At 65.1% G+C, this 55292-nt stretch carries 56 protein-coding genes, 3 tRNA genes and 1 riboswitch (1 of these 60 running past the window's edge); of the genes, 22 read left to right on the forward strand and 37 right to left on the reverse strand.

Features of this window, described 5'->3' with window-relative positions; all coding sequences use genetic code 11:
- Positions 1-49: 49 nt before the first annotated feature.
- The 8 genes from KHO41_RS28020 to KHO41_RS41975 form a co-directional block, all read right to left on the reverse strand.
- A complete protein-coding gene (locus tag KHO41_RS28020) occupies positions 50-253 on the reverse strand; it encodes a CsbD family protein (protein ID WP_211956510.1) in 204 nt (67 codons plus the stop codon).
- Between the two features lie 88 nt (positions 254-341).
- The gene (locus KHO41_RS28025; RefSeq protein ID WP_211956511.1) at positions 342-920 is read right to left on the reverse strand and encodes a hypothetical protein; all 579 of its coding nucleotides are present in this window, start codon (positions 918-920) and stop codon (positions 342-344) included.
- A gap of 244 nt (positions 921-1164) precedes the next feature.
- The gene (locus KHO41_RS28030; RefSeq protein WP_211956512.1) at positions 1165-4284 is read right to left on the reverse strand and encodes an efflux RND transporter permease subunit; all 3120 of its coding nucleotides are present in this window, start codon (positions 4282-4284) and stop codon (positions 1165-1167) included.
- A gap of 13 nt (positions 4285-4297) precedes the next feature.
- Positions 4298-5506, reverse strand: a complete 1209-nt coding sequence (locus tag KHO41_RS28035; RefSeq protein WP_211956513.1) for an efflux RND transporter periplasmic adaptor subunit — start codon at positions 5504-5506, stop codon at positions 4298-4300.
- Positions 5490-6758 carry a TolC family protein gene (locus tag KHO41_RS28040; RefSeq protein WP_211956578.1) on the reverse strand — a complete coding sequence of 423 codons (1269 nt, stop codon included), beginning with the start codon at positions 6756-6758 and terminating at the stop codon, positions 5490-5492. The genes KHO41_RS28035 and KHO41_RS28040 overlap by 17 nt, the downstream gene beginning before the upstream one ends.
- Positions 6759-7166: 408 nt before the next feature.
- Positions 7167-8324 carry an acyl-CoA dehydrogenase family protein gene (locus tag KHO41_RS28045; RefSeq protein WP_211956514.1) on the reverse strand — a complete coding sequence of 386 codons (1158 nt, stop codon included), beginning with the start codon at positions 8322-8324 and terminating at the stop codon, positions 7167-7169.
- A 121-nt stretch (positions 8325-8445) separates the two neighbouring features.
- Entirely contained in the window at positions 8446-8865 is a 420-nt protein-coding gene (locus KHO41_RS28050; RefSeq protein ID WP_211956515.1) for a DUF2442 domain-containing protein, read from the reverse strand.
- Positions 8852-9100: a DUF4160 domain-containing protein gene (locus tag KHO41_RS41975; RefSeq protein ID WP_211956516.1), complete on the reverse strand. Its 249-nt coding sequence runs from the start codon at positions 9098-9100 to the stop codon at positions 8852-8854. Before KHO41_RS41975 ends, KHO41_RS28050 begins: the two co-directional genes overlap by 14 nt.
- 195 nt (positions 9101-9295) lie before the next feature.
- Between KHO41_RS41975 and KHO41_RS28060 the strand changes: the two genes are divergently transcribed.
- On the forward strand, positions 9296-9535 hold the full coding sequence (locus KHO41_RS28060) for a hypothetical protein (protein ID WP_211956517.1): 240 nt from the start codon (positions 9296-9298) through the stop codon (positions 9533-9535).
- Positions 9536-9551: 16 nt separating this feature from the next.
- Here KHO41_RS28060 and KHO41_RS28065 read toward each other — a convergent pair whose 3' ends face one another.
- From KHO41_RS28065 to KHO41_RS28090, 6 genes are all read right to left on the reverse strand, one after another.
- On the reverse strand, positions 9552-10418 hold the full coding sequence (locus KHO41_RS28065; protein ID WP_211956518.1) for a LysR family transcriptional regulator: 867 nt from the start codon (positions 10416-10418) through the stop codon (positions 9552-9554).
- A gap of 92 nt (positions 10419-10510) precedes the next feature.
- Positions 10511-10873 carry a hypothetical protein gene (locus tag KHO41_RS28070; protein WP_211956519.1) on the reverse strand — a complete coding sequence of 121 codons (363 nt, stop codon included), beginning with the start codon at positions 10871-10873 and terminating at the stop codon, positions 10511-10513.
- Between the two features lie 231 nt (positions 10874-11104).
- Positions 11105-12439: a DUF1214 domain-containing protein gene (locus KHO41_RS28075; RefSeq protein WP_211956520.1), complete on the reverse strand. Its 1335-nt coding sequence runs from the start codon at positions 12437-12439 to the stop codon at positions 11105-11107.
- Between the two features lie 270 nt (positions 12440-12709).
- Positions 12710-13537 carry a class I SAM-dependent methyltransferase gene (locus KHO41_RS28080; RefSeq protein ID WP_211956521.1) on the reverse strand — a complete coding sequence of 276 codons (828 nt, stop codon included), beginning with the start codon at positions 13535-13537 and terminating at the stop codon, positions 12710-12712.
- 177 nt (positions 13538-13714) lie between these two features.
- Complete coding sequence (locus tag KHO41_RS28085; RefSeq protein WP_211956522.1) at positions 13715-15055, reverse strand: PQQ-dependent sugar dehydrogenase; 1341 nt, start codon at positions 15053-15055, stop codon at positions 13715-13717.
- 125 nt (positions 15056-15180) lie between these two features.
- Entirely contained in the window at positions 15181-15885 is a 705-nt protein-coding gene (locus KHO41_RS28090) for a glutathione S-transferase N-terminal domain-containing protein (protein ID WP_211956523.1), read from the reverse strand.
- Positions 15886-16169: 284 nt separating this feature from the next.
- Here KHO41_RS28090 and KHO41_RS28095 point away from each other — a divergent pair, with 284 nt between their 5' ends.
- Positions 16170-16310: a hypothetical protein gene (locus KHO41_RS28095; protein WP_211956524.1), complete on the forward strand. Its 141-nt coding sequence runs from the start codon at positions 16170-16172 to the stop codon at positions 16308-16310.
- 103 nt (positions 16311-16413) lie between these two features.
- Here KHO41_RS28095 and KHO41_RS28100 read toward each other — a convergent pair.
- The 6 genes from KHO41_RS28100 to KHO41_RS28125 form a co-directional block, all read right to left on the reverse strand.
- Positions 16414-16488: transfer RNA gene (locus KHO41_RS28100), tRNA-Thr, on the reverse strand.
- A 19-nt stretch (positions 16489-16507) separates the two neighbouring features.
- A tRNA-Gly gene (locus KHO41_RS28105) sits at positions 16508-16583 on the reverse strand.
- A gap of 6 nt (positions 16584-16589) precedes the next feature.
- Positions 16590-16665: transfer RNA gene (locus KHO41_RS28110), tRNA-Asn, on the reverse strand.
- A 91-nt stretch (positions 16666-16756) separates the two neighbouring features.
- A complete protein-coding gene (locus KHO41_RS28115) occupies positions 16757-18547 on the reverse strand; it encodes an acyl-CoA dehydrogenase family protein (protein WP_211956525.1) in 1791 nt (596 codons plus the stop codon).
- 94 nt (positions 18548-18641) lie between these two features.
- The gene (locus KHO41_RS28120) at positions 18642-19865 is read right to left on the reverse strand and encodes a CaiB/BaiF CoA transferase family protein (RefSeq protein ID WP_211956526.1); all 1224 of its coding nucleotides are present in this window, start codon (positions 19863-19865) and stop codon (positions 18642-18644) included.
- A 22-nt stretch (positions 19866-19887) separates the two neighbouring features.
- Positions 19888-20853 carry a Bug family tripartite tricarboxylate transporter substrate binding protein gene (locus KHO41_RS28125; RefSeq protein ID WP_211956527.1) on the reverse strand — a complete coding sequence of 322 codons (966 nt, stop codon included), beginning with the start codon at positions 20851-20853 and terminating at the stop codon, positions 19888-19890.
- 160 nt (positions 20854-21013) lie between these two features.
- Here KHO41_RS28125 and KHO41_RS28130 point away from each other — a divergent pair, with 160 nt between their 5' ends.
- Together KHO41_RS28130 and pip are read left to right on the forward strand one after the other, a co-directional pair.
- A complete protein-coding gene (locus tag KHO41_RS28130; RefSeq protein WP_211956528.1) occupies positions 21014-21943 on the forward strand; it encodes a LysR family transcriptional regulator in 930 nt (309 codons plus the stop codon).
- 52 nt (positions 21944-21995) lie between these two features.
- Positions 21996-22955, forward strand: coding sequence for a prolyl aminopeptidase (gene pip, locus KHO41_RS28135; protein WP_211956529.1), 960 nt, complete (start codon positions 21996-21998; stop codon positions 22953-22955).
- A 38-nt stretch (positions 22956-22993) separates the two neighbouring features.
- Here pip and KHO41_RS28140 read toward each other — a convergent pair whose 3' ends face one another.
- From KHO41_RS28140 to KHO41_RS28170, 7 genes are all read right to left on the reverse strand, one after another.
- The gene (locus tag KHO41_RS28140) at positions 22994-23647 is read right to left on the reverse strand and encodes a glutathione S-transferase family protein (protein WP_211956530.1); all 654 of its coding nucleotides are present in this window, start codon (positions 23645-23647) and stop codon (positions 22994-22996) included.
- Between the two features lie 50 nt (positions 23648-23697).
- Positions 23698-24189, reverse strand: a complete 492-nt coding sequence (locus KHO41_RS28145; RefSeq protein WP_211956531.1) for a flavodoxin family protein — start codon at positions 24187-24189, stop codon at positions 23698-23700.
- 58 nt (positions 24190-24247) lie between these two features.
- On the reverse strand, positions 24248-24976 hold the full coding sequence (locus tag KHO41_RS28150; protein ID WP_211956532.1) for an oxygen-binding di-iron domain-containing protein: 729 nt from the start codon (positions 24974-24976) through the stop codon (positions 24248-24250).
- 183 nt (positions 24977-25159) lie between these two features.
- Positions 25160-25597: a YciI family protein gene (locus KHO41_RS28155; RefSeq protein ID WP_211956579.1), complete on the reverse strand. Its 438-nt coding sequence runs from the start codon at positions 25595-25597 to the stop codon at positions 25160-25162.
- Between the two features lie 146 nt (positions 25598-25743).
- Positions 25744-26106 carry a type II toxin-antitoxin system PemK/MazF family toxin gene (locus tag KHO41_RS28160; protein WP_211956533.1) on the reverse strand — a complete coding sequence of 121 codons (363 nt, stop codon included), beginning with the start codon at positions 26104-26106 and terminating at the stop codon, positions 25744-25746.
- Positions 26106-26360: an AbrB/MazE/SpoVT family DNA-binding domain-containing protein gene (locus KHO41_RS28165; protein WP_211956534.1), complete on the reverse strand. Its 255-nt coding sequence runs from the start codon at positions 26358-26360 to the stop codon at positions 26106-26108. The genes KHO41_RS28160 and KHO41_RS28165 overlap by 1 nt, the downstream gene beginning before the upstream one ends.
- 87 nt (positions 26361-26447) lie before the next feature.
- The gene (locus KHO41_RS28170; protein WP_211956535.1) at positions 26448-27371 is read right to left on the reverse strand and encodes a LysR family transcriptional regulator; all 924 of its coding nucleotides are present in this window, start codon (positions 27369-27371) and stop codon (positions 26448-26450) included.
- Between the two features lie 117 nt (positions 27372-27488).
- On the opposite strand from KHO41_RS28170, the gene KHO41_RS28175 reads away from it, so the two are divergent.
- From KHO41_RS28175 to KHO41_RS28185, 3 genes are all read left to right on the forward strand, one after another.
- Complete coding sequence (locus KHO41_RS28175; protein ID WP_211956536.1) at positions 27489-28232, forward strand: SDR family oxidoreductase; 744 nt, start codon at positions 27489-27491, stop codon at positions 28230-28232.
- Positions 28233-28582: 350 nt separating this feature from the next.
- On the forward strand, positions 28583-29071 hold the full coding sequence (locus tag KHO41_RS28180) for a hypothetical protein (RefSeq protein WP_211956537.1): 489 nt from the start codon (positions 28583-28585) through the stop codon (positions 29069-29071).
- A 103-nt stretch (positions 29072-29174) separates the two neighbouring features.
- The gene (locus KHO41_RS28185; RefSeq protein WP_211956538.1) at positions 29175-30152 is read left to right on the forward strand and encodes an ABC transporter substrate-binding protein; all 978 of its coding nucleotides are present in this window, start codon (positions 29175-29177) and stop codon (positions 30150-30152) included.
- A gap of 28 nt (positions 30153-30180) precedes the next feature.
- Here KHO41_RS28185 and KHO41_RS28190 read toward each other — a convergent pair whose 3' ends face one another.
- Positions 30181-30540: a mechanosensitive ion channel protein MscS gene (locus KHO41_RS28190; RefSeq protein ID WP_211956539.1), complete on the reverse strand. Its 360-nt coding sequence runs from the start codon at positions 30538-30540 to the stop codon at positions 30181-30183.
- 479 nt (positions 30541-31019) lie between these two features.
- Between KHO41_RS28190 and KHO41_RS28195 the strand changes: the two genes are divergently transcribed.
- Positions 31020-33461 carry a DUF3772 domain-containing protein gene (locus KHO41_RS28195; protein WP_211956540.1) on the forward strand — a complete coding sequence of 814 codons (2442 nt, stop codon included), beginning with the start codon at positions 31020-31022 and terminating at the stop codon, positions 33459-33461.
- A gap of 162 nt (positions 33462-33623) precedes the next feature.
- A riboswitch (guanidine-I (ykkC/yxkD leader) is annotated at positions 33624-33739 on the forward strand.
- A gap of 53 nt (positions 33740-33792) precedes the next feature.
- Positions 33793-34731 carry a TorF family putative porin gene (locus KHO41_RS28200; protein ID WP_211956541.1) on the forward strand — a complete coding sequence of 313 codons (939 nt, stop codon included), beginning with the start codon at positions 33793-33795 and terminating at the stop codon, positions 34729-34731.
- A gap of 18 nt (positions 34732-34749) precedes the next feature.
- Here KHO41_RS28200 and KHO41_RS28205 read toward each other — a convergent pair whose 3' ends face one another.
- Positions 34750-35145, reverse strand: a complete 396-nt coding sequence (locus KHO41_RS28205; protein ID WP_211956542.1) for a c-type cytochrome — start codon at positions 35143-35145, stop codon at positions 34750-34752.
- 202 nt (positions 35146-35347) lie between these two features.
- Here KHO41_RS28205 and KHO41_RS28210 point away from each other — a divergent pair, with 202 nt between their 5' ends.
- Genes KHO41_RS28210 through KHO41_RS28220 form a run of 3 tightly spaced genes read left to right on the forward strand, consistent with a single transcriptional unit; the run spans position 35348 to position 37675 of the window.
- A complete protein-coding gene (locus KHO41_RS28210) occupies positions 35348-36331 on the forward strand; it encodes a Bug family tripartite tricarboxylate transporter substrate binding protein (protein WP_211956543.1) in 984 nt (327 codons plus the stop codon).
- Positions 36324-37193: a PhzF family phenazine biosynthesis protein gene (locus KHO41_RS28215; protein ID WP_211956544.1), complete on the forward strand. Its 870-nt coding sequence runs from the start codon at positions 36324-36326 to the stop codon at positions 37191-37193. The genes KHO41_RS28210 and KHO41_RS28215 overlap by 8 nt, the downstream gene beginning before the upstream one ends.
- Positions 37190-37675, forward strand: coding sequence for a RidA family protein (locus KHO41_RS28220; RefSeq protein ID WP_244874066.1), 486 nt, complete (start codon positions 37190-37192; stop codon positions 37673-37675). The genes KHO41_RS28215 and KHO41_RS28220 overlap by 4 nt, the downstream gene beginning before the upstream one ends.
- A gap of 18 nt (positions 37676-37693) precedes the next feature.
- Here KHO41_RS28220 and KHO41_RS28225 read toward each other — a convergent pair whose 3' ends face one another.
- Positions 37694-38554, reverse strand: a complete 861-nt coding sequence (locus KHO41_RS28225; RefSeq protein ID WP_342344478.1) for a helix-turn-helix transcriptional regulator — start codon at positions 38552-38554, stop codon at positions 37694-37696.
- Between the two features lie 196 nt (positions 38555-38750).
- Between KHO41_RS28225 and KHO41_RS28230 the strand changes: the two genes are divergently transcribed.
- Positions 38751-39176, forward strand: a complete 426-nt coding sequence (locus KHO41_RS28230; protein ID WP_211956545.1) for a TOBE domain-containing protein — start codon at positions 38751-38753, stop codon at positions 39174-39176.
- A 101-nt stretch (positions 39177-39277) separates the two neighbouring features.
- On the opposite strand, the gene KHO41_RS28235 is transcribed toward KHO41_RS28230, so the two are convergent.
- Positions 39278-39964: a hypothetical protein gene (locus KHO41_RS28235; protein WP_211956546.1), complete on the reverse strand. Its 687-nt coding sequence runs from the start codon at positions 39962-39964 to the stop codon at positions 39278-39280.
- A 189-nt stretch (positions 39965-40153) separates the two neighbouring features.
- Between KHO41_RS28235 and KHO41_RS28240 the strand changes: the two genes are divergently transcribed.
- On the forward strand, positions 40154-40345 hold the full coding sequence (locus KHO41_RS28240) for a YjfB family protein (RefSeq protein ID WP_211956547.1): 192 nt from the start codon (positions 40154-40156) through the stop codon (positions 40343-40345).
- Positions 40346-40636: 291 nt separating this feature from the next.
- On the opposite strand, the gene KHO41_RS28245 is transcribed toward KHO41_RS28240, so the two are convergent.
- Together KHO41_RS28245 and acnB are read right to left on the reverse strand one after the other, a co-directional pair.
- Complete coding sequence (locus KHO41_RS28245; protein ID WP_211956548.1) at positions 40637-41461, reverse strand: alpha/beta hydrolase; 825 nt, start codon at positions 41459-41461, stop codon at positions 40637-40639.
- 626 nt (positions 41462-42087) lie between these two features.
- Positions 42088-44679 (reverse strand): bifunctional aconitate hydratase 2/2-methylisocitrate dehydratase, encoded by a 2592-nt coding sequence (gene acnB, locus KHO41_RS28250; RefSeq protein WP_211956549.1) that lies wholly within the window; start codon positions 44677-44679, stop codon positions 42088-42090.
- Positions 44680-45129: 450 nt separating this feature from the next.
- Here acnB and fliL point away from each other — a divergent pair, with 450 nt between their 5' ends.
- From fliL to fliR, 7 genes are all read left to right on the forward strand, one after another.
- Positions 45130-45624, forward strand: a complete 495-nt coding sequence (gene fliL / locus KHO41_RS28255) for a flagellar basal body-associated protein FliL (protein WP_211956582.1) — start codon at positions 45130-45132, stop codon at positions 45622-45624.
- Between the two features lie 156 nt (positions 45625-45780).
- The gene (gene fliM / locus KHO41_RS28260) at positions 45781-46794 is read left to right on the forward strand and encodes a flagellar motor switch protein FliM (RefSeq protein WP_011301989.1); all 1014 of its coding nucleotides are present in this window, start codon (positions 45781-45783) and stop codon (positions 46792-46794) included.
- On the forward strand, positions 46787-47215 hold the full coding sequence (gene fliN, locus KHO41_RS28265; RefSeq protein ID WP_211956550.1) for a flagellar motor switch protein FliN: 429 nt from the start codon (positions 46787-46789) through the stop codon (positions 47213-47215). The genes fliM and fliN overlap by 8 nt, the downstream gene beginning before the upstream one ends.
- Positions 47212-47661, forward strand: a complete 450-nt coding sequence (fliO, locus tag KHO41_RS28270; RefSeq protein WP_211956551.1) for a flagellar biosynthetic protein FliO — start codon at positions 47212-47214, stop codon at positions 47659-47661. The genes fliN and fliO overlap by 4 nt, the downstream gene beginning before the upstream one ends.
- The gene (fliP, locus tag KHO41_RS28275) at positions 47658-48455 is read left to right on the forward strand and encodes a flagellar type III secretion system pore protein FliP (RefSeq protein ID WP_211956552.1); all 798 of its coding nucleotides are present in this window, start codon (positions 47658-47660) and stop codon (positions 48453-48455) included. The genes fliO and fliP overlap by 4 nt, the downstream gene beginning before the upstream one ends.
- Before the next feature lie 22 nt (positions 48456-48477).
- On the forward strand, positions 48478-48747 hold the full coding sequence (gene fliQ, locus KHO41_RS28280; RefSeq protein ID WP_211956553.1) for a flagellar biosynthesis protein FliQ: 270 nt from the start codon (positions 48478-48480) through the stop codon (positions 48745-48747).
- 30 nt (positions 48748-48777) lie between these two features.
- The gene (gene fliR / locus KHO41_RS28285; protein WP_211956554.1) at positions 48778-49563 is read left to right on the forward strand and encodes a flagellar biosynthetic protein FliR; all 786 of its coding nucleotides are present in this window, start codon (positions 48778-48780) and stop codon (positions 49561-49563) included.
- 77 nt (positions 49564-49640) lie between these two features.
- Here the strand turns inward: fliR and ald are convergent, their stop codons facing one another.
- The 4 genes from ald to KHO41_RS28305 all read right to left on the reverse strand — a co-directional run bounded on the left by ald (position 49641) and on the right by KHO41_RS28305 (position 54308).
- Positions 49641-50759 carry an alanine dehydrogenase gene (ald, locus tag KHO41_RS28290; RefSeq protein WP_211956555.1) on the reverse strand — a complete coding sequence of 373 codons (1119 nt, stop codon included), beginning with the start codon at positions 50757-50759 and terminating at the stop codon, positions 49641-49643.
- 52 nt (positions 50760-50811) lie between these two features.
- Positions 50812-52254: a phosphonoacetaldehyde dehydrogenase gene (gene phnY, locus KHO41_RS28295; RefSeq protein ID WP_211956556.1), complete on the reverse strand. Its 1443-nt coding sequence runs from the start codon at positions 52252-52254 to the stop codon at positions 50812-50814.
- Positions 52255-52353: 99 nt separating this feature from the next.
- The gene (gene phnA, locus KHO41_RS28300) at positions 52354-53589 is read right to left on the reverse strand and encodes a phosphonoacetate hydrolase (RefSeq protein WP_211956557.1); all 1236 of its coding nucleotides are present in this window, start codon (positions 53587-53589) and stop codon (positions 52354-52356) included.
- Between the two features lie 29 nt (positions 53590-53618).
- Positions 53619-54308, reverse strand: a complete 690-nt coding sequence (locus tag KHO41_RS28305) for a phosphonate utilization associated transcriptional regulator (RefSeq protein WP_211956558.1) — start codon at positions 54306-54308, stop codon at positions 53619-53621.
- A gap of 171 nt (positions 54309-54479) precedes the next feature.
- On the opposite strand from KHO41_RS28305, the gene KHO41_RS28310 reads away from it, so the two are divergent.
- Positions 54480-55292: the 5' portion of a putative 2-aminoethylphosphonate ABC transporter substrate-binding protein gene (locus tag KHO41_RS28310; protein ID WP_211956559.1), read on the forward strand. It continues 213 nt past the right edge of the window; 813 of the gene's 1026 nt are visible here — the first part of the coding sequence; the start codon lies at positions 54480-54482; its stop codon lies beyond the right edge, outside the window.

Raw genomic sequence — 55292 nt, forward strand, 5'->3', positions numbered from 1 at the left:
GGCCGGGTACATCCGTACCCGGCCGCCGCCCTGTGCGGGATGCAGGCGCTTACCAGCGCGAGTCGTTTTCCCAGGCCTTCATCTCGTCTTCGGCGCGTTCCTTCGTGTAGCCGTAGCGCTCGCGGATGCGGCCGGCGAGCTGGTCGCGCTTGCCGTTGATCTGGGCGATGTCGTCATCGGTGAGCTTGCCCCACTGCTCCTTGATCTTGCCCTTGGCCTGGTCCCACTTGCCTTCGATCTGTTCCCAGTTCATGTGGTGCTCCTTGAGGTCGTCGATGGGTCGGATATTCCGCGATGGTGGCGGATTGCTGGCATCTGTATGTCCGTGCCGGACAGCCAGATTAGCGCGCGTACTTGGCCTTCACGTCAGCCTGGCACTTGTCCTTGCTGTCGCCGGTCATGGCATCGCAACGTTCCTTGTCGGCCTTGTAAGCGGCGTCGGTCGTGTCCTTGCGGGCATCGCGGCGCGCCTCGGCGACATCGGTCCGCGTACCGGTCGCGGCTGCCTTCTCTACCTTGGCTTCACCGAGCGCCTTCTCATGCGCAGTCTTGGCGTCCTTCTTGCACACGTCCTTGTCGTTGCCGGACTTGTCGTCGCACATTTCCTTGGCCACGTCATAGTCGCGGTCGGCCTTGGTCTTCAGGGCTTTGGCGTGCGCCTTCTCCGTACCGTCGCGGGCCGCCTCGGCATCGGCCTTGGCGACATCGCGGTCGCGCTTGGCTTCGGCCTTGCACACGTCCTTGGCATTGCCACTCATGCCATCGCATTTGCCCGTGGCTGCCTTGTAATTGTCGTTGGCCTGCTTGACCGCAGTGTCGTAGTCGGCCTTCGAACCCGTGTGGGTCTGGGCCAGGGCGAAGCCTGCGGGAGCGGCAACCATCATCGAACATACTGCTGCTGACAGCCATTTCTTCATCATGTCGGGCTCCTTCCAAGTGAATGATTGGCGGGATTTGCCGGCATCGCCGACAGCGGGGTACTGCCCGCCGCATGTGTTCAGGTTAGGTTTTGTGCCGTGCGACATGCAGAAGTGGGGTTCCGAAAGGTGCGTCAGAGGATTCCGACAGGACACGCTTCCGGACGCGCGCCCTGGTGCCACGGTCCCCAAAGCAAAAGGCCCGTCCTTGGGGGGACGGGCCTTGTTACATCGGGGAAATCTGGCTTCAGGACGACAGCGAATCCGACAACCGGTTGTTCGGTTCGTCGACTTCCTCGTCCGGCCAGTTCCTTCCGACCATCCATTCATACAGCGTGGGCAGCACGATCAGCGTCAGCATCGTGGCGGTAATCAGGCCGCCGATGATGACGATCGCCAGCGGCCGCTGGGTTTCCGCGCCGATGGCGCGCGAAATCGCCATCGGGAACAGGCCCAGCATGGCCAGCAGCGCCGTCATCAGCACCGTGCGCAACCGGTCCATGGAACCGGTCAGCACGGCCTGGCGCACCGGCATGCCTTCATCGCGCAGCTGGTTGAAGTAGGTCACCATCACCACCCCGTTCAGCACAGCCTGCCCGAACAGCGCGATAAACCCGATGGCCGCCGACACCGACAGCGGAATGCCCGTGAGGAACAGCGCGAACACGCCGCCAATCAGCGCGAACGGAATGTTCGAGATGATCAGCGTGGCGCTCTTGAACGACTTGAACGCATTGAACAGCAGCAGGAAGATCACCAGCACCGACAGCGGCACCACGATCGACAGCCGCGCCATGGCGCGCTCCTGGTTCTCGAACTCGCCCGACCAGCTGATCTTGACGTCTTCGGCATTCACGTTCTTCTTGACCAGGGCCTGCATGTCCTTCACCACGCTGCCCATGTCGCGGTCATGGATGAAGATGCCGATCGACGTCGTGCGCTGGCCGTTTTCGCGGCTGATGTTCATGGCACCGGAGGCGGCACGGAACGTCACCAGCTGCGACAACGGCACCTGCGCGCCATCCGCGGTCTGCATGAAGATGTTCGGCAGGTTCGGCAGCTCGCGCTCCGACGGCTTCAGGCGCACGGCGACGCTGAAGTGCTTTTCACCTTCCCACAACTCCGTGGCAGCCTTGCCGGCCAGCGCCGTTTCCATCAGGTCCTGCACATCGGCCACGTTGATGCCGTAGCGCGCTGCCTGGGCACGATCGAACTCGAGCACGTACTGCGGCAGTTCGCCGTCACGGTCGATGAATGCGCGCATCACGCCCTTGACAGACTGCACATTGGCCAGGATCTGGTCCGCGACCTGCTTGTTGTGCTGCAGGCTGTCGCTCTGCACCTTGATGACGATCTGGCCCTTGATCTGCGAGATCGATTCCAGGATGTTGTCTCGCACCGGCTGCGAGAAATTGGGCTCGATGCCCGGCAGCTGGCGCAGGTTGTGGTTGATCTCCTCGATGATCTTGCGCTTGTCGTAGCCCGCGCGCCATTGCTTGTCGTTCTTCAGGTCGACAAGAATTTCCACGGTGTTGATCAGCTTCGGATCGGTACCGTCATCGGGACGGCCCACCTTGGAAATCGTGGTGTTGACTTCCGGCGTCTTGCGGATCACGCCGCGCAGCTTGCGCGCCTGGTCGCGCGCCTCATCGATCGAAACCGAGGCCGGCAGGTCGAAGCTGACCCACATCGAACCTTCATCGAGTTCGGGCAGGAATTCGCTGCCCAGGAACTTGCCCACGCCCACGGTCGCCACCAGCAGGCCCAGGGCCACGCCGACCACCATCTTCTTGTGGTCCAGCGCCCAGGCCAGCATCGGCTCGTACACCCGCTTGCAGTGGCGCACCACGAAGTTGTCGTCGTGCGCGATGTTCTTCTTCAGCAGCAGGTGGCACAGCAACGGCACCAGGGTCAGCGAGATGATCAGCGAGCCAACCAGCGCACCGGTCACGGTGTAAGCCATCGGCGCGAAGATCTTTCCTTCATGCCGTTGCAGCGTGAAGATCGGGATGTGCGCGGCGATGATGATCACCATCGAAAACACGGTCGGACGGCCGACTTCGGTCGTGGCCTGCAGGATCGCGTAGAGCCGCGCCTTGCTGTCCTGGATCTGCTGTTCCTTCAGTTCGCCGAGGCGCTTGAAGATGTTCTCGACCACGATCACCGCGCCGTCGACGATGATACCGAAGTCCATCGCGCCCAAAGACAGCAGGTTGGCGGGGATGCCGACCCACGTCAGCCCGATGAACGTCGACAGCAGCGCCAGCGGGATCACCAGCGCGACGATGGCCGCCGCGCGCACGTTGGCGAGGAACAGGTACAGCACCGCCATCACCAGCAGCGCGCCTTCGACCAGGTTGCCGAACACCGTGTGCAGCGTCTTGTCGATCAGCGTGGAGCGATCGTAGTACGGCACGATCTTCACGCCCTTTGGCAGGATCTGGTCGTCGAGCAGCTCGATCTTCTTCTTGAGCGCTTCGAGCACCAGCGACGGGTTCTCGCCCTTGCGCATCACCACGATGCCCGAGACGATGTCGTCTTCGTCGTCCTGCCCCATCAAGCCCTGCGGCGGCGCCGCGCCGATCTTCACGTCGGCGATATCCTTGACCAGGATCGGCGTGCCGTTATTCTCGGCCACCACCACGTTGGCAATGTCGGCCGAGGTACGGAAGCTGCCCAGCGAGCGCAGCAGGAACTGCTGGCGGCCGTGCGCCACGGCGCCGCCGCCGGCGTTGGAGTTGGCGCGCTGCAGCGCGGTGAACAGCTGCGACAGCGAGATCTTGGCGTCGCGCATGCGCGCCAGGTTCGGGTTCACCTCATACTGCTTGGTGGTGCCGCCAATGGTTACCAGGTCGGCCACGCCTGGCACCTGGCGCAGGTTCTTCTCGACCACCCAGTCCTGCAACGTGCGCAGCTCCTGCGGGGTGTAGCCCTTGCCGGTCAGGCGGAACCGGTAGATTTCGCCGATTGCCGTGGACAGCGGTGCCAGGTCGGGATGCACGCCGTCCGGCAGGTCCACGCCGCGCAGGCGCTCCAGGATCTGCTGGCGCGCGGTCACGTCGGTGGCCTTGTCGTTGAAGGTCACCATCATGAACGACAGGCCGAACTGCGTGTGCGAGAACACGCGCACCGAGTTCGGCGTGCCGGCCATCGCGGTTTCGATCGGGATGGTCACCTGGCGCTCCACTTCTTCCGCGGCGCGGCCGGGGTAGAGCGTGATGATGTTGACCTGGATGTCGGACACATCCGGGAAGGCCTCGATCGGCAGGTTCTTGAACGCGGCCAGGCCGCCGCCCACAAAGATCAGCAGGCCCAGCCAGACGAACAGCTTCTGGTGCAGGGCAAAATTGACGATACGCGAAATCATCTGGCGGCCGTCCTTATTGCTTGGCCGCAGCGCGCGCGTTGTTGACGGCGGTGGCGTCGCGCAGGATGTCCTGCAGGTAGAGATTGCCTTCGGTCACTACGGTTTCGCCATCCTTGATGCCGTCGACCACCTCGCTGACACCCGGCAACGACACGCCGAGCTTCACCGGGCGGCGCACGAAGGTGTTGGGCGCGGTGCGCACGAAGACATAGTTGCGGTTGTCGGCCAGGAACACGGCCTTGGACGGCACCGCGATACCCTGGAACGACGCCGCCTGCAGCCTGGCCGTCACGAACATCTCGGCCTTGAGCCGGCGGTCGGCGTTGGGCACGGCAAGGCGCACCTTGATGCTGCGCGAAGTCGGGTCGACATAGTCGGCGATCTTCACCACGGTGCCGGGGAAGGTCTCGCCCGGATAGGCGGCAGAGACGAGCTGCACGGTCACGCCGGGCTTGAACAGGCCAAGGTCGGCCTCGCCGGCGTCGACCTGCGCCCACAGCGTGGTCGGATCGGTCACCAGGAACAGCGGCGCCGTAGGCGGCTGATCAGGGCGCAGTTCCATGCCGGGGTTGATGTTGCGCTCCACCACCAGTCCGTCGATCGGGCTGCGCAGCGAGAAGCGGTTGGCACCGTCGCCAGCCGCGCCGCCGTACTGCCGCAGCGCCGCCTGCGTGCGCGCCAGGTCGGCCGCCGTGCGTGCGGCGTCGCCCTGGGCCTGCTCCAGGTCCTTCTGGGCAACCACACCGGCGTCGTACAACTCGCGCTGGCGCGCCAGCGCCTTGGCTGCAACCGAGCTATCGGCGGCGGCCTTGCGCGCGTCGGCCTGGGCCACGCCGAAGTCCGACGAGGTCAGGTTTGCCAGCGGCTGGCCCGCCTTTACCGTAGCGCCCGGCTGGACCAGGATCTCCGTCACGCGGCCGGCAAACGGCGTGGAGACGCGCACGGTCTTGTCTTCGTTCCACCCCAGGCGGCCCGGCAGGTTCAGCATGCGCTGGCCACCGGTGCGGGCGGCTTCGCCAGCGATGCCGGGCAACGTCTTGACGCTCGCCGGGAACTGGACGGTTTCGCCGGTGACCTTGGGTTCATCATCGGCCTTGGGCGCTTCTTCCTTGCCGCAAGCGGCAAGCGCCAGCGCGCACAGGGACAAGGCGGCCACGCGCGCAGGCAAGCCGGCAGGGGACACTCGAAACACTTCGGACAGCAGATTAGGGACGCGGCGCATCGGTACGGACCTGGGAATTCGGGATGGAGCTGACGGGAGTGGTGGTGGACTGCAACGCCGTGCGGTAAGCCGACAGCGCCTTGGCGTAGTCGCCCTGGGCATTGGCGGCGTCGAGCCGGGTCTGGCGCAGCGCGCGGCGCGCGTCGAGCAGGTCGAGCACGCCGCTGGCGCCCTTGGTATAGGCAAATTCGGCGCTTCCCGCTACCGATTCGGCGGCGGGCACGACCGATTCGCGCATCTGCCGCAGCGACAGGCGCGCGGCTTCGAGCTGGTTGCGCAGGCGTTCGACCTCGTTCTGCGCCTCGAGCAGCACGCGGTTGCGATCGTCGAGTGCGGCGTAATAGTCGACCTCGGCGCGGCGCGCCTCGCCGCCGTTACTGTGGCGCACGAACAGCGGAATCGAGACAAAGACGCCGTAGCTGTTGCCACTGCCGTTCGTGTTGGCTTCGGAAATCGGGTAGTGCTCGTATTGCGCGCCCACGGTCACATCGGGCACGCGGCCGGCACGGGCAAGGTCGCGCGCCGAAGCAGCGGCAGCCAGACGGGCCTCGGCTGCGGTCACGTCGGGGCGGCGCTGCGCGATTTCCGGATCGACCGGCGGGGTCGGCTCGTCGAGCGACGGCCAGTCCGCCACGAGGCGGTTGTCGGCCAGCGTGCCCGGCACGCCCATGGCCTGGGCCAGTTGCGCCTTGTCGCGCATATGGTCTGCCATGGCCTGGCGCATGTCGTTCTGCGCGCGCAGGTTGTCGAGCTGGAGCTTGGTCACGTCGGCACGCGACACATCGCCGGCTTTCAGGCGAGTCTCGTTGGCCTGTTGCGTGCGGGTGTAGAGCGCCACCGTCTCGCTCAGCACCTGGACGCGCTCCTGGCTGACCACGGCGTCGTAGAACGCCTGCTCGACGGCGCCGGTCTGCTGGGCCACTACGGCCTGCACGGCCTCGCCGGCCGCGACACTTGCCTTCTGTGCGACGTCTTTGCGCAGGTTGCCCTTGTTTGCAGTCTCGATCAGCTGGTCGACACGGAATGTGGAATCGACCGTCTTGCTGCGCAGGTTCCCGGACCCGACGCCGGCGTGCGGATTGATGTTCTGCACACCCACGCTCAGCACCGGATTCGGGCGCTGCGAAGCGATCTGGATATCCGCCTGGCTCGCTTCCTCGCCGCGGCGCGCGGCAATGATGTCGCGGTTGCAGCGCAGGGCATCCTGACGCGCCTGCGCCAGGGTCAGGGTGGCCTTCGGGGGCGGCGGCATGCAGGGCCCATCGGGCGGCAGCGGCTGGCTGGCCCCATAGGCCAGCGGGGCCGTCAGGCCGGCCACGACCGCCACGATGGCGGCAGCAGTAGCGCTTGAAACAGGAAAATGCACGGTTCGATCTGGCTCGGGTTCGACAACAGTCAAAGGTAAACGACCGTGCCCGCCGATTGGTGCACCGAACTGACGATATTTCGTCGTCTGGCGCGTTCCGGTCGCGTGTTATTCCGCTATCTCCGGGACCTTCGCACGATCTCCCGCCCGCATTCAAACCGAATCGGATTACAAAGCGCTTTCATCCTTGCAAAAAACTACGCTAATTGCTGCGAAAACGCAAAATCAAGGGAAAACCCCAGTAGCTCGGCCAACAGGATGCACCATATGGGTGCATCCGTAACGGTGAGCTCGCTATGCCCTTGCCCGGTCGTCGAGTCCGAGGCTTCGGCCGATGATCTCTTTCATGATCTCGCTGCTGCCCGCATAGATACGGGAGATTCGCGCATCGGTGTACATGCGGCAGATGCGGTACTCCTCCATATAGCCCGCGCCGCCGTGAAACTGAACGCCTTCGTCGACCACACGCCCCTGCAGTTCCGACGTGAGCAGTTTGGCCGAAGCCGCGGTCTCGACCGTCAGCGTGCCGGCGTTGTGCTGGAGCACGCACTGGTCGACGAAGGTCTGTAGCGCGTCGAGCTGTGCACGCAACTCCGCCAGCCTGAAGCGCGAGTCCTGGAACGTGCCGATCGCCCGGCCGAACGCCTTGCGCTCCTTCACGTAATCCAACGTGATATCGAACGCCACCTGAGCCGACGCCATGTAGCCGCAGGCGCCGATCAGCCGCTCCTCGGCCAGGTGGCGCGTCAGGTAGCGGAAGCCCTGCCCGGGCTCGCCGAGCACATTGGCCTTCGGCACCTTGACGTTATCGAAGAAGAGCTCGGAAGTATCTTGCGAATGCAGGCCCATCTTGCGCAGCTTGCGTCCGCGCTCAAACCCGGGCATGTCACGCTCGACGATGAACAGGCCGAGCCCATGGCTGCGTTCCGGATCGGTGCGCGCCACCACGACCACATAGTCGGCGAGTTGCCCGTTCGAGATATAGGTCTTGGCACCATTGAGCAGCCAATGGTCGCCCTTGTCTTCCGCGCGGGTGCGTATGCCGGCCAGATCCGAGCCGGTCTGCGGCTCCGTCATCGCAATGGCGAAGATCTTCTCGCCGCGCGCCGCGGCCGGCAGCAAACGCTGGCGCTGCTCCTCGTTGCCGATGCGGCCGACATAGGGGGCCACAAGCCGCGAATGCAGCGTGCCGAAGAAGCCCGTATCGCCATGGCGCGCGTTTTCTTCGATCAGGATCTGCTCGTAGCGGAAGTCTTCCACGCCGGCGCCGCCGTACTTCTCATCCGCCCACATCAGCAGATAGCCCTGCTCCCCCGCCTTGCGGAACACGTCCCGATCCACGCAACCCTGCTCGCGCCACCGCTCACCGTGCGGACCAACCTCGCGCTGGTAGAAACGGCGCGCGGACTCGCGGAAGCTCTCGTGTTCCGCGTCGAAGATGAGGCGTTGCATAGGTTGTCTCCTTTCTCGTTTTTGGCTGACGGAATCGGACCAGTGTCGGCCTTGAGGCCGTTGTCAGGTTCGTCGGAAAGGATGATTTTGGGTGCGGCGTGCGGCCGCCCCCGGCACGCGGCTAGGCTTCCGCGGCAATCTTGCGAGGGCGTCCGCCGAGCCGCCCGTTGCGCCGGGCCGCAGCAGCCTTTTCTGCGCTGGCACTCGCGCCGCCGCGCTTGCCCAATTCGGCCGCCATCCAGCGCCGCGAGCCCAGAAAGCCTTCGAGCAGCGCCGGCAGGTAGAGGTCAGCGTCGATCCGGGGAAAATGAATGCCCAGCCCGGAAGGACTGATCTGTGCGTCGACAAGATCGGCTGGACGCACGTGTTCGAGGCCTTGCACGGCTGTTGGCGGAAATGCCAGTTCCAGTCCTGTCGACAACGCAATCACTACGCGACCGACGCGACGGTCATAGCGCACGGAGACCACTGCCGGCGTAGCAGCTTTCCGTGCCTCGCCCCGCGCGTTGGCTACGGCAATCTCGGCATCAGTAAGCACCATGGATCGTCCTCCATTCCCTGCACAAGGCAGTCAGGCCGGCACTCAACCCCTCGATGATCCGCACGAGGTCTCTTGCGCCGAAGTGGTAGTTCTCACGCAATTCGGGCGGTCCGGACGGGCAATGCAGGTGAAACACCGCCTCACACCCGTTCCCGATCACATGTACGTGCGCCGGCCGGTGATCATTCGGATAGACGACTACGCGCAGTCCGGATAGCAAGAGAACAGTCGGCATTCGATTGTAGCAAACCTAAACGGCTTGGGTTATTGATTCATAGCGCGATCCTATTCCGCCGCTCCCGATGCCGCCATAAGACATCACCGCTTTCAATGCAAACTTATTGATATGAAACCAACATAACTTTCACTAATCAATCCATCCGCCCGCACCGATACTTAATGCATACAAAACATCGACATGGAGCGGGAAATGGAAGTCACCCTGTGGATTGCCGGAGCGCTCGGCCTGATAGCGCTTGGTGCAACGGTGACGTACCTGATCGGCATGGCCGTGCCGGAGCCGGTATTCGAGCGCGCCCAGCAGCATGGGCGTTATGCCGGTCTGGGTGCAGCGACGCAAAGGCGCCGCGGCGGCGGCAAGCGCATCCGGCGGTTGCGCATCTTGCCGGCCGCGCATCCGGTCCCGCGCCTGGTGCCGGTGCGCGCCTGAGCGCCCCGGCCACCCTTCAAGACAGCGGAAAATCCCAGCGCTGCGACCAGTCCGATTCTTCACGCACGATGTCGTGGAGAATCCGGACCGCGTCGTCCAGGGCTTGTCTCCCTGGCGACCCGGCATGGACGAGGAACACCGGATACGAGAATTCCGATGCGTCCTCGACACGTTCGAGCACGCCACTGTCCAGATAGCTCTGCACAACCCGCGTGCGGAAATACCCGCTGCCGCCATACTGCAGGATGTACTGCAGCGCCAGCGGCCCGAGATTGAAGTACAGCGATGACCTGGCGTACCCTGGCAGCGCGCTGTCATGCTGCCGGCGGAATTCTGGCCCCCAGTCGACATAGACGTAGGGTCCGGCGCGCTGCGTCGAGCGGATCTGGATCAGCTTCTCTTCCATGAGATGCTCGACGTGGAGGCCAGCCGCGTACTCCGGCTGGTAGACCAGCGCGGCGTCCAGGGTGCCCGACTGCAGCTTGCGTTGCAGCTCCGGGCCATCGCCGACTTCGGCGCGCACCGCGTGATCCGGCATCTGCTGGCGCAGGCGCGTGGCCCACAGCAGCACAAGCGGGTTACCCAGGCTGATCTCCGCGCCGAACGTCAGCATGCTGCCGAGCCCGGCGGGCAGCGGCAGGTCGCGGCATGCCGCTTCCCATGTCTGCACGAGCTGGCTGGCGTAGCCAAGAAAGCGCTGGCCATCGGCCGTCAACCTGGCACCCGCCTTGTTGCGGTCGAACAGCCGGCAATTCAGTTGCGATTCCAGGCTCTTGATGCGAGCCGTGACGGCGGTCTGCGTCACATGCAGCTTGTCGGCCGCCGCAAGAAGGCTGCCGGTCCGTACCACTTGCAGGAAGGTGCGGGCAAGTTCGATATCCATGCGAAGCGAAGCGGGCTGGACAGGTGGAGTGCCATGCGCCGCACGGCGGCGTGGCTGCCAACCTTACCATGCCCGGGCGGCGAGCGCGCCACTCACCTCGCGGGGACGGCAGGCACAGGCGCGGCAGTCGTGACGGCACGTACCTGGCCCATCGGCGACGAAACGGCCGGCAGTTCAACACGCGTGACAGCGGCGCGCGGACGCAATGGCGCTACGCCTTCTGCCGGATGCATGGCTTGCCCGTTGTCATAGCCGGTCGCCACGGCCTCGAGATAGCCTGACGGAAACTTCTGCTCGGGCGTGACGGCGGATGGGCCCGGCAAGGTGCCTTGCGCCAGCGCTACGCTGTTCGCGCACATGCCCAACACACGCAGCAGGATCATGGCACGCCGCGCGCGGCGCAGTACGGTACGGGCGCGCGGCTGTGGCTCGGGGGATTCGGTATAGGTGGTCATTGCGGTTCTCCTGGGGAGCCATCGCTCCGGTTGGGACATCGAGCGTTGGCCCGCGCTCGACGCTTATTTCGCAATGACCGTGCCACGGACAGAAAGGGGCCTCCTGCGCGTATTGCGCCACTTGCCGACTGCCAGAAGAACGAACGGCGCCAACAGGCGCCGTCTGGGGTGTTGGCTGCGAGCCAACAAATTCGCTGTGTGATGCCAATACCGGTAGCGAAAGCGATATCGCTACCGGGCCCGCACCATTGGCGGCGGATACCAGCTGCCGCCGCTCACGGCAGCATCAGGTCCATATGTGCGGAACGTCAGGTGGTAATCCTGTCCGCCCGGCGTCGGCAACCAGTTGCCATCCGGCGCGCCGGACGGCTTCTCCGGCGCGAAGTACAGCGTCAGCGAGCCGTCGCTGCCGTACTGCAGGCGCGACTCCTTGTTGAGCAGGTAGCGCTTCTTCGGATTCTCCATCACGCGGAAATTGACCGCATCGACAGCGATGACAGACCAGAAGTACCGCACATGGGCCGCCGGAAGGTCGGCCTTCGGGAAGGTCATCGTGTAGGTATTGGCGCCATTGAGCCGTCCGCCCTCGCCGTCGGTCGCGCCCTGAAAGTACACGACTTCCTGGGCCGTGTTGGCCCAGATGCCAGCAAAGTTGGTCCGTGTGCGGGCTTTGTAGTCGCTCACGTATTGTCCGATGACCATGGGCCGCGCCCACCCGTTGCGAGGCGTCCCGATCTCCGTCGTCAGCGACTGCATGAATTGCGGGATGGCCTTGTCCCGGATCACGCGATCAATGCGTTCGCGCTGGGCCGGATTAGCCGCCACGTCCGCTGCGATCTGGCGCACGCGCGCCTGCAACGGCTCCATGCCCGGATTGATGTCGGGCTCCGAGTCGAGCGCCACGGCGGCCGAATCGAATGCCTCCACGCCCGGCAGCCGCGTATTGGCAAACGCCGGCGTGGCCGGTACCGGATCGATGCGCGGCGTGCCGGTCATGCGGATCTGGATCTGGCGCTGCAGCTGCACCGCCTGCTTGCGGTTCTTGCCGATCTCCACGCGCGCCAGCACCCTCGCCGTCCTGCCAGGCAGGTCAATGCGGCGGACATCGGGCTGCAGCTGTACACTCGCGCCCTTCAGGCACAGCCCATAGCGCGCGGCCGCCCGCTGCGGATAGTTGCGCTCGTTGATGTTGGCAACCGTCTCGCCCCAGCCATTGAGAAACTGCACGGTGTAATAGCGCCCCTTGATCTGCGGCACGCTGAACACCATGCACGTGCGTTCATCCACGCCGATCCACGCTTCGCTGTACACCACGTCGAGATTCGGATTGGCCCAGCTTACGCCGCCGACGTCCCGGTGCAGCATCTCGTTCCACCGGAAGCCCTCCTTCTGGAAATCGACCTGCTCCTGTCGCAATACCAGCAGTCGCCCGAGCAGGTAGACATAGGCATCGGCCACGTTCTGGTCGGCGCTCGTGTTTGCCGGCGGTGCAGGCTCCTGCTTGTGGGCGCACGCAGACAGCAACGCGGCAACCGTGACGGTCAACAGGGCGGCGTGGGGTCGCATGCGCGTCTCCTGGCGGACTCGGGATGCCACAGATTGCGCCAGCTTGTCGCGCTGTGCAATCACTCCGTGCGCCTGGATGTGTGGCGTGGAACACAATCAAGGCCGCAGCCAGGAAAAACGCTCGGCTCGGCGGACTGCCTGCATGGGATTCGGCGCGCATGCGGCCTGGCGGCACGTACCGAAGGAATGTGCCCCCCGCTACCGGTGAGGCAGCAGGGGCAACGGCGCAACAATGCGGATCTGTGGCGCGGGTTACGTAGGCTACGTGGATTAGGCGGGCTTCTCCGCCCACGCCAGCACCGCCGGCATCGGCACGACAAAGTCATTGCCCTTCATATACGACGCAACCGTGCCGCGCAGCACGGCTCGGATCTCGTCGCGCGCCTTGGGACTTTGCGCACGGATGGTGGCCGCGGCGCGCACCGTGCCCTGTGCCAGCGCGTCGAAGAGCTGGTCGGGCGCCGAGAAGCGCCACAGCTGCGGCACCTGCCGGCAGGCTGCGCCAGTGAAGCCGGCGCTCTGCAAGGCGCTGATGCATTGCGACGGATCGCTGAACTGGAAGAAGTTGGGTCCGGCCGGCAGGCCGACATCCATCGACCCATAGGCGCGGATCGCCGCGTACACGGCACCGAAGCCGATCGCTCGTTCGGGCGCGTCCCACACCGTGAAGCCGATGCGCCCGCCGGGACGCAGTACGCGGAATGCCTCGCGCAGCGCCTGGTCGGGATCGGTCAGGTGGCACATGCCGAAACCGTTGACCACGGCGTCGAAGCTGTCTGCATCGAACGGCAGGTCCTGCGCATCGGCCTGTTCGAAGTGCAGGCCTGGATGGGTCTTGCGTGCCAGCTCTACCTGCATGGCAGAGAAATCGATGCCGACCGTGTCCGCGCCGCGCCGGGCCGCCGCAGCGGCAACATAGCCCGCGCCGCTGGCCACATCGAGCACGCGCTGGCCGCTGCCGACGTGCGCGCTGTCGAGCAAGGCATCGACGGATTGCGTGGTGACGACCGTGAGCTGCTCGTGGTACCGGCTGACGACGCCGGGATCTTCCCAGCCGGCCAGCTCGAAATCACGGAAACTCTCCCCCGTGTGATCCATTGCACCCTCCCTTGGCGAAAGTCGCTGCGGGGCGCTGGCCTGCCGCCCTGTCTGACGGGCGCGCCCCCGGGCACGCCGTCACCAGACAGGCGAAGTATAGTCATCACGGGCCCGGCGGTCAGCCACCGCGCAATCGCCTTCCGCGCTGCGCTGCCACACCGCCGGGCAAGGTGGGCGCTATCGCGCGCCGCTCACGCGCCATACGGTATTGCCGACATCGTCCGCCACGAGCAGGCCGCCACGCTTGTCCACCGCAACCCCGACCGGGCGGCCCTGCGCATCGCCGTTCTGGCCGACGAAGCCGGTGAGCACGTCGAACGGCGCGCCGTTGGGACGGCCGTTGTCGAACGGCACGAAGATCACCTTGTATCCGGCCAATGGCTTGCGGTTCCACGAACCGTGCTGGCTCACGAACATGCCATGCTGGAACCGCGCGGGCAGGCTGTTGCCGACGGCCCCGGTCATCCCGAGCGATGCCGTGTGTGCGCCGACCGCATAGTCGGGCACGATCGCCTTGGCCACCATGTCCGGCGCGGGCGGATTGACGCGCGTGTCGACATGCTGGCCGTAGTAGCTGTAAGGCCAGCCATAGAAGCCACCGTCCCTGACCGAGGTGATGTAGTCCGGCACAAGGTCACTGCCGATCTCGTCGCGCTCGTTGACCGAGGTCCAGAGCGCACCGCTGGAAGGTTCCCACGCCATGCCGTTGGGATTGCGCAGGCCGCTCGCGAAGACACGATGCTGCCCGGTCCTGGGATCGACCTCCCAGATGGCCGCGCGCCCGGCTTCCTTGTCGATGCCGTTCTCGCCCACATTGCTGTTCGAACCGACCGTCACGTAGAGCTTGCTGCCATCGGGACTCGCGATGATGTTCTTGGTCCAGTGGTGGTTGATCGGGCCGGCCGGCAGGTCCACCACTTTCTGCGCAGCTGCCGTGATGCTGGTCTGTCCTGGCTGGTACGGAAAGCGCAGCACGGCGTCCGTATCCGCCACGTAGAAATCATTGCCCACCAGCACCATGCCGAACGGCGAGTGCAGGTCCTTCAGGAACACCGAACGCTCGTCGGCCACGCCGTCGCCGTTGGTATCGCGCAGCAGCGTGATGCGGTTGGCGCTGGGGGTACCCGCGCCCGCGCGCTTCTGCATCTGCTTCATGATCCAGCCGCGGATGCCCTTGCCATCATCGGGCTTGGGCGGCGCGTTGGTCTCGGCGACGAGCACGTCGCCGTTGGGCAGTACGTAGACCCAGCGCGGATGATCGAGCTTGTCGGCAAACGCCGCTACGGACATGCCTTCGGCAGCCGTCGGCCGCGCGCCATCGGCCCAGCCTTTGGCGGGTGCGATATGGATTGTCGGAATGGCCGTCTTGTTGGGCGCCGGCAATTGCGGCGTTGGGCCAAAGCCCGCTTCCGACGGAAGCTTTGCCGATTCGCCGCACCCGGCCAGGGCCATGGCGATGGCGACCGCGGCAATGGCGGTCGCCGGCGAACGCGACACGGAAAGACGTGGCTGCGGCATGGTGGAACCTCCGGACAAAGCGGCCTTGCTTTGACTATAGGTGCGCGCCTTGCTCGTCTCTGTCAGCGCGCAAGAAGCGCGCTGTAGGACGTTGACCGACACATGTGCCGAGCCGCCGCGACACCTCAGCCGCGATGCGGCGTGTCGAGGCCCTTGATCACCGCGGGCCGGGCCACGAAGGCTTCGAGCGCGCGCGTCACATGCGGGAAATCGCCGATGCCGACGAGTTCGCCCGCTTCATAGAAACCCACCAGATTGCGCACCCAAGGGAACGTGGCGATGTCGGCGATCGTGTATTGCTCGCCCATGATCCACGGCCGGTCGGCCAGCCGCTGGTTCAGCACGTTGAGCAGGCGGCGGCTCTCGGCCGCATAGCGGTCGCGCGGTCGCTTGTCCTCGTACTCCTTGCCCGCAAACCGGTTGAAGAATCCCACCTGGCCGAACATGGGACCGATGCCGCCCATCTGGAACATGAGCCACTGGATGGTCTCGTAACGTTCCGCGGGATCTGCGGGAATCAGCTTGCCTGACTTGTCGGCCAGGTACAGCAGGATGGCACCCGATTCCCACAGCGGCAACGGCTTTCCGCCGGGCCCGTTGGGATCGATGATGGCCGGGATCTTGTTATTGGGATTCAGCGAAAGGAACTCGGGCGAAAACTGGTCGTTGTGGTCGAAGCGCACGAGGTGCGGCTCGTAGGGAAGCCCGGTTTCTTCCAGCATCGTGGATACCTTCACGCCGTTCGGCGTTGGCAGCGAATAAAGCTGGATGCGGTCGGGATGCTGTGCTGGCCATTTGCTGGCGATGGGAAAGGCGGACAGGTCGGACACAAAAACTCCTGGCAACTGGCGGCACGGCATGAATGCCGCGCCTGAATGCCCGATGATAAACCGACCCTGCCGGCGCTGCAGGCCAGCGCGACAGCAGCCGCTTGCACTTGCCGATCGCGCCCTGCAGATGGTCACGAGTTCGACTTCGATCTCGTCAATGCGCTACACACGCCCACTGCAACCGACAGCACCCTGAGCAAGCCGCCTGCGATTCGCTGATCTTGATGTGCGGCATCTCATGAATGCCTTCTACGCGTTTTTATTGGTCACTGCCAAAGTCCGAGGTGAGACAGCCTGCGACATGGCTCGACACCGGCCCGCTGACAGCGCGCAAGCAGATTGAAAAGCTGATGCGCAAACTGAACGCGTATCACATCGTCGCACTGACCGTTTATGCCGTGCGGCATGGCGTGGTCGCACGATAGCCACGGCAATCAGCGCAAAGCGTCAGAACAAAAGCAGAAGAAGATCGGGAACCCGGCAGAAGAAAGACGACCGGAAAAACGAGAAGAGAAAAAAAAGCGGAGGTGGTGCCCATGGGCAGGATCGAACTGCCGACCTCTCCCTTACCAAGGGAGTGCTCTACCACTGAGCCACATGGGCGACGTCCGGTGCTGGGCACTGGAGCGGGAGACGAGTCTCGAACTCGCGACCTCAACCTTGGCAAGGTTGCGCTCTACCAACTGAGCTACTCCCGCGTTGTTTGGCTCCCCGACCTGGGCTCGAACCAGGGACCTACGGATTAACAGTCCGGCGCTCTACCGACTGAGCTATCGGGGAATCAACGCTTCCTCGTTGAGAGGAGGCCGGATTGTACAACGATTGACCGGCAAGGTGTCAAGCGTTGGCGGAAGATTTTTTGAAGTCTTCGTCACTCCGCGAGAATTGCCTCGCACGCCTCGTCCAGCGTGAGCGCCCCAGGCTGGAGCAGCAGGCAATCGGCAGCGGATTCACTCTCGCCGTCCGGCGCCGCAAGCGGATCGCGCGGCAACAGGCGATGCCGGAGCATGGCGTCGGCCAGCAGGACACGCTTCGCATCGACGCCCGGCCGGGCACCCTCCCACGCCATCAGCACCGCTGCGCTGACGTGATAAAGCGCAGTCGCGGCGCGGCGCACCTCCGCTTCATGCCGGCCCTCCGCGGCCACGGCCTCGGCCAGCGCCACCGCGCGCTCCACGCATTGCCAGAGAGATTGGCGCATGGTTGCCGGCAACTGCGAAGATTGCTCGACGCGTTCTGCCAGCATCACCTTCAGTGCGTGCTGCGCGCCGTCCTTGCGCACGGCACGCTGGATCGCGTCGAGGGCATTGATGTTGCTGGTGCCCTCCCACAGCACGCCGATATGCGCATCGCGCACGAGCCGCGCATTGACGAAGTCCTCGATGTAGCCATTGCCGCCGCGGACTTCCATGGCGCCGGTTGCGACCGTGATGTTGTCGCGGCAGGTGCGCAGCTTGAGCAGCGGCGTCAGCAGCCGCAACGCGTTGCGCGCCGTGTCATCGCCTTCATTGGCCCGGCGCATGGTGTCGGCCGTGGCCATGACCATCGACAGTGCGGCCTCGGTCGGCAGCATCAGCTTCAGCAATTGCCGGCGCAGCAGCGGGTGCTTGATGATTTCCTGCCCGAAGGCGGAGCGATGCCGTGCCGCCTGCATTGCCTCGTTCAGGCAGCGCCGCATCATCGCGGCGGCACGCACCGCATGCGACAAGCGCGACAGGTTGACCTGCTCCATCATCTGCTTGAGGCCCTGGTCGAGCGCGCCGACGGGATAAGCGAGCGCGCCTTCGAGCCGGATTTCGCCGCTGGCCATCGAACGCGTGCCGAGCTTGTCCTTGAGACGGACGATGCGGTACGCATTGCGGCTGCCATCATCGAGCGTGCGTGGCAGTGCGAACAGTGCCAGGCCCTTGGTTCCGGCGGGTGCGCCTTCCGGGCGTGCGAGCAGCAGAGCGATATCGGCGTCAGTGTGGGAGCAGAACCATTTCTCGCCGTACAACCGCCACTGGCCATCCACAAAGCGCGCCGTGGTTTCGACGGCGCCAACGTCGGAGCCACCTGCCTTCTCGGTCATGAACTGCGTGCCTTTCCACAGCACTTCCGGATCGGCCGCGAGCATGCGCGGCAGCAGCTTGCGCTGCAACTCGGGGCTGCCGAACTTGCGGATCAGATGGATCGAGGTGTCCGTCACGCTGATCGGGCACATCTGCCCGAACTCGGATTGCACGAACAGGTACTGGAACGCGTACTTCGCAGTCGACGAGAGCGGCCCTTCGCTGCCGAGCGCGCCGCCGCGATGGCTCATCGCATGGAACTGGAAATCGCCGAACGCAATGTGCTCCATCTCCTGGTAGGCGGGGTGATATTCGATCCAGTCTTCATCTTCACCCCAGCGCGTGCGCGGGTGCAGGACCGGCGGATGTTTGTCTGCAACCGTCGCGAGCGTGTTCAGGCGGCCACCAGCCAACTCGCCCATGCGCTGGAAATGGGGCAGCAGCTGCCGGTGCTCGGACTCCGGCAGATAAAGCGAGAGCAGGTCCTGCAGGCCTCGGTCGAGTGCGAAGAAATCCAGTCCCGCGCAATCCGGCGCGAGGTGCTGTGAGCTTTGGCCGGAGGTGGCGGGACGCGTGGGCGTGTACGCGGTGTAGCGGGCTTGGAAAGTCATGGCAGGCTCTTGCAGTCGTGGATACGGATGAAGCGAGCCATCGGCGCCATCGACGCCGGTGGATGGTGTACGGGGCCGCGCGTGGCGCGGGGACTCAGATCACGCCGGCGGTGCGCAGCCGGCCCAGTTCCGAAGCATCCATGCCGAGGTACTCGCCCAGGACAGCCTCGGTGTGCTCGCCAAGCACAGGGGGACCGACGCGATGGTCCAGCGGCGAAGCCGAGAACCGCATCGGACTCGCAATGGCCGGACAGGTCCCGCCACCCGACAGTGGCAGGTCCACCCGGATGCCGCGCTCGCGAACCTGCGGATCGGCGAAGGTCTGGCTGAAATCGTTGATCGGCCCGCATGGCACGCCGGCAGCTTCCAGCCGCTCCAGCCAAGCCGCTGTGGTGTCGGCACGCATGATCTCCATCAGCATCGGCAGCAGCACGTCGCGGTTGACCAGCCTGCCGGTGACTTTGGCGAAGCGGTCGTCCGACGCAAGCTCGGGCCGGCCGATGGCATCGCAGTACGCCGCGAACTGGCCGTCATTGCCGACCGCCACCACAAGCTGCCCGTCCTGGCTGTCGAACACCTGGTATGGCACCGCGTTGGGATGCGCATTGCCGTAGCGGCGCGGCAGCTTGCCCGACACCAGATAGTTCACGGCCTGGTTGCTGCCGAAGGCCAGGATGCAATCCAGCAAGGCCATGTCGATATGCTGACCCTGTCCGCTGCGCTCGCGCCACGCCAGCGCGGCGGTGATCGCCAGGCTCGAGTACATGCCGGTGGTGATATCGGCGACTGCGATCCCCACTTTCTGCGGGCCGCCGCCGGGCAGGTCGTCGCGCTCGCCGGTGATGCTCATCAGGCCGCCCATGCCCTGGAACACGAAGTCGTACCCGGGGCGGTGACGGTAGGGCCCGGTCTGGCCGAAGCCGGTGATGGAACAGTAGATCAGCTTCGGATTCGCTTCGCGGAGGTCTTCGTAACCGAGCCCGTAGCGGGCCAGCGTGCCGACTTTGTAGTTTTCCACCAGCACGTCCGACTCCGCCGCCAGGCGCCGGATGATCGCCTGCCCGTCTTCGGTCGCGAGATCCACGGTGATCGACTTCTTGCCACGATTGGTCGAGGCGTAGTAGCCCGAATCGTCACCGTCGTCGCCTGCCGCGTCGGGCAGCCACGGCGGGCCCCAGCCGCGCGTTTCATCGCCACTGCCAGGGCGTTCGACCTTGATGACCTCCGCACCGAGGTCAGCGAGGTTCTGCGTGCACCAAGGACCCGCCAGCACACGGGTGAGATCGAGCACGCGAATATGGGAAAGCGGTTTGCTCATGATGTCGTGGAGTGAAGGAAACTCAGTCGGCACGAATGTGCGAAGCAGCGATGACCTTGCCGTAGCGCGCGGTTTCATCGCGAATGTAGGTGCCGAACGCGTCGAGGTAGTAGCCGACGGGCTCCGCGCCGCTGCGCAGCAAGGTCTTCTGCACGTCGGGATCCGCGACGATGCGCTCGATCTCGCCAGCCAGCTTCTTCACGATCGGACGCGGCGTCGCGGCCGGCGCCATCAGGCCAACCCACGCCGACATCTCGAGCCCGCTGTAGCCAAGCTCCGCCGTGGTCGGCACATCGGGCAGCACAGCTGAGCGCTTGCTGTTCATCACCGCGAGCGCGCGCAGCTTGCCCGCCGAGATTTGCGGCAAGCCGGTGAAGGCCGGCTCGAACGTCATGGACACTTCATCGGCCATGACGGCGGCCTTGGCGGGCGCACTGCCCTTGTACGGGACGTGCAGCAGATCGACATTGGCGCGCACCCGCAGCATTTCGCCCGCGAGATGCGCCGAGGAGCCATTGCCATACGACGCATAGCTCAGGCTTCCTGGCTTGGCGCGGCCGAGTTGCACCAGTTCGCCCAGCGTCTTCGCCGGCACGGACGGGTGTACAACGATCACGCTCGGCGCAGTCGCGACGAGCGCAATCGGCGCGAAGCTCTTGCCCGGGTCATAGGGCAGCTTGGGATACAGCCACGGGTTGATCGTCAGCGTGGTGTTGGTCGCCGCCAGCAGCGTGTAGCCATCCGGCTTCGCGCTGGCCGCGAGATCGGCGCCCACGATGGTGGCCGCGCCCGGCCGGTTCTCCACGACGACCGGCTGGCCGAGCCGTTCGCCGAGCTTCTGCCCGACCACGCGCGCCACCACGTCAGTCATGCCGCCCGCGGCATACGGCACGATGATGCGAATCGCTTGGGTGGGGTATTCCTGCGCATGCGCGCCGGCGGCCATGAAGGCGGCGGCGCCGAGGGCGGCAACAGCTTTGCTAACCATGGTTGTCTCCTTGGCTACTGCTGGTTTTGTAGTCTTCTGGCCTGCGGTCTTCTGCCGCATGGCGGTATTTCAGCAGCCATTCTTGGCGTCTCGAGTTTTCTAGTCCAATATATTTTTTTGTCCCATTCATACAGAGATTGAATCAATCCCGAACATCGACATGGACCTCAGACAATTGCGTTATTTCGTCGCGGTTGCGGAAGAACTGCACTTCGGACGCGCGGCGGCTCGTCTCGCCATTACGCAGCCGCCGCTGAGCTTCAATATCCGGCAGCTGGAAGCGTCGCTGGGACTGGAACTGCTGCGACGCAGCACGCGCGAAGTGGCATTGACCCCCGCCGGCAAGGTGATCTACGTGGAAGCACTCAAGATCCTTGCGCTCACGCGCGATGCCGAAAACCTGGCCGGCCGCGTCGCCCGCGGCGAACAGGGCTCGGTCCGCATTGGCTGCCTTGGATCGTCATTGCTGACCGGCCTGGCTGGCGTAATCCGCGAATTCGGCGCGGCGCGCCCGGAGGTGGAGGTGGTCGTGCAAGAGCTGAACACCTTCGAGCAGATCGATGCGCTGCAGCGCAACCAGATCGACATCGGCATCATCCATCCGCGCGTGATTCCGTCGGGCGTGTCATCGCGGCTGCTGCATACGGAGAGCTTCGTGTGCGTATTGCCGGCCGATCATCCGCTGGCGAACAGCGACGCAATCGACCTGCGACAACTGCGCGATGAGGACTTCGTGCTGTTCCCTCGCCATTTCGCACCCGAACACTACGATCAGGTCGTCGCGTTATGCGCCAGTGCCGGATTCACGCCGAATATCCGGCACAAGGTGCGCCACATGCTGACCATTGCCACGCTGGTCGCGCAGAAGTTCGGTGTCGCGCTGCTTCCGGCTTCGGTTCAGGTAGTGCAGTTCCCCAATCTGGTCAGCAGACCGATCGTGCGCGCCGGAAAGCCGTCCGAACTGCATGGCATCTGGCGCAGCGACGAGCAATCGCCCGTGGTGCTGGCCTTGCTCGCCGCACTTGCCGCGAGCGCCACAACGGCCACCGCCGCGCCGCCTAAAAGACGACGCAACCGCACGGCCGCATGACGGTCCTCGCCCAGCGCTACACTGAGCCATGACGTACCCGGAGCCCAACCCCATGCCAACCCTTCGCACCCTCTACCCTGCCATCGAACCGTATGCCACCGGCACGCTTGATGTCGGCGACGGCCACGTGATCCACTACGAGCGCGTCGGCACGCCCGGCGCCAAGCCTGCCGTATTCCTGCACGGCGGACCCGGCGGCGGCATCAGCGCCGATCATCGCCGGCTGTTCGATCCCGCGCGCTACGACGTGCTGCTGTTCGACCAGCGTGGCTGCGGCCGCTCCACGCCGCATGCGGGGCTGGAGGCCAACACCACGTGGCATCTCGTCGACGATATCGAGCGTCTGCGCGAACTCGCGGGTGTCGAGCGCTGGCTGGTATTCGGCGGCTCATGGGGCTCGACGCTGGCGCTCGCCTACGCGCAGAAGTATCCGCAGCGTGCGAGCGAACTCGTGCTGCGCGGCATCTACACGGTCTCGCAAGCGGAACTGGACTGGTACTACCAGTTCGGCGTGTCGGAGATGTTCCCCGAGAAGTGGGCGCGCTTCCAGGCGCCCGTACCGGAAGCGGAACGCGGCAACATGATGGCCGCCTACCGCAAGCTGCTGACCGGCGACGATGAGGCAAAGCAACTGGAAGCGGCTCGCGCGTGGAGCGTCTGGGAAGGGGAGACCATCACCCTGCTGCCTGACGCGGACAACAGCACCAAGCACGATGATCCGCATTTCGCGCTAGCGTTCGCACGGCTGGAGAACCACTACTTCACGCACCGCGGGTGGCTGGAAGACGGGCAGTTGCTGCGCGACGCGCACCGCCTGGCGGGGATACCCGGCGTGATCGTGCACGGCCGCTACGATATGCCCTGCCCCGCGCGCTATGCGTTCGCGTTGCACCAGGCCTGGCCCGACGCCGACTTCCATCTGATCGAGGGCGCCGGGCATGCGTGGACCGAACCGGGCATCCTGGATCAGTTGATTCGGGCGACGGACCGGTTCGCGCAGCGGCAACGGTAGCGGTAAGCGATACGTCGGGCGCCCATCTGTGCAGACCTTCAGTCCCGGTCCGGCGCTCCGGGCGGGAACAGCTTGCGGTACGGACGGGCCTCGTCCACCGCGCGTGCAAACGCAGGCCGTGCCAGCAGCCGGCTGCGGTAAGCGCGCGCGTTGGTCAGGGCCGGGGCGATGGGATGCACCCAGTCGGCATAGAACAGGGCTGGTGCCGCCGCGCAATCCGCAAGGCTGAAGGCACCGGCCGCAGCCCATTCGCGCCCGGCCATGGCACGGTCGAGCCACTGATATGAACGGTCCAGCAATTGCCTGGCGTCGGCCACGCCTGCCGCATCGCGCTGCTCGGGCGCGCGGATGTAGTCGAACACGATGCGCTGCATCGGCGTCATGACGTAGTTGTCGAAGAAGCGGTCCATCATGCGGACTTCGAGCGCGTCGTCCGGGTCCTGCGGAATCCAGCGCACGGGACCGCGATGGTGGATGTCCAGGTACTCGATGATGATGGTCGACTCGACCACGGTGCGCCCCGCATCAACCAGCACCGGCATGCGTTGCATTGGCCAGAGCGCGGCATGCTCGGCCAGCGTGTCGGGATGCTCCGGCGACAGCATCCGAAAGTCGAACGGCGTGCCGTTCTCATACAGGGCAATCAGCGCCTTCTGGCAGTACGAGGAAAACGGGTGCGCATACAGCAGCATGGTTACCTCCGGGGGTGACAGCGGGCAAAGTAACTGGCAGGGGCTCCGGCTCAGAACACGCCGAGCGCAAGGCCGGCCGCGAGACCCGCGCCGACTTCCGCGCAGCGCTCCAGATCGTCGGCGCCGATATGCTTGGGCGCCAGGATGCGCTCCGGCGTCTGCGCGTGCGTGCAGACGATCAAACCGGGCGCCACGCTTTTCAGGCGCCAGCCGGTCGCGATGCGGTCGATCTGCCGCAGGGCGTTCTGCCCGTCGCTGCCCGCGCAGATCATGGCGGCGTAAGGACGCCCGTTCACGCGATCGAGCGCGGCGTAGTAGCAACGGTCGAAGAAATCCTTCATCAGGCCCGACATCGCGGCCAGGTTCTCCGGCGTCGCGAACAAGTAGCCGTCGGCGGCCAGTACATCATCCGGTCCGGCATCGACCGCACGCAGCAGCCTGACCGTGACGTCGGGCTGCTGGCGTGCCGCGTCGGCCGCGGCCTGGGCCATTTGGGCGGTACCGCCGGTCATGGTGTGATAGACGATCAGCAGGGTCTTCATTCGTACACGCTCATGCTCGCAAATGTCGGGCCGACTGTAGCATGCGCGTGCACGTCACCTACCGTTGCGCCAGTCGCTGCGACAAGCGGCCCAGAAGTGCCGCACCGTCGCCGCGCCACGCGCTGCCATGCATGCACGCGAGCGTGGCCGGTTGCAGATCGGCCAGCCGCTGCAGATGCATCCCGGTATCGGGACTGTGCGCGTAGTAGTCCATCTGCAAGCGGAACGCCTCGCTCGATTCGAGGATGTCGCCTTCGGTCAGCGGCGGATTTGCGTCGCCGGGCTGCGTAAAGAGATCGCCGCACAGCAGCGTACGCGTGGTTTCCTCGAACGCCATCGAGCATTCCCAGCCATGCGGCACGTGCGGCGTGGCAAGCCAGCGGATGCGGTGCGCGCCAAGGCTGATGACCTCTCCATCGGCCATGGCGCGCGCCGGACGAATGGCGATGTCGTTGATCGACACCATCGCGGCGATCTGGCCGCACAGCGGCACGGCATCGGGTGCGAGTTCGAGAAAGTCATTGAGTGTGCCGCATTCATCGGACTCCACGTGAGAGAACCCGACATAGGCCAGCCGCGACACCGGCATCACACGCTCGATGGCTGCGCGCACCTGCGCGAACAGCTTGCGCGGACCCGTGTGGTAAAGCAACGGCCGGTCATCCACCACGAGGTATTGGTTGAACGAGAAGCCGCCCGGCATGTCCTGCGGCGGGACGGGCGTGGAGATGCGGAAGATACCGTCGGCAATTTCGTCCACGGTGGTGACGGGTCCGGTGTGTTCCATGTTCATTCCCTTCCTTTCTGCCGGGACAATCCGGCCATGACGGCTGTCGATGGCTCTCGTTGGGGTCGACTGATATTGGATATAGAAGGTGCTATATCCAAATAGCAAGCCGTAAGACGAGTCGGGCGCCGCATGGGCACCCGGATTCGCTTCAACGTGCCAAAGCGCGGGGGCGCGCCCGGATCAACCAGGGTTGCCGGACTTGCTGTCGATTTCGGCGCGCAGGCGCTCTTCCTGCTCACGCAGTTCCGGCGTGAAGGCCTCGCCGAAATCATCGGCCTCGAACACCCGGCGGATTTCGATCTCGGAGTCGCCCTCCATCGGGTTGGGACAGCGCCGGACCCACTCCACGGCTTCGTCCATGGACTTGACCTGCCACAGCCAGAATCCGGCGATCAGTTCATTGGTCGCCGCAAACGGACCGTCGACCACGGTCCGGTTGCTTCCCGAGAACCGTACCCGCTTGCCGCGCGAGCTAGGATGCAAACCCTCGCCGGCGAGCATCACGCCCGCCTTGACGAGTTCCTCGTTGAACTTGCCCATGGCTTCGAGCAATTCGGTGCTGGGCATTTCGCCCGCCTCCGACTGTCTGGTTGCCTTCACGATCACCATCACACGCATCGTCATGCCTCCGTGAGTGCGCGCCGGGCAAGCGTTGGGCCGGTGCGCAGTGTTTCAGGGGCCACTTTCGTGGCTGTGGCGCGGCACGCGCGCACGGCTACAGGCTAAGAGCCTTTGCGTCGACAGGCAACCCGCCGTCGTGGGTGTCAACCGCAGATGGCGATGATCTGGTTCAGCTGCTCGCAGGCAGCAGCGAACACGTCATCGGGCGCGCGCTTCCACGGATGCGCCCTGGCACCGCGCGCTCGCCAGTCGAAGGACTTGGGCTGGTGCCCGAGAATGTAGCTCGCGACATTCTTCGGGCCATGGAATTTGATGGCGAACGGGTTCGTATCGTTGTACGAAGCTGTCGTCATCGGCAAGCCGATCACGATGCTCGTTCGTTCATTGAACGCCTTCGGGGAAAGCACGAGCATCGGGTGCATGTCTTTCATTTCCCGCCCGGACTGAGGGTTGCAGTCGATCCAGATAATGTCCTGACGATCCGGCACCCACGACGGCCGCGCCATCAGAACACCTCCGCGCCGACGCGGCCGGTCGGCATCGCCTCACCCCCATGCTTTGCCGGATCGTACTTTTCCAGCTTCTCCGCCAGCGTCAGCTTGCGCGGCCCCAGCGGTTTCACCGTCACTCCAATCTCGTCGGAGGTAACTTCGACTTCCTGCCCAAGCTCGAAATGGGCCGCACGCGCCACTTCGGCCGGGATGCGGACCGCCAGACTGTTTCCCCAGCGCTGGATGGTGAGTTTCGCGGTTGTCGGCATGATGCAATCTCTGCTTCGTTATACGTTTAAACGAGTTTAAACGACCCGCCATGATGTTTCAACTCGTTTAAACGCACCCGCCATCGCTTACCGCCCGTCAAAGCGCCGCGCCAGTCCCTTGTTGCGGAACGCGTCGACCACGAACTCGATGAACACACGCGTGCGCGGCGGCAGCAGCGTGCGGCTCGGGTAGTAGAGCGAGATCGGCCCGTTGTCGGCGTACCAGCCGGGCAGCAGCCGCATCAGCGCTCCGCTCTCGAGCCTTGGCGCGGCATGCGGCATCGGCAGCAGCGCGATGCCAAGCCCGTGCATGGCCGCGTGGGCCATGGCTTCGGGGTCGTCGAAGATCAATCGCGCGCGGTGTTCGGCCGGCGCCTGTTCACCGACCTGGTTACGCAAGGTCCAGGCGCGCAAGCGGCCGGTGGCGCCGGAGCGCCGCACGATGCCGTCGAACGCAAGCAGGTCCGACGGGTGCCTGGGTAGCGCCTTTCCCTGCATGAACGCCGGCGATGCCACCGCGACCACGTGCGTCCGGGCAAGCTCGCGCGCGACCACGCCCTCGGTCAGTTCAATGCCGCCGCCAATGGCGGCATCGAAGCCGTCCCGGATCAGGTCCGTGGGACGGTTCTCGAAGTGCCAGTCCGGCACGATGCCGGGATAGAGCGCGAGGAATTCGCCGAGCAGCGGCACCAGGTACTCGCGCCCGAACGCGAGCGCCATGCCGACCTTGAGCACGCCGGCGGGCTTGCCAGCATCCTCCGCCGCGCCGGCAAATGCATCGCGCAATGCCGAGAACGGATTGGACACCTGCGAGAAGAACTGCTCGCCGCCCGAGGTCAGCGTCAGCCGCCGCGTGCTGCGATGGAACAGCCGCAGTCCCAGGTGGCGCTCCAGGCGCGCGACGTTCTTGCTGACCGCCGCGGGCGTCAGTCCCAGCCGTCGCGCCGCAGCCGAAAAGCTGCCGGTTTCGGCGCTATGGACGAAAGATTCGAGCAGGTTCAGGGCTTCCATGCCCCCAGCTTATACCAATGGTTGAAAAACATGATCCGCAGTGATGCCTACCGGTAGGGGAATCGCCTGACCATACTTCGATGCACCAACCACCCAACGCTTTCAGGAGCAAACATCATGACCACCACTCTTTCCGACAAGGTTGCCTTCGTCACCGGCGGCGCGCGCGGTATCGGCGCTTCGGTCGTACGCCGACTGGCGCGCGAAGGCGCGGCTGTGGCCTTTACCTATCAGAGTTCGGGAGCGGGCGCGCACGCAGTGGCCGAGGAAATCAATGCCGCCGGCGGACGCGCACGGGCCTTCCAGGCTGACGCGGCGGACGCGGCTTCCGTGACGCGTGCGGTCGACGATGCTGCCCGGCAGTTCGGCAAGATCGACATCCTGGTCAACAGCGCCGGCGTGCTGCTGCTGGGCCCGGTCGACGACTTTTCCCTGGAAGATTTCGACAAGACGCTGGCGGTGAATGTGCGCGGCGTGTTCGTGGCAGCCAAGGCAGCACTGCCCTACATGGGCGAAGGCGGCCGCATCATCAATATCGGCAGCGTCAATGCGGATCGCATTCCGTTCGCCGGGGGCAGCGCCTACGCCATGAGCAAGGCAGCGCTGAAGGGCCTGGTACAGGGCATGGCGCGCGACCTCGGGCCCCGGGGCATCACCGTGAACAACGTGCAGCCGGGGCCGACCAATACCGACATGAACCCAGAGCACAGCGACTTTGCGACCTCGCTGCATGGACTGATGGCGTTGCAGCGCCACGCGCGGCCCGAGGAGATCGCGGGCATGGTGGCGTACCTCGCTGGCCCGGAAGCAGGCTTCGTCACGGGGGCCAGCCTGAACATCGATGGCGGCTTTGCGGCCTGACGTCCAGCGCCGAAACGCTTCCAGGCCCTACGACGAGCCTGGAAGATGCCTGAATTTCCCCCTACCTTCGCAGGGATACGGTTCATCGCGTGGATACCGTCATTGCTTATCGTGTGCTACTGCGGCACACGATTCCCCAAACATTGCCCGATCGTTCGGGACCGGCGGCCGCTGGCCGGCCGCCGGCCTTTTTTCCCGATCCGACAGGCCCGCGCAGGACGCCGCGCAAACCGGGAATCGCTTACGCAGCAACGAGTTGAGTAGTTCTACTCTTTCCTGAACTGCTGCACTGCCGTCATAGTGCCCGCTTCACGCCCATCGGGCCGGGACAGGATAGCCAGACAGACGGTATGAGCAGGCGTAAGGACTATAGCGTCGGCGCACAAGCCGAGAGCCAGGACGGCCAGCGCCGGCGCATCGATGAATGGATGACGCTGGTCGGCCAGCACAAGACCACGCTCGGCTTCGACGACTGGCTTCAGCAAGTTCTTGATGAACAGCACCAGCGCGCCGCGGCCGAGGCCGGCCACGGCGTATGCCAGCCCACCTCGCGCTTGCTGCGCCAGGGCGACATGCTGTTCCGGCTGGAACACGGGGCACGCTACCGCGTGCGCCACGGACAGGAGTCTCCGCGCGTCTTCACGTGCGTGTTCGATGGCGAAACGCCCTACATTGCCTTCGAGAATGTGGTGACCGGCGTACGCTTTCCATGGATCACCGTGGACGGCGTATTCCGCCAAACCGAATTGCGTTCGATGGAACGGCTTGACGCCCACGACGCAGGGAAAAGCGCGGAAATCGGCGGGACTGGTCCCTCGGGACAGACATCGCCCGCATAAGGAAGCGCGGATATATTCGTTCGCGCAAGGGATCGATCGCGTTACGGTTGCATGCTCATCGGGCTGGCTTCAGTCCGAATGATTCACATGGCACGCATGACCGATGACTGCATCCCGACGACAATTCCTCCGCTACGGCACGGTGGCTACCGCCGCCATCGCCACCGACACGCTTCTTCTTGCCGCACTTCCCGGCGCCGGCGCAGTCCGCGCACAGGGACGCCCGTTATTGAAAGCGGGCGACCAGAAAGGCGGGCTGCGTGCCTTGCTCGAGTCCGCCGATGCACTGCGCGGACTGTCCTACGACATCCAGTGGACCGAGTTCCCCGCCGCGGCGCCGCTCGCTGAAGCGCTCAATGCGGGCGCCGTCGACTGCGGCCCCATTGGCGATGCGCCGGCGATCTTCGCGCTGGCTGCGGGCACGCGCATCCGCTTGATCGGCGCCAATCGTTCCGATCCTTATGGCACCGCCATCCTTGTGCGCCCCGACTCGCCGCTGAAGAGCGCGGCTGACCTGAAGGGCAAGAGCATCGGTACCAATCGCGGTTCGATCGGCCATTTCGTCGCGCTCAAGGCGCTGGAATCGGCCGGACTGCGGCCGGAGGATGCCAACATCCGTTTCCTGCCGCCGGCCGATGCCAAACTCGCGCTGACCAGCGGTTCGGTCGATGCATGGGCAACCTGGGAACCCTATACCGCCATGGCCGAAACCAGCGGGCATGCACGCGTGCTGGTCAGCGGACGCGGCCTGTGGTCGGGGCTGAGCTATGTGGCCGCGACCGACACGGCGCTGGCGGCAAAACGCGCCGTGCTGGCCGATTTCCTGCAGCGCGTGGTACGCGCGCAGGCCTGGTCCTATCAGCATGTGCCGGAGTTCTCGGCGACGCTTGCGCGCATCATCGGCATTTCACCGGAGGCCGCGCGCCTGCAGTTCGAGCGCCGGCACACGCAGTGGCAGAAGATCGACGATGCGCTCATTGCCGAGCAGCAGCGCACCGCCGACTTCTACCTGAAGACGGGCCTGCTCAAACAGCGGCTCGACGCGCGAGCAACGTTCGATACCGGCTTCGCCATCGCTTGAGACACAGTGGACTCAATCGACTGAGTGGTTAGTAGCCGTAGTCCACCGGAGCCTGGTAATAGCCGCGCGGCTGCGGGCCGCACGGTACGTAGCCGCCGATGTCGCCGCGATAGCAGTAGCCCGGCGGCACGGCCGGCGCGGCATAGCTGACGCGGGCGGGCGGTGCGTAGGCGGGCGGTGCGTAGGCGACCGGCGCAGGGGCAGCCACCACAGGCGCGGAAGCCACGGCCGCACCAAATGCGAGGCCCACCAGCGCGCCAACGGCAAGGGCCACGCCGGCCTGAGAGCCACCGCCATGGTGATAGCGGTCATGCGCCGACGCCGGCCCGGCAGCCAGCAGGGCAAGCGACACGGCGGCAGCGGAAGCGATACGGATGGAGGGGCGCATGATTGACTCCTTTTTCAGGGACTTCGGGTACTGATGTCGTGATGTCATCATGCACAAGAAACCCTCGCTCAGGTGTTTCCGCAGGCGCTCCCAGTTGTTAGCGGTGTAACGCGCGCTTCCGGCGGTAACGGACAATTACAACTGCCAGGCGACGCAGAAGGCGCATGCAGGGCCGTGTGATCTGAACGCTTTCATATAATCACCCGTCCGGCGGCCAGCCACACCGACCGCCACTTAACCAGCCGGCTTACCGCGCGCCAGACAGGCCCGACGTCAAGCCATGCGGCAGCGCCGCGCGTCGCTGGTCAATTTCGTGGAAGCGGCTCGGCCACAGCGTGGTCTCGCTTCCTGTGTTCGTCTCCCGCGCCCCCGGGCCAATCCGCATCCTCAGGCATTCGCTCCCCGCCATCCGGCGCACAGTGGCTTGCCGGAGCGTCGGCGGCGACTTCCGGGCGGCCACGTCACAACGTGAATCCGCCATGCGCAGACTTTCCTGGCTCGCCCTGAGCCTTGTGCTCACCGCACTGTTCCACCTCATGCCAGCCGCGATGGCGGCCGAGCCGGCGTCCGCGCCCGATGCGGACCAGCCCCCGGCCCTGACGCACGCCGAGGCCATCACCGAACTCAAGCGCCTGCAGACCGAGCAGGACCGCATCAAGCAGTCCGCGTCCAGCGTCAATGGCACGACCCGCCTCGGGGATCTGGACGAAGCCCTGCACCAGCTCGCCAAGGACGTCGACAAGCTGACCGGCGCGCTGACGCCCCAGCGCGCTCAGTTGCAGGCCCAGCTCGACGTGCTCGGGCCACCGCCCGCAGCGGGCGCCACGCCCCCGGAAATGCCCGCCGTGGCACGGCAGCGGGCCGAGCTCAATGCGCGCAAGGTCCAGCTCGACAATGCGCTGAAGCAGGCGGCCGAAGGCAAGGAGAACATCGAGAACCTGAACGCCCAGCTCGCCAAGCTGCAGCGCAGCCGCATGAAGGACCAGCTTGCGCTGCGATCGGAAAGCATCCTGAACCCGCAGTTCTGGGCGCCGCTGTTCAAGCCATCCGATGACGACAGCGCGCGCATGGAAGCGTTCGTGGACGAAGTCGTGCCGCTGATCAAGACTGCATGGGAACCGGAGCAACGCGGCGCCACCGCGCTGCTGCTCATGCTCGCACTCGCGGTCTGGACGCTCGGCCGGCGCCTTGCCGAACGGGCCGCCGCGTGGTTCTGCCTGACGCGCCTGCCCGAAACCCGGTTGCGGCGCAGCGCGCTGGCTCTCGCCACCGCGCTCACCACCGTCGTCACGACAGCACTCGCGGTGCAGCTGGTCTACTACGCCTTCACGCGCGGCTACGAGCCGCCGACTGACCTGCAGGACCTGCTCGGCGCACTGGCCAGGCTCATGCTGACCAGCGCGCTGATTGCGGGGCTCGGCCGCGCGCTGCTGTGCACGCACCACCCCTCGTGGCGACTGCCGGCGATGGCAGACCCGGTGGCGCGCGCACTCAAGCCGTTCCCGCGCGCACTGGCCGGGCTGTTGCTGCTGGCGGGCACGCTCGAGTTGCTGAACCATATTGCCGATACCAGCGTGCCGTTCACGCTGCTGGGCCGCGGCCTGGTGTCGCTGGTGGTGGTGTTCACGATCGGCGCCGCGCTGCTGCGCGCCAACCGCGTACGCAGCGGGCTGGCCGCGGCCGGCGAGCGCGCCGAGGCACGCGCCACGCTGGCGGGCATGATCCACGCCGGCGTCACGCTCGCCGTTATCGTCGCGCTGATTGCGCTGCTCGCGGGCTATGTCAGCTTTGCCCGCTTCGTGACCTACGAACTGGTGTGGTTCGACATCGTGCTGTGCACGCTGTACCTGCTGACCCAGCTCACGCGCGACATCTTCGAAAGCCTGCTGTCGACGCAGCACGCGAGCGGCCGCGTGATCCGGCAGTTGTTCGGCGTGGACGACACCCGCCTGGAACAGGCATCGACGCTGCTGTCGGGCCTTGGCACCAGCGTGCTGACGATCGTTGCCATTATCGCGCTGCTGACCGGCGGCTTCGGCACCACGCCCGCGGAACTGCTCGACAGCCTGCTGACCGTGCTCGGCGGCGACAAGCTGCGTAGCTACAACATCATGCCGGAGCGCATCATCAACGCCGTGGTCGCGCTGTCGGTGGGCATCTGGCTGCTGCGTTCGGTACGTCGCTGGCTCGATGCGGAGTTGCTGCCGCGCATGTGCATGGAGCCGGGCCTGCGCGCGTCGCTGGTCACGCTGTTCAGCAATGTCGGCTATGTGCTGATCGTGCTGCTGACGCTGGCCCAGCTGGGCGTGAAGTGGGAGAACCTGGCGTGGATCGTCAGCGCGCTGTCGGTGGGCATCGGCTTCGGCCTGCAGGAGATCGTCAAGAACTTCGTGTCGGGCCTGATCCTGCTGACCGAGCGCCCGGTGAAGGTCGGCGACATGGTCAGCATCAGCGGCGTGGAAGGCGACATCCGCCGCATCAACGTGCGCGCGACCGAGATCCAGCTCGGCGACCGTTCCACGATGATCGTGCCGAACTCGCAGCTCATCTCGCAGAACGTGCGCAACGTGACCATGAGCCACAGCACGCAGGGCGTGGCCACGCTACAGCTCACCTTCCCGCTCAATACCGATCCGGAGCAGGTGCGCGACCTCCTGCTCGACGCCTATCTCGATAACGAAACCATCCTCGACCACCCGGTGCCATCGGTCACCTTCAGCCAGCTCGCACCCAACGGCATTACGCTGAGCGTGACGGGCTTCGTGGCCAACCCGCGGGTTGCGGCTTCCACCAAGAGCGACCTGCTGTTCGAGATCCTGAAGCGCCTGCGCAGCGCCGGCATTTCGCTGACCATGCCGCAGACGCTGCGCGTCGAGAACCTGCCGGGCATGACGGCGGAAGCGCTGCTGCCGGCGCCATGACGCCGCGCACCGGCATGGGGACGAGGCACCCGCACGTTGCCCCCAAGCCGCCAGATCGGTGCGCCAGCCGCGCGCCATGCATCGGTCTGGCGCGCCATGCACGGCAAATACATGGCACGCATGTTGCTGAATGCAAGCGGGGAAGCGGCCGCGTGTCGCTCACCGAAGGGTAGCTAGGGTTCCGGTCGTGCCATGCGCACGATGCCTGGTCCGAGAGCGACCGGCCACCGGCACCTGATCCGCCGGCGGCTCCACGGCGGGACAAAAGCCCGGGAGGTTCACTTCGCAGAGAGGTGGCTTCCCTGCCTTTGTCACTGACCGGAGCCATTTCATGTCGGGATTCCCCGTCCACCACCTGGCGCGCCCTTTGCGCACCGCTGTCCTGCTGCTTGCCGCCGCCCACCTCTCCACCGCGGCATACGCCGAAGAGATTCCACCACCCCCAGATTCCACACCAGCCAGCCCGTACACCTTCACGGGCCACGTCGACGCGGTGTCGCGCTACGTGCTGCGCGGTGCCACCAGCACCTATGGCAACGGCGCGCCGCTCGGCAATGCCGGCGCCGACGCGCCGGAGTCCTCGCGCCCCGCGCTCCAGTGGGGCGTGGACCTGGCCCATGAAAGCGGCTGGAGCATCGGCTACTGGGCATCGATGATCAACTACTCGTACCGGCAGCTCGGCAATTCGTACAGCGACCGCGGCATCACCGACTTCCAGAAAGACCGCTCGATCGAGAATGATTTCTACGGTGCCTACAGCGGCAAGCTGCCCGGCGGCATCGGCTATACCGCGGGCATGACCGCGTACTACTACATCAACGGCAGCCATGCCAATGCACTCGAAACCAAAGTCGGGCTGTCCTACGGACCCGTCAGCCTCAACGCGCAAACACTGCTCAACGACGTGGTCTGGGGCAACAAGGGCGACACGTACTGGACGCTCGTATTCACTCAGCCCCTGCCGTACGGCATGACGTTCACGGCCACGGCGGGTGCCTACACCTACCGCAAGGAAGGCAAGTATCTCGGCACGACCGACACGCTCAGTGGCACAGGGTGCGGCCCCGGCGCGGCGTTCGTGGTCAATGGCTGCTATGTGGGCAACGCTCCTGTAGGCGGCGCCTTCCGCCACCTTACGCTGGCGCTTGCCGCCCCCATTCCCGAGACACCGCTCAATGTCGGCATCCAGTGGATCCTTGGCGGCAAGAACCGCTTCGGCGTCAGCCAGAAGAACCAGTTCCTGGCCACGGTGGGATACGGCTTTCCCTGATGCCGTCGATGCGGACGTCTACCGGTAAGTCTGCAGGTAGGCCAGCAGGTCGTCGATCTGCTGGTCGTTGCCGATGCCCCAGAAGCGCATGCGCGTACCCGGCACGACCTTGCCCGGCGATTTGATGAACGCGCGCAGCGTGTCGGCCGTCCACACCACGCCGGATGCGGTCATGGCCGGCGAATAGCGATAGTCTGCAGTGCTGCCCGCGCGCCGGCCGAAGACAGCGTTGAGCTGCGGGCCGAAGGCCGCGCGTGCGGACGGACCCACACTGTGGCACGACGCGCAGCGGGTAGAAAACAGTTCCTTGCCGGCCTGGATGTCGGCGGCTGATGCGGAAGAAGCGGCGGAAGCGGCAAAAGCCACGGCAAGGCAAGTCAGCGCAGGCAGCAGGCGCGGTACAGCGTGATGCATGAGTCGTACGTCGGAGTGGGGTCCGGATGGTCCGGATGGCCCGGATGGACAGGCCCGCATGATAGCGCGATGCGCGCCACCGCACGTCAGACAAGCGCGCGATCGGCAGCCAGCCGCTTTTCGGATCGAACCTGTCGTGTTCTGGTTCGAGAATGGCTGCGCACGTTCCTAGACTCCTTCCATTCAGACAAGGAGACTGCACGTGCCAATTCCATCCATTCCATCCTGCAAGGTCCGCCGCGCCGTGCTGGCGATCGCCGCGGGCCTTTGCTTCGGCCCTGCCTACGCCGAGACATGGCCGACCAAACCCGTCACCGTGGTTGTGCCGTTCCCCGCCGGCGGCGGCACGGACCTGGTGGTCCGCTCGATCCAGCCCATGCTGCAACGGGAACTGGGCCAGCCGGTCGTGATCGACAATCGCAGTGGTGCCGGCGGCACGATCGGATCCGGCTACGTGGCACGTGCGGCGGCCGATGGCTACACCGCCGGTGTGGTCACCACGAGCACGCATGCAGTGAGCGTGGCGCTCTATCCGAAGCTCGGCTACAACCCCGCTCAGGATTTCGCCTACGCGGGATTCATCGGCACGTCGCCGTATGTACTCGCGGTCAACCAGGCGTGGCAGGCCACCGATGTCAAGGCGCTGCTCGCCAGGCTCAAGGCCGACAAGTCGCAGCACAGCTTCGGTTCGGTAGGCGTAGGCACCGTGTCGCACCTGATGGGCGAGCAGTTCCAGAAGCTCGCGGGCACGCCGCTGGTCCACGTGCCCTACCGCGGCGCGGCGCCTGCCTACACCGACCTCATCGGCGGACAGGTGCAATTCATGTTCGACAACCCCGTCGGTCTCGCACCGTATATCAAGGCACGAAAGATCGCCGCGATCGCGACGACCGCCCCTACGGCGCTCCTGCCCGATGTACCCACGTTCGCGAGTCAGGGTGTGCCAGGCTTCGAACAACAACTCTGGTACGGCATCGTCTTCCCGAAGGGAACGCCCGAGCCCATCGTCACGCGCTTCAATACGGCACTGAACAAGGTGCTTGGCGACAAGGCTGTCGCGAACGATCTGGAGAGCAAGGGCGTGACCGCGCGTCCCGGCACGCCGGCAGCACTGCGGGCCACCGTGCAGAAGGACATCCCTTACTGGGGCGCCATTGCGAAGTCCGTAGGAGCGACCGGTGAGTGACGTCAGCCTGATCCGGGTCTTTGTGCGTGGTGTCGGCGGTGGCAATCCGGTGCCGTTGGTTGCCGACGCCCGCGGCATGAGCGCGGCCCAGATGCAGGCCGTCGCCGCCGCATACGGGCATGAATCCGCGTTCGTCCTGCCGGGCGACGACGCCGGCTGCGACTGGCGCTTCCGCTTCTTCGTCCCGCTGCACGAAATGGAGATGTGCGGCCACGCAACCGTCGGCACGCTGTGGGCATTGCGCCAGTGGGGCCGCTGGACGACGCCAACTGCGCGCATCGCGACCATCAGTGGTGTGGTGCTGGCCTACTGGGACGCGGCACGGGAATGCGTGTGGATCTCGCAGCCGGAGGTGCGCACCGAAAGACTCGATGCGCACGCGAGTGCGCGAGTGGCCGAAACGCTCGGTCTGCCTCCGGGGACCCGCACGATCGTCAACGCCGCGACCAGCCGCGTGAAGACTCTCGTAGCGTTGCCGTCCGTGGCAGAACTCGATGGCCTGCAACCCGACTTCCCGGCAATGGAAGCGTTGTGCGCTGCCATCGGCTCGACCGGGCTCTATCCGTATGCATTCGGCACGCCGCAGAACGATGGCCGACCCGTGGTTCACGCTCGGCAGTTTCCGAAATCCTCAGGCTACCCCGAGGACGCCGCCACCGGCATTGCGGCCGCCGCGCTCTGGGGATACCTGGCCGGCGAAGGTGCGCTAGCATGCGATGGCGCGCCCGCTGGGCCCATCGCAATATGGCAGGGCGATGCCATGGGCAGCCCGTCGGAAATCCTCGTTGCGCCACGCCGCTCAGATGATGGCGAGCCTGACGGCTGCTGGCTCAGCGGCAAGGCAGCATGGAGCCAGAAATGATGATCGACACACCTGAAGCGCGGCTTCTCGCCGCCGGCTTTGATCTGCCCGCGGTGCCCACACCGCGCGGCAATTACGCGCCTTTCTGCGCGATACCGTTCGGCCCTTGCCGCTGGGTGTCGATCTCCGGGCAGGTCTGTCGCGAGGACGGCGTGGCCATGTCCGGGCTATGCCAGACCCGCGACGACCTGGAGCCCGCGCGCCGGGCTGCCGAAGTCTCGATGCTCAACGCGCTTGCTGCCCTGCGGCTGGCATGCGATGGCGAGCTGTCGCGCGTGACGCAGATCGTCCGTCTGCGCGGATTCATCCGCGCCTCGGCTGACTTCGCCGGCCACCCGGCGGTGCTCGACGCGGCCTCCGCTGTCTTGCGCGTCGCGTTCCCCGATCAGCCGCTCCCCGCACGCAGCGCGCTTGGTGTGACCAGCCTGCCTGACTGCGCATGGACGGAAATCGAGATCGATGCCATCGTGACCGCCGCCTGACGCTACCGGATACCGCGGCTATGGCGCATCGGGCAACTCACGCAGCAGCCGATGCAGATGTCCGCTGGAGGCAAAGCCGAGATGCACGCTGACGCTGGCCGCTGACCAGCCCGCTGCGATCAGTGCGCGCGCATGGGTCGCCAGCATGCGTCGCCGGACCGCTACGGGGCTGACACCGAACTCGATCCGGCAGGCGCGCTGCAAATGGCGGACCGATACGCCGAGTTCCGCGGCCACGGCATCGACCGACGGCAGGCGCAAATCGCGCTCGAGCGCAACGGTGAAGCGGCGTACCATGCGCAACGCCAGCGACGCGGGTTCCTCCGGCATCGCCAGCGGCCGGCTCGCCATGATCTGCTCGACGATGGCACGCACCAGCCACGATGCGCTCGACGCGGAAATCGTCGGCGCAAGCAGTGCCTCGAGCATCGCAATGGTTGCCGCGTCCAGCCTGACCGCGCCGAACGGCCGGCACCCGGCCAGGCGATCCGGCGGCAGATAGAGCTCGCCGTGCTGCTGGCGTCCGGGCTCGGACGCCGTCAGGTGGGACGTGGACGCTGGCAACAGCACCGCAGTGCCGCGCACGAGCGTGGCGGCATGCGGGCCATCGGACTCGCCGGGCATTTCGTCCCACAACGTCCGGAGCCGGCCCATGCGCGGCCACAGCAGCATGCCGCAGTCGTGGATGTGCCATTCACGGCGGAAACCGGGCTGGCGGCTGTCGTGCAGCGCAAACCCATGTGTCGCGGTCAGGTGGAGCTTCGGTGACAGATGCGGAGCGGCGGCCATCGCAGGCGTTTCCCGGGGACGGAGAATCGGAATGCCATCGATCATACGCGGCGTGCCGGCTTTGGACGCCGAAGCTGCCGGCGCAGGCATGCAATCTCCATACCAGAATATCCAGGACGCCACATGGCGGGTTTTGAATCTGCGCTATCGGCAAGCGGTCCTGCCCCACCCTTCCCGACGGCTCTGTGAACAGGCACACTGTCGCTGCCCGGACAGGAACGCCCCGCTGGCATGTGCTAGCGAGGTCGACGCCAACTCAAGTCCGTCTGAACAAGGAAAACACACCATGATCACCAGCGCACGCAACCAGTTCTCCGGCGAAGTCGCCCAGGCCCGCCACGGCGCGGTCAATGACGAAGTCATCCTGCGCCTGGCCGGCGGCCAGGAGATCGTCGCCACGGTGACCAGCGAAAGCGCCACGCGGCTCGCGCTCGCCCCCGGCAAGAAGGCGGCGGCGATGGTCAAAGCCACGTCGGTGATCGTCATGGTCGATGTGGATGCCAGCAAGGTGTCGGCCCGCAACGCAGTGAGCGGCAAGGTCACCGATATCAAGAAGGGCGCGGTCAATACCGACGTGACCATTACCGACGACAAGGGCCTGGCGATTTCCGCGATCATCACCAACAGCAGCAGCGACCGGCTCGGACTGGCCGTAGGCAAGGCCGCGGTGGCGGTGTTCAAGGCTTCCAGCGTGATCGTGGCGGTGGACTGAGTCGCAAAGACTCGGCAGCTCAGGCTCGCCAGGGGTTCATGACCATGCGGTTGACCGCAATGGCCTGGCGCGGCTCTCGCTCGACGTAGTGGGGAAACGTGCTAGCGATGATGCTCCTGGTCGTCGCTGTCCGCGCGGCCCCCGAGGCCAAGGCCCATGCCGCCGCCTCCACCACCTTTCCCTCCGCCAGCGCCGCCAGCCCCGCCCTCTCCCTTGCCCCGCGTAGCGCCGGGCCGTGTCGGTCCCTGTCTCGGGATCGCGATCTCGCGCGGCACCGGATCGAGATCGAGCACATCGCGGATAAAGTTGCGCAGCGAAACGACCAGTTCCGCGGTATGCACCGGACGTCCGGCAACGAGTTCGCTCGCGGCAGCAGCAGCCAGCCGCACCTGCTCTTCGGTGCCAAGCAGGATCACGTCGGACAGCGCCGCCTCGACCGCATCGCGGATACGGCGGGCACGGTCGGTGGCCGGCAGGCCGCCCTGGATTGCCGGCTGCGCGCCGGCCTCCGGCGCGGGCGCCGTACCTGCTCGTTCGGCCTGGAGCCGCAGCTCGCGCAGATGCGAAGGGTCAACGGCCAGGTTGCCTGTGAACGATCCGCCTAGCGCCTTGTATGCTGCAATCAGGGTGCGCAGGCGTTCGTTGATCTGGCGATTCTCGCGTTCGCGGCGCTGCTGGACCGTCTGCATCAGCAGCAGCCGGATGCCCACGCCCATCAGCGTGATGACGGCGAGTCCGGCCAAAGAGAACAGCAGCCCCTGCCAGGAACTGAAATCCAGGGTGCGCATACGCGGTCTCCGTTCGCTGCGGGGGGCCAAACCGTATTGTAGGTAACACCCACGGAGCCAGCGGGTATCCCGCGATGCGGGATGGCACTCAAGGCAGGACAAGTTCCGGACGAAAACCCTGAGGCGGGCGTCCTGGCTGCGATGCCGGGAATGCCGCTTATCCTTCAACCCTTTTCAGGAACTGAAAACATGAGCACATCCATTGTCAGCGCGCTCAATGCCGCCGATCCGGGCTCGGATCAGGTATCGCTGCTGATGCTGCGCAAGACGCTGGACCTGCAGGCCCAGAGCGTGGCCAGCCTGGTGCAGTCGGCGACCGCCGCAGCACCGGTCGCCAGCAACCCGCCCCATCTTGGCCAGAACATCGACGTAAAGGTCTGAGTCCGGACCGCGGTGTTGCTGGTGCGACGCCGCCGATACGCAAGAAAAGCCCCGCGTTCGCGGGGCTTTCATTTTTTTTCCTGCAGGCCAGATGCCGGCGTCTGATTCGGGCCGCCGGGCTGACGCTGTCGGACGCCGCGGCCATGCTGGGGACATCGCCATCGGATCTGCTCCTCGCGCTTTGCGGGAAGTTCCAATCTTTCCGGGCGGCAGAGTTGCTCGGTTGGCTTGATCGCCTGAACTTCCCGTTGCAGTTGAAGAGCCGCTAGCGGCCGGTCGCCTGGAGAGGCATCAGGGCGCCGGGTTGCCGGAGCTGCCGGCAACCCTTGGATGGGCGGAACTTATCGCGGTGCGAGCCATGAGTAGCAGGTCCCAGTGCTCCTCCGTAATGTCGGATATCCAGGTATCGTGCGTCGCCATGGGCAACACGAGTAGCGTGGATGTCCCCCGGCTGGCGAGTTGCTTTTGAAGCGTCAGTCCCGCCTGAGGACCCACCAGTTCGTCCTGACCGGCTACCAGCACGGCGGAAAGCCCATGATAGTTCGCGAGCGCCGCGCTGGAATCAAACGGAGATTTCAATAGCAGGCGGACCGGAATAAACCACATCTTATGAGCCGCTGTCTCTCGCAGACTGGTGAACGGCGTGATCAGCACCAGCTTGTCTACGCGCTCAGGCATGGCAGCGGCAATTTGCGCCGCCACGCCACTCCCCAAAGACTCACCGACAAGTGTCACGCGTCCAGGCCAGCGCTGCGAAATCTCGCGCATCAAGGCCATCGCAGAGGGAACGATGGTGGCCTGTGACGGCTTTCCCGGGTTGGGGCCAAAGCCGGGATACTCGGCCAGAACAAGGCGGTATCCCCGGGTGTTGAAGACCTTGGCCAGGCCAAGACGCTCGAAGGCATCGCCATCGTTTCCGTGAAAGAAGAGCGCTGTCTTTGTCGATGCATCAACGACTGGGGGCTCGACCACGATCGCATTCAAGCCCGGAATGATCTGGGCTTTGGCTTCCCCCGCCTTTTCCCGCCACAGTGACTGGTCGGCCGTCACCGGGAAGTAGATGAAGTGATCCTGGCGCACATACATCCACACCAAAAGCAGGCAGTAGATCAGCACGGCAATGTGCGGCGTTTTTCTTAAGGCTAGCCGAACTTGCATAGGAAGAGCCCTTGCTAACGTCATGCGCCCACTTGCGGTATCGTCGGAAAGCGAAAAAACTCGCAAACGACGGCTCCGTCGATGATGGTACGCCAGTACCGTCACTGATGGTGGCCTGCGGCCAGAGTCAGGCGAAGACAAGACGGTTCGCCTAAACTTTTGACAGAACGACTAGGAGCCTTGCCATGTCCTGCCTCCAGGTGTTTCGCGCTTGCCGCGTCCTCGGCGCCGCGATGGTCGGGCCTACGATTCTCGTCGGGGTGGCACTCGCCCTCGGTGGCTGCGAGGGCGTTCCGCGAGATACCGCATCGACGCCGCCTCCGCCTCGTCAGCCAATCGCGACAAGCGATGACCAGTATCCGGCACCGCGGTCCGAGCGCGACACGCGCACCCCTCCGGCACCAGCACGCTAGGCGATTACCCGGCGATGGTCGGCCGGCTGAACAAAAAAGAAAGGGCAACCACAAGGGTTGCCCAAGGCAAAATTCTCACACCCGACTATGCATCCGTTGTCGCCAATGGCGCCCCCGCAGACAGGGGGCGGTCATTGGTGGTGGGGCGGCGTCTGGGTGCAGCGGAGAACCTTACAGGTTCACGCTATCAGCGACTTCCTTGAAGTCCTCGATCTGGTCGAAGTTCATGTACTTGTAGATCTTGTCGCCATTCTGGTTGATGACGCCAATATCGGCCATGTACTCGTCCTTCGACGGGATCTTGCCCAGACGCGAGCAGATCGCGGCCAGTTCGGCCGAGCCCAGGTACACGTTGGTGTTCTTGCCCAGACGGTTCGGGAAGTTGCGGGTCGAGGTCGACATCACCGTCGCGCCTTCGCGCACTTGTGCCTGGTTACCCATGCACAGCGAGCAGCCCGGCATTTCGGTACGCGCGCCAGCCGTGCCGAACACGCCGTAGTGGCCTTCCTCGGTCAGCTGCTTCTGGTCCATCTTGGTCGGCGGAGCCACCCACAGCTTGACCGGGATGTCGCGCTTGCCTTCCAGCAGCTTCGAAGCGGCACGGAAGTGGCCGATGTTGGTCATGCACGAACCGATGAACACTTCGTCGATCTTGGCGCCGGCGACTTCCGACAGCGTCTTCACGTCGTCCGGGTCGTTCGGGCAGGCCACGATCGGCTCATGCACGTCGGCCAGGTCGATCTCGATGACGGCTGCGTATTCGGCGTCTGCATCCGGAGCCAGCAGTTCCGGCTTGGCCAGCCACGCTTGCATGGCTTCGATACGGCGCTGCAGGCTGCGCGGATCCTGGTAGCCCTGGGCGATCATCCACTTCAGCAGCGTGATGTTGCTGTTGATGTATTCGATGATCGGTTCCTTGTTCAGGTGCACCGAGCAACCGGCGGCCGAACGCTCGGCGGAAGCATCCGACAGTTCGAACGCTTGCTCGACCTTCAGGTCGGGCAGGCCTTCGATTTCGAGGATACGGCCCGAGAAGATGTTCTTCTTGCCTTGCTTGGCCACGGTCAGCAGGCCTTGCTTGATCGCGTACAGCGGGATCGCGTTGACCAGGTCACGCAGGGTCACGCCAGGCTGCATCTTGCCCTTGAAGCGGACCAGCACCGATTCCGGCATGTCCAGCGGCATCACGCCGGTGGCAGCGGCAAAGGCGACCAGGCCCGAACCGGCCGGAAAGCTGATGCCGATCGGGAAGCGGGTGTGCGAGTCGCCGCCGGTGCCAACGGTGTCGGGCAGCAGCATGCGGTTCAGCCACGAGTGGATCACGCCGTCGCCCGGACGCAGCGAGATACCGCCGCGGGTCGAGATGAACTCGGGCAGCGTGTGGTGCGTCTTGACGTCGACCGGCTTCGGATACGCGGCGGTGTGGCAGAACGACTGCATCACCAGGTCGGCCGAGAAGCCCAGGCAGGCCAGGTCCTTCAGCTCGTCACGGGTCATCGGGCCGGTGGTATCTTGCGAGCCCACCGAGGTCATCTTCGGTTCGCAGTACGTGCCCGGACGGATGCCCTGGCCTTCGGCCAGGCCGCACGCGCGGCCGACCATCTTCTGCGCCAGCGTGAAGCCCTTGCCGGTATCGGCCGGGTTCTGCGGCAGGCGGAACAGCGTCGACGGGGCCAGGCCCAGCGCTTCGCGTGCCTTGGCGGTCAGGCCACGGCCCACGATCAGCGGAATGCGGCCGCCGGCGCGGACTTCGTCGAACAGCACGTCGGACTTGACCTTGAACTCGGAGATCACTGCGCCGTTCTTCAGGGCCTTGCCTTCGTACGGGCGCAGTTCGACCACGTCGCCCATTTCCATCTGCGACACGTCCAGCTCGATCGGCAGCGCGCCGGCGTCTTCCATGGTGTTGTAGAAGATCGGGGCGATCTTGCTGCCCAGGCACACGCCGCCGAAGCGCTTGTTCGGGATGAAGGGGATGTCTTCACCGGTGAACCACAGCACCGAGTTGGTGGCCGACTTGCGGCTCGAACCGGTACCAACCACGTCGCCAACGTAGGCAACCAGGTTGCCCTTTTCGGCCAGCGACTGGATGAACTGGATCGGGCCGCGCTTGCCGTCTTCTTCCGGCTGGAACGCCGCGCCTTCGCGCTTGTTCTTCAGCATGGCCAGCGCGTGCATCGGGATGTCCGGGCGCGTGGTGGCGTCCGGGGCCGGCGACAGGTCGTCGGTATTGGTTTCGCCCGGCACCTTGAACACGGTGATGGTCAGGCTTTGCGGCACTTCCGGGCGGCTGGTGAACCACTCGGCGTCGGCCCAGCTTTGCAGCACGGCCTTGGCGTTGGCGTTGCCCTTGTCCGCGAGTTCCTTGACGTCATGGAAGGCGTCGAACATCAGCAGGGTCTTCTTCAGCGCCTCAGCGGCGACGGTGCCGACTTCGGCATCGGCCAGCAGCGAGATCAGCGGGGCGATGTTGTAGCCGCCGAGCATGGTGCCCAGCAGTTCGGTCGCCTTGGCGCGCGAGATCAGCTTGCAGCTGTCCTTGCCCTGGGCGACGGCGGCCAGGAAGGCAGCCTTGACCTTGGCGGCATCATCGACGCCGGCGGGCACGCGGTTGGTGATCAGGTCGACCAGGACCTGTTCTTCGCCGGCCGGCGGATTCTTCAGCAGGTCGACCAGCTCGGCGGTCTGCTTTGCCGACAGCGGCAGCGGAGGAATGCCAAGCGCGGCGCGTTCGGCAACATGGGCGCGATAGTTTTCAAGCATGGGAACCTGCTTAGTAATTAGGTTGTAGAAATTCCGTTGACGTCGCGATTGTAGTCGGAAGCGCCGCCCCGGTCAAATGTCTTATATCTTATATAAGAGTGAAAAATAAAAATCTCTTTCCAAACAACCACTTACAAACTAGTGAATCTGTCGACCAGCATGATCGACTACCCGAGTAGTGTAGTAGGGATTGATGACGGCGCCAGGCATTTGGCATCAGCCCAAAACCCCCGCCGATCTCGGCCGGCGTGGGGTGCGCACCGGCAACTCAAGTTCCGCGGGCAATACGCGTTAACCATGCAGCAGGCGCGCACCGCACGCCGGCTGGCGCAGCCATGCCTGCTCCCTTTCCGCTCAAACGGCCAAGCTGAAAGGGTTTCTCCCTTTTTTTCGGCCCTTTGCTGGCCTGCGATTCCGCAAGAATGGCAGGCATTCCGATACAGGCTTCTCATGGCGAACACGGCTTCTCCTTCCCAGGTTGGCGGCACCTCAAGCAAGCGAGGCCGCATGCTGCTGATTGGCGGCGGCGTGCTGATCCTGGCTCTGGGCGCCGGAGGATTCGTGCTGGGCAACATCCTGAGCAACCGGCAGCCCGCGGCACCCGCTGCACCGGCCGCGCCCGTGATCCCGCCGCCCATCTTCGTGCCGCTGGACGCCTTCACCGTGAACCTCAAGGGCGAGGACGGCGATCGCTTCCTGCATACCGGCCTGTCCCTGAAAGTGGCGGACGCCGACACGCAGGCGCGCATGACCCAGTACCTGCCCGAAGCCCGCAGCCGCATTCTGCTGCTGCTGTCAGCCCGGCAACCGGCGGATCTCGCCACGGTGGAAGGCAAGCGCAAGCTGGCCGACGACATCCGCAACGCGATCAATCAGCCGTTCGCGACGGGACTGCCGCCGCAGCGCGTGCTCGACGTGTTGTTCACCTCTTTCGTGGTGCAGTAAGCACTTTGCCCTGCCCCGACAGCCAACCCGATATGAAACTGCCATCCGCCTTTCAGCACCGCCACCAACGCACCCGCATGCTTGCGGGCCGCCGTGCGCGCTGACGTGGATATGGACAGTTCGATTCACACCGCAGCATAAGGGGCAGGACACCAGATGGCCTATGACAAGTTCCTCTCGCAGGACGAGGTAGACGAGCTGCTCAAGGGTGTTTCCGGCGAAGCCGACACGCCCAAGGCGAGCGAGCCCGCCGCGCCCGACGAGGGCGGCGTGCGCCCGTACAACCTCGCCACGCAGGAACGCGTGATCCGCGGGCGGCTGCACACGCTCGAGATCATCAACGAACGCTTTGCGCGTTCGCTGCGCACGGCGCTGTTCAACTTCATCCGCCGCGGCGCGGACATCACCGTGGGCAGCGTGCGCATCGAGAAGTTCGGCGATTTCGCGCGCAACCTGCCGATGCCGACCAACCTGAACCTGGTCCACATGAAGCCGCTGCGTGGCACGGCACTGTTCGTGTACGACCCGAACCTGGTGTTCCTGGTGGTCGACAACCTGTTCGGCGGCGACGGCCGCTTCCACACCCGCGTGGAAGGCCGTGACTTCACCCAGACCGAGCAGCGCATCATCCAGCGCATGCTGGAGATGACGCTGACCAGCTACGGCAATGCCTGGCGCACCGTGTATCCGATCGAGACCGAATACGTCCGCTCCGAGATGCACACCAAGTTTGCAAACGTCGCCACGGTCAATGAGGCCGTGATCACCACCGCCTTCCACATCGAACTGGGCGCCGTGGGCGGACAGCTGCATGTCTGCCTGCCCTACGCCATGATCGAGCCGCTCAAGGACCTGCTGATGAATCCGCTGCAGGACGAGAAGGAGGTCGACAAGAGCTGGCTCGCGAAACTGTCCACGCAGTTGCGCGCGGCCGATGTGGAAGTCGTGGCCGAGTTCACGCACGTGCAAAGCACCGTGGCGGAAGTCCTGGCGCTGCGCGCCGGCGACGTGCTGCCGATCGAGCTGCCGGAGCACGTGTTCGGCAAGGTGAACGGCGTGCCCGTCATGCAATGCGGATTCGGCACGATCAACGGCCAGTACGCGCTGCGGGTAGAGCGAATGATCAATCACCAAGACAGCGATTCCAACAAGGAAACCGATCATGACTGACGGCATCGAGGACAAGCCGGTCGATCCGATGGACGACTGGGCCAGCGCGCTGGCGGAACAGACCAGCGCCACTGCGGCCGAAGCCCCGGTAGCGGCCGCCATCCCGGCCACCGCCACCGTCTTCCCGCCGCTGGCCAAGGAAGCACCGAGCGGCTTCCAGAACGATATCGAGATGATCCTCGATATCCCCGTACAGCTCACGGTCGAGCTGGGCCGCACCAAGGTGCCCATCAAGAACCTGCTGCAGCTTGCGCAGGGCTCCGTGGTGGAACTGGACGGGCTGGCCGGCGAGCCGATGGACGTGCTGGTCAACGGCTACCTGATCGCGCAGGGCGAGGTGGTGGTCGTGAACGACAAGTTCGGCATCCGCCTGACGGACATCATCACGCCGTCCGAACGCATCCGCAAACTCAACAAATGAACGCCGTAGCCCGCCTGCGGCGTGCCGTCCTGCCGCTCGCGGCGGTCGGCGCGCCATGCCTGGCCCATGCAGCCGAAGGCGGTAGCCCCGCCATCAGCGGCGCGGCCAGCCTGGCGCAGGCCGGGCTCGGGCTGTTCGGCGTCATTGCGCTGATCCTCGGGCTCGCCTGGGTGGCGCGCCGTGCAGGCCTGGTGCGCCACGGCCCGCAGGGCATGATGAAGGTAATCGGCAGCACCATGCTCGGCGCGCGCCAGCGGCTGGTGCTGGTCGAGGTGGGCGACACCTGGCTGGTGCTCGGCGTGAGCGCTGGCGAAATCCGCACCTTGCACAGCATGCCGGCAGGACAGGCGACGCCATCGGCGCCGTCCGGCCCCGGCGGCAAGACTTCCGGCGGCAGCTTTGCCGAAAAGCTGCTGCGCTCGATGCAGGAAAACTTCAAGTCATGAACACCGAGCGCGCCGCCACACCGCGGCGCAAGACGCAATTCCAAGCGCTGGCCATCGGCAGCGCGCTACTGGTGGCCGTGCTGGCGCTGGCACTCACGCCGGCCCCCGTGCTCGCGCAGGCGCTGCCCGGCGTAACGAGCAAACCCGGCCCGGGCGGCGGCCAGATCTGGTCGCTGTCGATCCAGACGCTGGTCCTGCTGACCTCGCTCAGCTTCCTGCCGGCGGCCGTGCTGATGATGACCGGCTTCACCCGCATCGTCATCGTGCTGGGGCTGCTGCGCAACGCACTCGGCACGGCATCGTCGCCGCCGAACCAGGTACTGGTGGGCCTGTCGCTGTTCCTGACCTTCTTCGTGATGAGCCCCGTGCTTGATCGCGTCTACAACGACGCCTACAAGCCGCTGTCCGAGAACAGGATCAGCCTCGAGACCGCGATGGCGAAGGCGGCGGAGCCGCTCAAGGGTTTCATGCTCAAGCAGACCCGCGAGAAGGATCTCGCCATGTTCGCGCAGATGGCCAAGGCGCCGGAAATGCAGGGCCCCGAAGAGGTGCCGATGAGCATTCTGGTTCCGGCCTTCGTCACGAGCGAACTCAAGACCGCGTTCCAGATCGGCTTTACGATTTTCATCCCGTTCCTTGTCATCGACCTCGTCGTCGCCAGCGTACTGATGGCAATGGGCATGATGATGGTGCCGCCCGCCTCGATTTCGCTGCCATTCAAGCTGATGCTATTCGTGCTCGTGGATGGCTGGCAGCTGCTGCTGGGCTCGCTGGCGCAGAGCTTCATGAATTGACCCGCCCCGACTGAACCTGGCCATGACTCCGGAAACCGTAATGACCATCGCGGCCCACGCGATGAAGATGACGCTGATGCTGGCGGCGCCGCCGCTGCTGGTGGCCCTTGCCGCCGGCCTGGTGGTGAGCCTGTTCCAGGCCGCCACGCAGATCAACGAAATGACGCTGACCTTCATTCCGAAGCTGATCGCGCTGTTCGCCACGCTGGTGCTGGCCGGCCCGTGGATGATCAACGCCATGGTGGACTACATGCGTGAAATCCTCCAGAGCATTCCTGCGATGGCGCACTGACGCCGTCGTTGCCGCCACCCGCATCCCGCCGTGATCGAAGTCACCAACGCGCAGCTCTATGGCTGGATCGCGGCCTTCCTGTGGCCGTTCTTCCGGCTGCTCGCGCTGATCGGCACGGCGCCGCTGTTCGGTGAATCGACCATTCCTGGCCGCGTCAAGGTGGGCCTGGCTGCGCTCATCGCGATGGTGGTCTCGCCCACGCTCGGCAGCCTGCCCGTAGTGCCGGTCTACTCCTGGCAAGGCCTGATCATCATCCTCAACGAGGTTGGCATCGGGCTGGCCACGGGTTTCACCATGCGGCTGGTGTTCGCGATCGTGCAGCAGGCTGGTGAAATCATCGGCATGCAGATGGGCCTGGGCTTCGCCTCGTTCTTCGACCGCGCCGCCGGCGGACAGACCATGGTGCTGGCGCGCTTCCTCAATATCATCGCCGTGCTGCTGTTCCTGGCCATGGATGGCCACCTGCTGATGCTTGGCGCGCTGGTCGACAGCTTCCAGGGCCTGCCCATCGGCGCTACGCCGGTATCCGGCGAAGGCTGGCATGCCGTCGCGCGTGCAGGCAGCATGGTGTTCTCGTCCGGTCTGCTGCTCGCGCTGCCGATGATCGCCGCGCTGCTGACGCTGAACCTTGCCATGGGCATTCTGAACCGCGCGTCGCCGCAGCTGTCGATTTTTGCGGTCGGCTTCCCGGTCACGCTGTCGGGCGGTCTTCTCGTGCTGGCCCTGGTCATGCCGCAGATGGGCAGCTACATGCAGCACATGATCGAAGCGGGACTGGACGCGGTGAACACGGTGCTGAGCCAGTTCGCGCGCTGAGGCGCGCGTGGCGAATCGTCCCGCCGGACATGGCGGGACGCGATTTCCTCACAGTGGCCGATTAGTTCGGCACCCTCTCAATGCGCCAGCAGTTGCGCAGCATCGTGGCACTCATAGCCAAGATCGTGCGCGACCTCCTTGCATGTCACCTTGCCGAACGCCACGTTCAGGCCGTTGGCAAGGTGCGGATTGTCCGCCAATGCCGCCTTCCAGCCTTTGTCCGCGATCTGCAGGGCGAATGGCAGCGTGGCGTTGTTGAGCGCGTAGGTCGAGGTACGCGGCACCGCCCCCGGCATATTGGCCACGCAATAGTGCAGCACCTGGCCGACCAGATAGGTCGGATCCGCGTGCGTCGTCGCCTTGGCGGTCTCGCAGCAGCCGCCCTGGTCAATAGCCACATCCACGATGACCGAACCCGGCTTCATCGCGTCCACCATGCCGGCCGTCACCAGCTTGGGCGCGGCCGCGCCAGGAATCAGCACGCCGCCGATGACGAGATCGGCCGACAGCACGTGGCGCTCCACGTTATCCTGGTTGGAGTAGACCGTCATCACGCGGGCGCCCAGCAAGCGGTCCATGCGCCGCAGCACGTCGATATTGCGGTCGATCACCACCACGTGGGCGCCTGTACCCACGGCGATCTGCGCCGCATTGCTGCCCACCACGCCGCCGCCGAGAATCACGATCTTGGCCGGCTCCACGCCCGCCACGCCGCCGAGCAGAACGCCCATGCCGCCGCGCGCCTTCTCCAGGCAGTGTGCCCCGGCCTGCACCGACATGCGGCCGGCGACCTCCGACATCGGCGCCAGCAGCGGCAAGCCGCCGCCGGCCTGGGTGACGGTCTCATACGCAATACAGACCGCGCCACTGCGGACCAGATCGGCGCACTGGTCCGGATCCGGCGCCAGGTGCAAGTAGGTATAGAGAATTTGCCCCTCGCGCAGCATGGCGCGCTCGTTGGCCTGCGGCTCCTTGACCTTCACGATCATTTCCGCGTTGGCGAAGATCTCCTGCGCCGTATCGACGATGGTGGCACCGGCCTTGCGGTAATCGGCATCGCTCGCGCCGATGCCAGCGCCGGCCGTCGTCTGTACGAGCACGTGGTGGCCGTGTGCCGTCATCTCGCGCACCGACGATGGCGTCAGGCCGACGCGATACTCATGGTTCTTGATTTCCTTCGGTACTCCGATCCTCATTGCTGTCTCCTGTTTGAATGGTGTGCAAATCCGGTACGGTGGCGCCGCCGTCTTACCAGGGCAGCGAGTAGGTCTTGGTATTGCAGAAGCTCTTCATCGCTTCGAGCACGCCTTCCTTGTAGCCCAGCCCGGAGTCCTTGATGCCGCCGAACGGCGTCATCTCGAGCCGGTAGCCCGGGACTTCGCGGACATTGACGGTTCCCACGTGCAACTCGCGGATAAAGCGCGTGATGTGGTCGAGCCGGTTGGTGCAGACCGACGACGACAGCCCGTAGGCCGTGCCGTTGGAAATCCGGATGGCGTCGTCGATATCCTTGAAGCGGATCACCGGTGAGACAGGGCCAAAGGTCTCGTGCCTGACCACGGCCATTTCCGGGTCCACATGGTCGAGCACCGTAGGCGCGTAAAGCGCGCCGTCGCGCTTGTGGCCCGCGAGCAGGCGCGCACCACCGGCGATGGCGGCATTCACCACGGACTCGAACTGGATGGCCGCGGCCTCGTCGATCACTGTGCCCATATCGGTAGCGGGATCCAGCGGATCGCCGTACTTCACGTCCTGCGTCTTGGCCACCAGCAGTTCGACAAAGCGGTCGGCCACGGACTCCTGCACCAGCATCCGCTTCACTGCCGTGCAGCGCTGACCGGAGTTCTTGTACGAGCCGCCCGCTGCCAGCGTGGCGGCTTCTTCGAGGTCGGCATCTTCCATCACGATGATCGGATCGTTGCCGCCCAGCTCCAGCACCTGGCGCTTGTAGGCTGCCTTGGCCGCGATGTATTTGCCGATCGACACGCCGCCGGTGAAGGTGACGAGATCCACGTACTGGCTGGTCAGCAGCTCGTCCGCAATCTCGCGCGGGTCGCCGGTGACCACCGACAGCATCTGCGGCGGCAGGCCGGCCTCATAGAGGATGTCGGCCAGCGCGAAGGCAGCCAGCGGCGTCTTCTCGCTCGGCTTGAGGACCATGCGGTTGTTGGTCGCCACGGCCGGCGCGACCTTGTGGATCACCTGGTTGAGCGGGTGATTGAATGGCGTGATGGCCGAGATGGCGCCCAGCAGCGGTTCCTTGAGCGTATAGACCTTGCGGCTCTTGCCATGGGGCGTGAGATCGCAGGAGAAAACCTGGCCGTCGTCCACAAGTGCCTGGTTGGCGGCGAACAGCAGCACGTCGGAAGCGCGGCCGACCTCGTAAAGGGTGTCTTTCATCGACAGTCCTGATTCCAGCGTAATCAGCGTCGCGATCTCTTCCTTGCGCTTTGCGATGAGCTCGCCGGCGCGCATCAGGATGCGATAGCGCTCGTAGCGGGTCAGGGTCGGGCGGTACTGGTGCGCGATGCGCAGGGCGCGGCGCACGTCTTCGATATTGGCCTTCGGCACGGTGGCGATGACTTCCCCGGTGTAGGGATAGGTCACTTCGATCACGCGATCGCGATAGACCTTTTCGCCGGCAATGCGCAGCGCTTCATGGCGGATGTTGGAAGTGGCTGGCGTGCTCATGGTTGTCTCCTGTTGATCTCGGTCGGCAGGCGCGACTGTCCCCCCGCCCCTGCGCGAGGGGCGTGTCAGGACAGCAGGCAGGAATGCTGGAAGGCGCCGTCAGGCGGCGTGGTTCAACGCGAGGTCGAGTGCGTCGAAGTTGCGCAGGCGGCGGTTCGGCTGCAAGCCAACCATCGACCGATTGCACAGCAGCGGCACGACCTGCTCCGACACCCCGCCGTGGGAGCGCAGCGGCGCGTCGAGGCCGGACAGGTCATGCCTGGACTTCGATGTGCCGATCACGACGTTCTGGCGCGAGACCGCGACGATGTCGCCGATGCGGTCTGGCGGCAGCCCGAAGCGCTCGGCGGCCTCCTGGCGGGTGAGCACGCTTTCCATGCCGTCGATGTCGGCGATCCGCGGAATCCAGCGGGCGGCGCTCTCGGCGTCCGGCGTATAGATGGTGGCAAACGAGCCCAGCGCGCCGTGGTGGACCACGTAGGGATCGGTAATGGGCAGGATCACGCGGGCGGTGCCTTCGCCGTACCAGTTGTCGAGCTGATCCTGCAGGTAGATGACGTTGGGCTCGCCGGTGGCGCCGTGCTTGTCGTTCATGCCATGGTCGGCGGTCAGCACGATGGTGGCGCCCAGCGCATCGAGCTGGCCCAGGTAGCCGTCCATCATCTTGTAGAAGGCGTTGGCGGCCTGGCTGCCCGGGGCTGCCTTGTGTTGCACGTAGTCCGTGGTGGACAGATACATCAGGTCGGGCCGCTCACGCTCCATCAGCTTGACGCCAGCGGCAAACACGAATTCGGACAGCTCGGCGCTGTAGACCGACGGCACCGGCATACCCACCATCTCCACGACGCCGGTAATGCCGTTTTCCTCCTGCGTGACCTGGTCGGCCTTTTCCGACGAGAAGCAGATGCCATGCATGCCATGGCCGAGCAGCTTGCGCAGCTTGTCCTTGGCGGTGACCACGGCCACCTTGGCCCCGGCGTTCGCGAAGGCCGCGAGCACGGTGCCAGCGCGCAGGTACTTGGGATCGTTCATCATCACTTCGGCGCCTAGTTCCCGATCGAAGAAATAGTTGCCGCAGATGCCGTGGACCGACGGCGGCGCGCCTGTGACGATGGACAGGTTGTTGGGGTTAGTGAACGAGGGGATCACGCAGTCGCCCAGCAGGCTCGTGCCGTGCTGCATGACCTTCCGCAGGAAAGGTGCCACGCCTGCTTCGGTAGCAGCGTGCAGGTATTCCGGCGCGCAGCCGTCCACGCATACCACGACCACCGGGCGGTTCATCCAGCGGTAGGTCCTGCCATTGACTTCAATGCGTTCAGCCTTGGTCGTTCCCATTTCCAATCCCCTTGGTGATGAGCGTCAGCTCATGGTTCCTTGTTGCTTTCCGGATGCACCTTGCGGTGCGCCTTGAGCATGCGTACGCGGCTGGCGGCCACGTGTGCGCGCAACGCGGCGCCGGCATGCCGGGCATTGCCCGCCACAATGGCGTCCACGATCGCGCGGTGTTCGTCGGCGGACACATCGAGCCCTCCGCCCTGGGTCAGCGCCTGCATGCGGAACAGGTGCAGCTCCTTCACCAGCCGCCGGTAGGTCTCGGTCAGCTTGTTGCTGCCCGCGTGTTCCAGCAGCAGTTCATGGAACCGCAGGTTCAGCGAGGCGTACTCGGCCGCTTCCTTCTTGTTGGCGACCTCTTCCATGGCCCCCAACAACTGGTTCAGTTCGCTCACCAGCGTCGGGTTGACGCGCTGCGCCACCCGCTTGCCGATGATTTCCTCCAGGGCCTCGCGCAGTTCATAGATCTCATCGGCCTCTTCCACCGAAATCTCGCGCACGAAGACCCCGCGGTTCTTCTCGTTGCGGACCAGCCCCGCTTCCTCCAGCGCGCGCAGCGCTTCGCGGATCGGACCGCGGCTGGTGCCAAAGCGCGCAGCGATATCGCTCTCGTTGATACGCGTGCCCGGTGGCAGTTCGCCGGTCATGATCAGGCGTTCGATTTCCTCCTGCACCAGCATCGGCAGCGAGCTTGAACGCAATAGTTGGATGGCGTCGGTCATTCCCATGGCTCCATTAAAGTTTCCAATCTGTAGATTGTCAACAGTTTTCAATCTTACGTTGACAGTCTGCAGACTACGTTCTACATTGAGTTCATCTTACCGCAGGGTGCGCCACGACATACCGCGGAAGGCGTAGCGCAGACAACAGATCTGACTAACAGGAGACCGAGAATGAAGAATCCCCTCGCCATGGCGCTTTGCGCCTCCGCGCTGGTATGCACGACAGGCATCGCTTCCGCGCAGCAAAAGACCACGCTTACGGTCTACACAGCGCTGGAAACGGACGCGATGAAGCTCTACAAGGACGGCTTCGAGAAAGCCAACCCTGATATTGAAGTGCGCTGGGTACGTGACTCCACCGGCATCGTGACCGCGCGCCTGCTGGCCGAAAAGGCCAACCCGCAGGCTGACGTGGTAGCGGGGCTGGCCGCCAGCAGCCTGGTGCTGCTGTCACAGGAAGGCATGCTGCAGGGCTACGAGCCCAAGGGCTTCCAGCAACTGACCTCCAACTATTCCGATACCGCGCGGCCGCCGCAGTGGGTCGGCATGGACGTCTGGGCGGCCACGATCTGCTTCAACCGCGTGGAAGCGCAGAAGCTGGGCCTGCCCAAGCCGGAAACCTGGAAGGATCTGGCCAAGCCGATCTACAAGGGCCGCATCACGATGCCGCACCCGGCTTCGAGCGGCACCGGCTACCTCGATGTAGCGGCCTGGCTGCAGATGTGGGGAGAGGCCGATGGCTGGAAGTACATGGACGGCCTGCACGAGAACATCGCCCAGTATGTGCACTCCGGCTCCAAGCCGTGCAAGCAGGCGGCGACCGGCGAATTCCCGATCGGCATCTCGTTCGAATTCCGCGGTCACCAGGTGCGCAAGTCCGGTGCCCCGGTCGACCTGATCTTCCCGACCGAAGGCCTGGGCTGGGACATCGAGGCCACCAGCATCATGAAGACGACCAAGAAGCTGCCCGAGGCCAGGCGCTTC

Source organism: Cupriavidus numazuensis, from assembly GCF_905397435.1.
GTDB classification, from domain to species: domain Bacteria; phylum Pseudomonadota; class Gammaproteobacteria; order Burkholderiales; family Burkholderiaceae; genus Cupriavidus; species Cupriavidus numazuensis.

Excerpts from the sequence above, each read along its gene's own strand:
- KHO41_RS28240 (WP_211956547.1), top strand. The coding sequence starts at position 40,154 with ATGAGCACATCCATTGTCAGCGCGCTCAATGCCGCCGATCCGGGCTCG.
- KHO41_RS28145 (WP_211956531.1), bottom strand. The coding sequence starts at position 24,189 with ATGAAGACCCTGCTGATCGTCTATCACACCATGACCGGCGGTACCGCC.
- KHO41_RS28165 (WP_211956534.1), bottom strand. The coding sequence starts at position 26,360 with ATGCCGACAACCGCGAAACTCACCATCCAGCGCTGGGGAAACAGTCTG.
- KHO41_RS28085 (WP_211956522.1), bottom strand. The coding sequence starts at position 15,055 with ATGCCGCAGCCACGTCTTTCCGTGTCGCGTTCGCCGGCGACCGCCATT.
- KHO41_RS28175 (WP_211956536.1), top strand. The coding sequence starts at position 27,489 with ATGACCACCACTCTTTCCGACAAGGTTGCCTTCGTCACCGGCGGCGCG.
- KHO41_RS28120 (WP_211956526.1), bottom strand. The coding sequence starts at position 19,865 with ATGAGCAAACCGCTTTCCCATATTCGCGTGCTCGATCTCACCCGTGTG.
- KHO41_RS28160 (WP_211956533.1), bottom strand. The coding sequence starts at position 26,106 with ATGGCGCGGCCGTCGTGGGTGCCGGATCGTCAGGACATTATCTGGATC.
- KHO41_RS28140 (WP_211956530.1), bottom strand. The coding sequence starts at position 23,647 with ATGCTGCTGTATGCGCACCCGTTTTCCTCGTACTGCCAGAAGGCGCTG.
- phnA (WP_211956557.1), bottom strand. The coding sequence starts at position 53,589 with ATGGGAACGACCAAGGCTGAACGCATTGAAGTCAATGGCAGGACCTAC.
- KHO41_RS28040 (WP_211956578.1), bottom strand. The coding sequence starts at position 6,758 with ATGCCGCCGCCCCCGAAGGCCACCCTGACCCTGGCGCAGGCGCGTCAG.
- fliN (WP_211956550.1), top strand. The coding sequence starts at position 46,787 with ATGACTGACGGCATCGAGGACAAGCCGGTCGATCCGATGGACGACTGG.
- fliL (WP_211956582.1), top strand. The coding sequence starts at position 45,130 with ATGGCGAACACGGCTTCTCCTTCCCAGGTTGGCGGCACCTCAAGCAAG.
- KHO41_RS28155 (WP_211956579.1), bottom strand. The coding sequence starts at position 25,597 with ATGCGTGTGATGGTGATCGTGAAGGCAACCAGACAGTCGGAGGCGGGC.
- KHO41_RS28070 (WP_211956519.1), bottom strand. The coding sequence starts at position 10,873 with ATGACCACCTATACCGAATCCCCCGAGCCACAGCCGCGCGCCCGTACC.
- KHO41_RS28130 (WP_211956528.1), top strand. The coding sequence starts at position 21,014 with ATGGACCTCAGACAATTGCGTTATTTCGTCGCGGTTGCGGAAGAACTG.
- KHO41_RS28065 (WP_211956518.1), bottom strand. The coding sequence starts at position 10,418 with ATGGATATCGAACTTGCCCGCACCTTCCTGCAAGTGGTACGGACCGGC.
- KHO41_RS28125 (WP_211956527.1), bottom strand. The coding sequence starts at position 20,853 with ATGGTTAGCAAAGCTGTTGCCGCCCTCGGCGCCGCCGCCTTCATGGCC.
- ald (WP_211956555.1), bottom strand. The coding sequence starts at position 50,759 with ATGAGGATCGGAGTACCGAAGGAAATCAAGAACCATGAGTATCGCGTC.
- KHO41_RS28115 (WP_211956525.1), bottom strand. The coding sequence starts at position 18,547 with ATGACTTTCCAAGCCCGCTACACCGCGTACACGCCCACGCGTCCCGCC.
- KHO41_RS28060 (WP_211956517.1), top strand. The coding sequence starts at position 9,296 with ATGGAAGTCACCCTGTGGATTGCCGGAGCGCTCGGCCTGATAGCGCTT.
- KHO41_RS28185 (WP_211956538.1), top strand. The coding sequence starts at position 29,175 with ATGACTGCATCCCGACGACAATTCCTCCGCTACGGCACGGTGGCTACC.
- KHO41_RS41975 (WP_211956516.1), bottom strand. The coding sequence starts at position 9,100 with ATGCCGACTGTTCTCTTGCTATCCGGACTGCGCGTAGTCGTCTATCCG.
- KHO41_RS28190 (WP_211956539.1), bottom strand. The coding sequence starts at position 30,540 with ATGCGCCCCTCCATCCGTATCGCTTCCGCTGCCGCCGTGTCGCTTGCC.
- fliQ (WP_211956553.1), top strand. The coding sequence starts at position 48,478 with ATGACTCCGGAAACCGTAATGACCATCGCGGCCCACGCGATGAAGATG.
- KHO41_RS28305 (WP_211956558.1), bottom strand. The coding sequence starts at position 54,308 with ATGACCGACGCCATCCAACTATTGCGTTCAAGCTCGCTGCCGATGCTG.
- KHO41_RS28035 (WP_211956513.1), bottom strand. The coding sequence starts at position 5,506 with ATGCGCCGCGTCCCTAATCTGCTGTCCGAAGTGTTTCGAGTGTCCCCT.
- KHO41_RS28045 (WP_211956514.1), bottom strand. The coding sequence starts at position 8,324 with ATGCAACGCCTCATCTTCGACGCGGAACACGAGAGCTTCCGCGAGTCC.
- KHO41_RS28075 (WP_211956520.1), bottom strand. The coding sequence starts at position 12,439 with ATGCGACCCCACGCCGCCCTGTTGACCGTCACGGTTGCCGCGTTGCTG.
- fliO (WP_211956551.1), top strand. The coding sequence starts at position 47,212 with ATGAACGCCGTAGCCCGCCTGCGGCGTGCCGTCCTGCCGCTCGCGGCG.
- KHO41_RS28020 (WP_211956510.1), bottom strand. The coding sequence starts at position 253 with ATGAACTGGGAACAGATCGAAGGCAAGTGGGACCAGGCCAAGGGCAAG.
- fliP (WP_211956552.1), top strand. The coding sequence starts at position 47,658 with ATGAACACCGAGCGCGCCGCCACACCGCGGCGCAAGACGCAATTCCAA.
- KHO41_RS28200 (WP_211956541.1), top strand. The coding sequence starts at position 33,793 with ATGTCGGGATTCCCCGTCCACCACCTGGCGCGCCCTTTGCGCACCGCT.
- phnY (WP_211956556.1), bottom strand. The coding sequence starts at position 52,254 with ATGAGCACGCCAGCCACTTCCAACATCCGCCATGAAGCGCTGCGCATT.
- KHO41_RS28025 (WP_211956511.1), bottom strand. The coding sequence starts at position 920 with ATGATGAAGAAATGGCTGTCAGCAGCAGTATGTTCGATGATGGTTGCC.
- fliM (WP_011301989.1), top strand. The coding sequence starts at position 45,781 with ATGGCCTATGACAAGTTCCTCTCGCAGGACGAGGTAGACGAGCTGCTC.
- KHO41_RS28050 (WP_211956515.1), bottom strand. The coding sequence starts at position 8,865 with ATGGTGCTTACTGATGCCGAGATTGCCGTAGCCAACGCGCGGGGCGAG.
- KHO41_RS28225 (WP_342344478.1), bottom strand. The coding sequence starts at position 38,554 with ATGCCTGCGCCGGCAGCTTCGGCGTCCAAAGCCGGCACGCCGCGTATG.
- KHO41_RS28235 (WP_211956546.1), bottom strand. The coding sequence starts at position 39,964 with ATGCGCACCCTGGATTTCAGTTCCTGGCAGGGGCTGCTGTTCTCTTTG.
- KHO41_RS28170 (WP_211956535.1), bottom strand. The coding sequence starts at position 27,371 with ATGGAAGCCCTGAACCTGCTCGAATCTTTCGTCCATAGCGCCGAAACC.
- pip (WP_211956529.1), top strand. The coding sequence starts at position 21,996 with ATGCCAACCCTTCGCACCCTCTACCCTGCCATCGAACCGTATGCCACC.
- KHO41_RS28195 (WP_211956540.1), top strand. The coding sequence starts at position 31,020 with ATGCGCAGACTTTCCTGGCTCGCCCTGAGCCTTGTGCTCACCGCACTG.
- KHO41_RS28150 (WP_211956532.1), bottom strand. The coding sequence starts at position 24,976 with ATGGAACACACCGGACCCGTCACCACCGTGGACGAAATTGCCGACGGT.
- KHO41_RS28230 (WP_211956545.1), top strand. The coding sequence starts at position 38,751 with ATGATCACCAGCGCACGCAACCAGTTCTCCGGCGAAGTCGCCCAGGCC.
- acnB (WP_211956549.1), bottom strand. The coding sequence starts at position 44,679 with ATGCTTGAAAACTATCGCGCCCATGTTGCCGAACGCGCCGCGCTTGGC.
- KHO41_RS28205 (WP_211956542.1), bottom strand. The coding sequence starts at position 35,145 with ATGCATCACGCTGTACCGCGCCTGCTGCCTGCGCTGACTTGCCTTGCC.
- KHO41_RS28180 (WP_211956537.1), top strand. The coding sequence starts at position 28,583 with ATGAGCAGGCGTAAGGACTATAGCGTCGGCGCACAAGCCGAGAGCCAG.
- KHO41_RS28080 (WP_211956521.1), bottom strand. The coding sequence starts at position 13,537 with ATGGATCACACGGGGGAGAGTTTCCGTGATTTCGAGCTGGCCGGCTGG.
- KHO41_RS28030 (WP_211956512.1), bottom strand. The coding sequence starts at position 4,284 with ATGATTTCGCGTATCGTCAATTTTGCCCTGCACCAGAAGCTGTTCGTC.
- KHO41_RS28220 (WP_244874066.1), top strand. The coding sequence starts at position 37,190 with ATGATGATCGACACACCTGAAGCGCGGCTTCTCGCCGCCGGCTTTGAT.